Source organism: Shumkonia mesophila (genome assembly GCF_026163695.1).
GTDB classification, from domain to species: Bacteria; Pseudomonadota; Alphaproteobacteria; order Rhodospirillales; family Shumkoniaceae; genus Shumkonia; species Shumkonia mesophila.
Genome location: NZ_JAOTID010000003.1, coordinates 285,509 through 342,027, shown reverse-complemented (window position 1 = coordinate 342,027; position 56,519 = coordinate 285,509). Strand labels below are relative to the sequence as shown.

Below are 56,519 nucleotides of genomic sequence, written 5' to 3'. Positions count from 1 at the left end.
CCCGCCGCGTTGGCCGCCTGGAGCCTCATCGTTTCCGGCATCGCCATCAAGCTGGGCACCTGGGGCGTCCACATCTGGGCCCGCGACGCCTACACCGAATCGCCCGATACCTTTACGCCCTTCCTGTCGGCGGTGGTCTCCAAGGCGCCGATCTTCGCCCTCATCGTGCTGGTCGCCAACGTCAAGATCGCGGCCATCAACACGGCGCTGGGCGCCATCGACCCCCTGCACCTTCTGGCCTGGGCCGGCGGCATCACGGCGTTTGCCATGGCGCTGCTGGCGGCGCTGCAGGAGGACGCCAAGCGCCTGTTGGCCTTCTCCTCGGTCGGCCAGGTCGCCTATATCGTGGTCGGTTTCGCGGTGGCGACGCCGCTCGGATGGACGGCCGCGCTCTACCTCGCGGTCAACCACTTCCTGTTCAAGGCGCTGCTGTTCCTGGCCATCGCCGGCGTCATCTACCGCACCGGCACCCGGACCTTCTACGAGCTGGGCGGCCTGATCAAGCGGATGCCCTTCAGCTTCGTCTCGGTGCTCATCGGCATCATCGCGGTATCCGGCGTGCCGCCGCTATCCGGTTTCGTCGGCAAGTGGCTGATCTACGAGGCCCTGATCGACCGCGGCTGGCTGCTGCTGACCGGCCTGATGATGTTCGCCACCATGATCGCCTTCCTCTACCTCTACCGGCTGATCCATTCGATCTTCCTGGGCCAGTTGAAGCGCCAGCACCGCACGGTGCACGAGGCCCCGTGGCCGACACTGGTTGCCCAGGGCGTGCTGATGGCCCTGATCATGGTGCTGTCTATCTGGCCGCAGGGGCTGCTGGAACCGCTGGTCGCCGTTCTCAACGCGCCCGCCGGTTTCTACGAACCCGTCGCCGGCTCGCTCAGGCCGCTCTATGCCGGGGCCGGAGCCCTCACGCTGGATGGCGCCACGCTCGTCACACCGGTCGGCTACGCCAACCCGGCAATGATCATGGCCATCGTCGGCGCCCTGTTCGGTCTTGTCCTCGCCGTCCTTTTGATCCTCAACCCCCACCCCAAGTGGGTGCGCCAGCTCGACATGGTGTTCGCCGCCGAGGTGCCGCCGCCGGCCGAGGAAGCGCACTACGCCTATGCCATGTTCCGTCCCTACGAGCGGGCCTTCGCGCCGGTGCTGAGTCCGCGCGTCACCCGCTTCTGGAACGGCATGGGCGAGACGCTGGCTGCCGTTACCGAGGCGGGGCGCCGCTTCTACACCGGAAACGCCCAGACCTACTTGCTCTACGCGGTGGGAATGGTGGTCCTTCTCGCCTTCGTCGGCCGGAGCTAGCCCCATGATGCAGCCGCACCTTCCAATACTCGAACAAGCCCTGTGGACGGCACTATGGGTGTTCCTGGCCCTCCTCTACGGGCTCCTTCTCAACGGCATCATCCGCAAGGTGATCGGCCGCATCCAGGGCCGCATCGGTCCGCCCATCTGGCAGCCGGTCATCGACCTTTTGATGCAGATGTTCGTGCGCACCTCGACCATGCATGGCGTCATGTTCTTCCTGGCGCCGGTTTTCCGCGCGGTGGGCGGCATCGGGCTTCTGGTCTTCATGCCGATCGTCGTCGGCGTGCCGATGCTGGAGAACTTCGCGGCCTCGGGCGATCTGCTGCTGATCATGTATTTCTTCTTTTTCGGGCAGCTTGGCATGGCGCTCGGCGCCGGCGAAGGGGGGCATCCCTACTCGCCCATCGGCATCTCGCGCGGGCTGTCGCAGATGACCGCCTTCGAGTTGCCCTTCGGCCTGGCCATGATCGCCATCGCCGCCCAAACCGGCAGCTTCTCGATCCAGGGCATCGTCGAGGCCCAGCAGGGCGGCGTCATGGACTGGTACATCTTCCAGAACCCGCTGGCTGGCGTTGCCGCCTTCCTGGCGCTGATCGCCATGAACATGTATTCGCCCTTCAACGTGGTCGGGGCCCCGCAGGAAGTGCCGGTCGGTCCGCGCACCGAATACAACGCCGCCTTCCTGTCCCTGATGATGTCGGGCGTCTCGGTGTTCACGGTGGCCAAGTGCATCCTGTTCATGAACCTGTTCCTGGGCGGCACCACCACCATCCTGGGATTCCTGGTCAAAACCTTCATCGTCTACTTCTGGACGGTGTTCGTCGGCGCCGTCTTCCCGCGTTTCAGGGTCGAGCAGTCGATCCGCTTCCTGCTCAAGTGGCCGGCCCTCATCGGGGTGGCCGGCGTCGCCCTGGCCATGGCCTGAGGAGGCCGAGATGAACGAGACTCTATTGGACAAGCCCGACCTCGACGCCGCCCCAGAGGTCGCGCCGGCCTGCTGCGACAAGCCGGAGGCGGCGCCGGCCCGGCAACCGCTCGCGATGCCGAACGAGGGCCGCCTCGGCAGACCCTATGTCTCGATCGCCCCCGACGGCTCGCGTTCCCACGCGCCCATCGAGCCGGCCTGCTTCCTGGGCGAAGAGGAAATGCCCTCGCCGCTTTCGCTCAACGAGGCAATGGGCAAGATCAAGAACTGGGTACGCGCCAACTCGCTCAACGTGCTGGCCTACGGCACCGCCTGCGGCGCCATCGAAATGCGGCCCCTGGGCACCAGCCGCTTCGACATGGAACGCTTCGGCATCACCATGGCCCCCACCTCGCGCCAGTCCAACGTGCTGGTCATCAGCGGCTACCTTTCCATCAAGACGCTGAAGCGCGTCATCCGGGCCTACGAGCAGATGCCGTCCCCCAAATGGACGCTGGGCCTGGGGTCCTGCACCATCGACGGCGGCATGTACTGGGATTCCTACAACACGGTGAAGCAGGTCGATCTCTATCTTCCCATCGACGTCTACATCGCCGGCTGCATGCCGCGCCCCGAAGCCCTGATCGCCGGCTTCCAGGCTCTGATGGACAAGATCAAGCAAGGCAGGGCCAACGGCTGGAACGAGTACCTGCAGAACCTGGAAAACTACAAGGCCAACCAGCGCAAGGTCATCACCGACTGGGGCATGCCCGCCTACAACTGGTAAGGAAACGCGGGATCATGGATCGCATCGTCAAGGAACTGGATGGCCGCTTCGGGGTGCTCGCCTCGCGCCAGCAGCGGCCCGACTTAGGCGCCGTCGAGGTCGCCGCCAAGGACGTGGTGGCGTCGCTCGAATGGCTGAAGCGCCACGGCGGCTATATTCACCTCACCCATTTCTCGGTGGTCGACTGGCTGGAAGATGGCCAATTCCAGCTGGTCTACATCGTCACCGACCCCCGCGCCCATTACACCCTGATGCTCTCGGCGCGCATTGCGCGCGAGGATGCGGAAGCCGAATCCATCCATACCCTGTGGCCCGAGGCCGTCACCTACGAGCAGGAACACAACGAGATGTACGGCATCCGCTTTCCCGGCAGCCCGCGCCAGGGGGTGGACTTCCTGCTCGAGGGCTGGACCGCCATGCCGCCTATGCGCCGCGATTTCGACACCGTGAAGTACTGCGAGGAGACCTACGACTTCCGGCCCGGCCGCCGGCACGTCGATCCCAAGGAGGTGCGGGCCAAGTTTCAGGCCGAGCGCAAGCGTCAGGCCGAAGCGGAGAAGGTCGCCGCGGCCAACGCCAACGAACCGGAGCCCGCGCCATGAACGCCATTCCCGAACCGCTTATCGCCTCCCGCGAGGTGCAGTTGTGGGTCGGCCCGCAGCACCCGGGCGTTCCCGGCAACATGGCCATGCAGATCTGGGTCGAGGGCGACACCATCAACCGCGGCATCACCCATGTCGGCTATCTGCACCGCGCCTTCGAGAAACTGATCGAGCGTCGGACTTTCTACCAGGCCTTCCCGGTAGTTTGCCGAATCTGCGTGCCCGAACCCGACACCAACGAGTACCTGCTTGCCACCGCCGTCGAAGAGCTGGCCGGCATTTCCGGCGACGTCCCGCCGCGCGCCCAGTGGATCCGCACCCTGGTGCTGGAGATGTCGCGGCTGGCGGCTTTGCTGATGGTAGTCGGCGGCCAAGCCGGCGGCATGGGTCTCGGCGCCGCGCCGCAATGGATGATCGCACTTCGCGACTATGTGCTCGACCTCTTCGAGGAACTGTCGGGCGGGCGGATCTACCACATGTACATCATCTACGGCGGCGTACGCCGCGACCTGCCCGAGGGTTTCGCGGCCCGCGTCGAGGCGGTGCTGAAAAGGATCGAGGAACGGCTGCCGATGGTCGACAACCTGATCTTCGAGTCCGCCGTTTTCCGCAAGCGGGCCATGGGCGTCGGCGTCGTTCCCAAGGAATGGGCCGAGGAAACCACCCTTTCCGGCCCGGTGGTGCGGGCCATGGGCATCCCGCGCGACGTGCGCAAGGATTACCCCTATCTGGTCTACCCGGAACTGGATTTCGACGTCGTCACCACCGAGGGCTCCGACATTTACGCCCGCGCCCTGGTGCGCAGGCTGGAGATCGACCAGGCCATCGACCTGATCCGTCAAATTCTGGCCCGCATGCCCAAGGGAGGCCCCGTCCTGGGCAAGGCCGGCAATCCGTTGCGCTGGCAAGTGCCGGCCGGCCAGACCTATGTGCGGGCCGAGGCGACGCGCGGCGAGTACGGCTATTTCATTGCTACCGACGGGTCCGACAAGATCCGCCGTTTCCACGTGCGCGGCCCCAGCTACGTGCATGGCGTGTCGCTGCTGGAGCGCATCCTGCCGGGACTGAACATTTCCGACCTCTACCCGCTGATGAACTCGCTGCAGGTCTGCCCGCCCGAGATCGAGCGCTGATCGAGGAAACTTGGATGAGCTACATTCGCACTGCCCAGGACACCACCACGCCCACCCTCTCCTATCGCACGCCCGAGGAGGAGCGGGTCGGGCTGAAGCATGTGCTGAAACCCTTCGCGGCCTGGCTCAAGGCCTTCTCGACGCCCTATACCGTCCCCAAGGGCGAAAGCCTGCGCGCGGCCTCGGACAACTACCGCGGCTGGCACGTCAATGATGTCGAGACCTGCACCGGCTGCGGCAACTGCGCCGCCATCTGCATGAATGTCGCCATCGACATGACGCCCTATACGGAAACCACCATCAAGGACACCGGCCTGCGGCCGCGCATCGACTACGGCCGGTGCTGCTGGTGTGGCCTGTGCGTCGACGTCTGCGCGGCCAGCAGCCTGGGCCTGTCGGACTGCTACGTGTGGATCGGCGAGGATGCCGACGGCTTCCGCTTCACCCCCGGCGTCGACGCCAAGCCGTGGGATTCCTCGCCGCGCGGTTGGCGCAAGCAGAAGAAGGCCAAGGAAGCCGTTTAGGGCACGGGCCTTTCCGTATTCAGGAAGTCGCCAGCCGATGGACGGCCCGTGGCGGTTCGCCGAAATGCCGGGAAAAGGCGCGCGACAGCGCCGCCGGGCTGGCGTAGCCAACCTGGCGGGCCACGGCCTTGAGCGGCCGCCTCTGGGCCAGCAGCGTGCGAGCCAGGGCCAGCCGCCATTTCGCCAGGTAGTCGCCGGGCGTGGTCCCGATGACGTCGCGGAAGGTATTCGCGAACGTGGTGCGCGACATGCCGGCTACTCCGGCCAGCCGCTCGAGCGTCCACGTCTCACCGGGGGATTCGTGAAGCACCGTCAGCGCGCGCGCCAACCCCGGGTGGGCCAGGCCAGCCAGCAGGCCGGCCGCCGCCGCCCCCTGTTCGATGGCGTGGCGCAACAACCTGACCACCAGCACCTCGCACAGGCGGTCGAGCACCGCCTGCCGGCCGCAGCGCCGGCCAAACGCTTCTTCGAACAACACCCCCGCCACCCCATCGAGGGCGGGGGACGCGTGCATCGGCATAGCGGTCGCCGTGGGTAGGGCGCGGACAACGGGATTGGCCGCGCCGCCTAAAAAAACCTCGGCACAGACGACATCGACCGCGACGGCCCCGTCCACCGTCATCAGCCGATGGGCGGTGCCGCGTGGATAGAACAGTAGGGCCGGCCCGTCGATCGTCATCCGGCCACCCAGTTCGTCGGCCACTGCCACACGACCGCACCCCACGAGGTGGAGATGCCCTCCTCCTGCCGCCGGCGCCGCGAAGTCCAGGGTCCCACGGATGGCTCCACTATGGAACACCCGGGCCTCGACCCTGAAGCGCTGCAACAGACCCGACAGGCGGTCGGGGCGGGGTCGTGAATCGACGTCCATGCGTACGTCCTGCAATGTTTTTAAGACTAAATGATTTTGTTCGTACGATAAGGTGCATCCTCCGTCAAGGCCGACGGCAGGCTTGGCCGTCGCCTCGACACCCTCGAGAGGAGATCGTCCGTCATGCTCGTCCCCCGCAGGCCGGTTCCCGGGCTCAAGGTCCCCACGGTGGCCCACGGCCCCCTCGACCTCGCCCGGGAAGAACCCGGCCATTTCACGCTGGTCGTGTTCTACCGCGGCCTGCACTGCCCAATCTGTACCGCCTATCTCGGCGAACTGGCACGCCTCGTTCCGGAATTCGAGCAACGCGGGGTCGGCCTCATCGCCGTCAGTTCAGACGGCGAGGAACGGGCCCGCCAGATGGCCGACAAGGTAGCTTCCGGGGCGTTGCGGTTCGGTTATGGCCTGCCGCTTGCCGTCGCCCGGGAGTGGGGGCTCTTCATCTCGACCTCGCGCGGCAAGACCTCCATCGGCATCGAGGAGCCCGCCCTGTTTTCCGAGCCGGGCGTCTTCCTGGTCCGTCCGGACGGAACCCTCTATTACGGCGCCGTGCAGACCATGCCGTTCGCCCGCCCACACTTCGACGAGCTGCTGAAGGCCATCGATTTCGCCATCGCCAAGGACTATCCAGCGCGCGGCGAGTATGTCGGCGCCCTCGCCTGAACGGGCCCGAAAAAAAGGCGGGGCGGGGCCGCTGCCCCTCGGCCGCTATGCGTTGCTCGCTGCGGCGAGGGCCTCTTCGATCCAGCCATCGAACGTCGCCTGATTGGCCTTGATCCAGGCATCGGCATGGCGGTTGATGTCGTCCGGCGACTTCTCGCCGTCGCGCATGCGCAGGTTCTGCGCGCTTATATCGTTGCTGGAAACCTGCATGATAGCGAACAACTTGGCCGCCGCCGGGTTGTCCTCGGCGAATTCGCGGTTGGCGGCGATCCGCTGGTTATTGGCCTGGAAGCCATAGTTGGACCCGTCTGGCAAGGCGGTATCGACGCTCTTGCGGCTGCCCGGCAACGACGAGAACGGCACCTGCAGCCACACCACGTCCTTGCCCGGCACCAGCACGCCACTCACCCAATAGGGCGTCCATGTGTAATACAGAACGGGCTTGCCTTGCTTGTAGCGGGCGATGGTGTCGGCGATGATCGCCGAATAGGAGCCCTGATTGTGGGTCACAGTATTGCGCAGACCGTAGGCGTCGAGGTGGTTCTCGACGACCTTCTCGCAGCCCCATCCCGGATTGCAGCCCGCCAAGTCGGCCTTGCCGTCTCCGTTGGAGTCAAACAACGCGGCGATCTTAGTATCCTTGAGCTGGTCGACGTTGGTGATGTTGTATTTTTCCGCGGTCGCCTTGTCGATCAGATACCCCTGCAGAGCTCCCGACGCGAAAACGCCTTTGCGGTAGAGCTTGGCGTCGCCGCCAGCCCGGTCAAAGAAATCGTTGTGAAGCGGATCCCAATAGTCGGCCAGGAAGGTGCCGTCGCCATTGGCCATGGCCACGAACGCCGTCGCATATTCCACTTCCTTGATCGGCTTGACGTCGTAGCCCAGATGTTCCAGCGCCTTGACAACCAGAAGGGTCTGGAAGGTTTCCTCGGCAATGGAGCTTTTCAACGGCTGGACCGCTACCCCCTTGCCCGGCAGATCGGCCGCGAACGCGCTTCCGCCGGCCGCCAGTCCGCCGCCCAGGGCCAGCGCCGCGAGCCAGCGTCCTACGGTGGGAAGAGTACGCAAAAATGCCATGGCAACCTCCTATTCCTTTAATTCCGTGAAACTCAGTTCTTCTCGGGCAGGCCATCCGGTTGCCCGAAGGGCGTCGACTTTTCGCCGGCCAGCAGGGTGCGGATGGCGCCGATCGGCCCGGTTTCGTACCAGTGGCGAGTTCCTTTGGCGCGGCTGTCGCGCCCGATCGCCTGGGTCATGCGATCGAGCACGATCGCCAGCATCACAATGCCGACACCGCCCACGGTGGCCAGCCCCATGTCGAGGCGGCCGATACCGCGCAGGACCATCTGGCCCAGCCCGCCAACGGCGATCATCGAGGCGATCACCACCATCGAAAGGGCCAGCATGAGGGTTTGGTTGACGCCCGCCATGATGGTCGGCATGGCCAGTGGCAATTGCACCTTGAACAGAAGTTGCCGCGGGCTGGCGCCGAACGAACGGGCAGCCTCGACAAGATCGGGCGGAACCTGGCGGATTCCGAGGTTGGTCAGGCGGATCAGCGGCGGCAACGCGAAGATGATGGTGACGACCACGCCTGGTACGTTGCCGATACCGAACAACATGACGATCGGCACCAAGTAAACGAAGGCCGGTGTCGTTTGCATGGCGTCGAGGATCGGACGCAAGGCGTTCATCGCGCGGTCGCTGCGGGCGAGCCAGACGCCGATGGGCAGGCCTATCACAATGCAGAACAACACCGACGTCAGCACCAGGGCGAGCGTCACCATCGCCTCGGACCAGGCGCCGATCAGGCCGATAGCAAGCAACGAGACGGCGGTGCCGACGGCCAGTTTCCGGCCCGCCAGCTGCCACGCAACCAGCGCCGACAACAGCACGACGAGGATCGCCGGCACCGCCAGAAGCCCGCTCTCGACGGACGTCAGGGTGGCGTCGATCGGCCAGCGGACGGCCTGGAACAGCGGCCGGAAATGCAAGACGAGCCAGTCAAGGCCCTGTTCGACCCAAAGGTCCAGCGGTATAAGGGCGTCGCGAAATGGATCGGTCCAGTCGAACCCCGGCTTGGCAGGAGCGGCGGCGGCGCTCATCCAGTCGCCGGGCGTGTCCGGCACCTGCCCAGGCGGTGGGGCCCCCCATGGATTGGCAGTCTGCTCAGCCATTGAGGTCATCTCCCTGCCGGTTGAGGGTTTCCAGAAGCGCCGCCTTCGAGATGACCCCCAAATAACGCTTCTTGGCATTGACCACCGGCACGCCACACGGCGCCCGCGCGACGGTACCAATCAACTCAGCCACCAGCGTTTCCGCCGTCAGCGGCTCGACGTCCGGAACGTAGGCGGCGCTGATCCGGGTTTCGCCGCGCCGCTGGGCCTCGCGCAAGGTATCCACTGACACCACGCCGTGGTACGTCATGTCACCGCTGACCACATAGGCGTACGTGCGGTCGGCATCCTTGAGACGGTTGATCGCCGTCTTCACGCCAACCCCCTCGCGGTCCATGACGATGGTCTGCTTGCGCCTAGCGACGTCACCGGCGGTGAATACGGTGGACACGTCGACGCCCCGGAAGAAAGAGCGGACGTATTCGTCGGCGGGCGCGTTGAGGATCTCATCGGGCGTACCCACCTGGACCACGCGCCCTCCCTCCATGATGGCGATTCGGTCGCCGATCCGCATGGCCTCATCGAGATCGTGCGAAATGAAGATGATGGTGCGCCGGTGCTCAGTCTGCAGGCGCAGCAGTTCGTCCTGCATTTCGGTGCGGATTAGCGGGTCGAGCGCGGAGAAAGCCTCGTCCATCAGCATTACCGCGGGGTCACTGGCCAGGGCGCGGGCCAATCCCACCCGCTGCTGCATGCCGCCCGAAAGCTCGTCAGGATAACAGTCGGCGTTGGCTGCCAGGCCGACCTGACCGAGGGCAGCGAGAGCCCGCCGGGTCCGCTCGTCCCGGGAAACGCCGGCCAATTCCAGTCCGAAGGCGGCGTTGTCAACAATGTTGAGATGCGGCATCAGCGCAAAGGACTGAAAGACCATGCTCATGTCGCGACGACGCAATCCGAGCAGTTCGGCATCCGACATGGCGGCGATGTCAATGCCGTCGATCAGCACCTGCCCCGCCGTTGGTTCGATCAGCCGGTTGAGAAGACGCACCAGGGTTGATTTGCCCGATCCCGAGAGCCCCATGACCACGAAGATTTCGCCCTGGCGGACAGTGAAACCAGCGTCGCAAACGCCGACGGTCTGACCCGTTCTGCTGAAAATCTCGTTCTTGTCGACACCCTTGGCGAGCAGTTCCATCGCCCGCTCGGGATGCTCCCCGAAGACCTTATAAAGACTGTTGACGACGATTTTTTCCGGCATACGTCTCCGTTCCTGTTGAGGAGAACTGTGATCCCCCACGTTTCCACCTTCCATGTCGTCCAGGCCACGCGATGCCACCGGTCGACGAGAGAAGGCAAAAAAGTCCTCACAACGACGCTTTCGCCGTTTTCTAAACGAACATAAACTCTCTGAACTGCGGCGAGCCGCCACGCACGTAACTGGATATGTCCATATAATTGTTTATACGAGAAATCATTTGATGTCAAAGATACTCGCCCCCGACATCAACTTATACGTGTATTACACACATATATTCGCATCATGAGTGCCGTAGCTTTCCATGGCCAAGGAACCGTGAAAATGTCCACGAAATGCTGGCAAGATGTGTTGGTGGCGCTGCGCCAGATCATTCGCGCAACCGACATTCACTCGCGCAAACTGATGAAAGCCTGCGGACTGACCATCCCTCAGGTCGTCGTTCTTCGTGCCATTCAGGACCTCGGCAACGTTACAGTACGAAGCATTTCCAAGCATGTTTCCCTGAGCCAGCCAACGGTGACGACCATCCTTAACAGGCTGGAGCAGCGGCAACTCGTCCGGCGCGTTCGCAGTGAGCGCGACAAGCGGGTCGTCAATGTCGTCCTAACCGAGGAGGGGAATCGGGTTCTGGCAAGTTCGCCGACCTTGCTGCACGAGAGCTTCGTCAGCCGCTTTGAGCACCTCGAGAACTGGGAGCAGACACTGATTCTGTCATCGTTGCAACGGGTCGCCCGAATGATGGAGGCCGAGGGGCTGGATGCCGCACCTCTGCTCGATGTCGGAGCGATCGACAAGACCGAATAGAACGATTGGTGCGCAGTTCGACGAACGGGCCATAGCGTTCCACTGGAACCATCCCGCCAAATGCCCGTTATAGGTTGCGAGCCGGCATCAGCCGATGCTGCCGGAAGCTGTGTCACGAATGCCATACCGTTGGCAGAAGCACTTACCGCCGTTTCCGGCAGATCCCCTGGATAGGACTTACAGGCAGCTGCCCCCAGATGCGAACTCCCCCCCCACCAACCGCACGTCAGTCAAGGAAGCCGGTCCTCAGCCGCACGGATTCGCGGCACGACGGCAAATCCCTCCTCCGCGCCCCCATTCTTGACCCCGGGCGAGCCTGCTGGCGGATCGCCCGCAGTAACCGCGTCAAGATTCTGGTCGACGCGGCAGCCTACTTCTCGACGCTCCGCCAGGCCCTCCTGCGGGCGCGGCGTTCCGTGCACATCCTGGGGTGGGACATCGACAGTCGGACCGACCTGGCGCCCGATGGCGCCCCGGACGGCGAGCCGACCCGATTGCGCGCCTTGTTGACCCGGCTGGTCGAGATCAATCCCCAGCTCCGCGTCAACCTGTTGCTTTGGGATTACTCCACCCTCTATGCCCTTGACCGCGAGCCCCTGCCCCGCATCTCGCTGGGCTGGCAGACTCCGGCACAGATCAATGTCTGTCTCGACGATCTGCTGCCGCTGGGCTCCAGCCATCATCAGAAGTTGGTGGTCATCGACGACAGGCTGGCGTTCTGCGGCGGCCTTGACCTCTGCGCCCGCCGATGGGATACCCCGGACCATGCCCCCGACAAGCCGGCGCGCGTCGATCCCGAGGGCTCGACCTACGGTCCCTTCCACGACGTCCACATGATGGTCGACGGCGATGCCGCGGCCGCGGTGGCGGAACTCGTCCACCTGCGCTGGCACGAAGCGTCGTGCCGGCCCCTGGCCCCAGTCACGCCCACAGGCGACCCCTGGCCGGACGACGTCGTCCCCGACATTACCGACATCGATGTCGGCATCGCGCGAACCCTTCCGCAACTGCATGAACGAGCCGAAGTGCGCGAGATCGAGGCTCTCTTCATGGCCGCCATCGCCTCCGCCGAGCGCTTGGTCTACATGGAAAACCAGTATTTTGCCGCCGTGGGGATCGCCGACGCCCTGGCTCGCCGCATGACCGAACGGCCGGAGTTGGAAGCCGTTCTCGTCTGCCCGCGTCTGCCAAGTGGGTGGATTGCCGCCAAAGCGATGGGCGCCGGCCGCCGGCGTTTCCGGCGATGCCTTGAAGAGGCCGGGGTCGCCCATCGTATCCGCCTGGTCTCTCCCAGCGTCGACGACGCCCAAGGGACGCCGGTCGATATCATGGTCCATTCCAAGGTTCTGATCGTCGACGATCATTTCCTCACCATCGGCTCGGCCAACGTCAACAACCGCTCCATGGGCTGCGACACCGAGTGCAATCTGGCGATAGAGGCCTCCCCCGACCAAGCTGGCCTTCGCGCAGCCATCGCCGGCATCCGCAATGGCCTGCTTGGCGAGCATCTGGGGCAGCCGGCCGAAGACATCGGGCGGGTCCTGCGCGAGCCGAACTCGGCCCGGGCGCTGGTCGACACCGGCGGAGCGGCGGGCCGCCGACTGACGCCGATCGAGCCCACGGAAGACGACGAGGAGGACCTCGTCGCCGTCGCTCTCGCCCCGATCGCCGATCCGGAGCGCCCCATCGAGGCCGACCAGTTGCTGCTCGACCTCTTCGGCGGCATCACCCGCCACGCCGTCTGGCCGTGGCTCAAGAAGGCCACGCTTGTCCTTGGCGTCGTCCTGGGATTTGTCGCCCTGTGGCAATGGACGCCGCTGTCGGAACTGGCCAGCATCGATACGCTGCGTCCCCTCTTCGAGGTCATTCGCGCCAGCGTGATGGCGCCCGTCGCCATTCCGCTGCTGTTCGTCGTCGGCAGCCTGCTGTTCTTCCCGATCACGCTGTTGATCACGCTCGCCGCCATCGTCTTCGATCCCCTGCTCGCCTTCGCCTATGCGCTAACCGGAACGATAGCCAGTGCCGCCGCCGCCTATGGCGTCGGAGTGAAGCTGGGCCGCCCGGTGCTGCGCCGCCTTATCGGCAACCGGCTGAATTCGGTCAACCGCGCCATCGCCAGCCGCGGCGTGCTGGCGGTCATGATGCTGCGGGTCGCCCCGGTGGCGCCCTACACCGCGGTCAATCTGGTTTGCGGCGCCGCCCGCATCCGCTTTACCGACTACCTGATCGGCACGGTTCTCGGCATGACGCCGGGAATCGCCGTTCTTACCGCGCTCGGCAACAGCCTGACACGGGTCCTTGAAAATCCGACGCCGGGCATGGTCGTCCTCGTCGTTGCCGCCATCGCGTTGTGGATTCTGCTCGGCGTCGGCTTGCAAAAGCTTCTCGGCAGTTGGCGAGGAAAGCGCCGGAAACAGGAAGCCCGGTCGTGAGCCCGTCCCGGTTTCGGGTGGCCAGCTACAACGTCCACGGATGCGTCGGACGCGATGGCGTATTCGCGCCCGAACGCATCGTCCGGGTCATCAACGAATTCAAAGCCGACGTCATCGCACTGCAGGAGGTGGTAGCACCGTCGGACACCGATGGCGTTCCCGGCGGCGCCCTTCATCTCCTGACGCGGTCGTTCGTCGGGCACAGCGTGTGGGCACCGGCCTATCATGGCGTGCGCCATGATTTCGGCAATCTTCTCCTCAGCCGTTGGCCGATCGTCACCTCCGCGATCGTCGATCTGGCAGTCCGCCGGCGGGAACCGCGCAATGCCATCGACGCCCGTCTGGCGGCACCCTTCGGGCCCCTGCAGGTGATCGCCACGCACCTTGGCCTCAGGGCCGGCGAGCGACGACGGCAGGTCGATACTCTCCATCGACTCATCAAAGAGTCGGATGGTCCCTGGCCCACTCTTCTGGCCGGCGACCTCAACGCCTGGTATCCGTTTTCCAACATTCTGCGACTGATGGGCCAACAAATGCCGCTGCGCCCGTCCGTCGTCACCTTCCCGACACCCCGGCCATTCCTGGCGCTGGACCGCATCCTGCTGCGTGCCCCGGGTGGCCGCATGACCGTCTTTCGCCATCATACCGAGGCGGCCCGCATCGCCTCGGACCATTTCCCCGTCGTCGCCGACATCGACCTGGAACCGCCGGGCCCGCCCGTCGTATATTCCCTACCGGCCGATCGACGGCAGGAGAGCCCGATGACGCCGCGCTCCACATCCCGCACCCGAAGCGCCCTTGGCCTCGCCGGCTTCGTCACCGGGTGTCTGGCGGTGTCGGCCGTCGGTGGGGCGATCACTGCCAGTTCGGTCGGTAGTTGGTATCCGGCCCTGGCGAAACCATCCTTCACGCCACCCAGCTGGCTGTTTCCGCCGGTTTGGACTGCCCTTTTCGTCCTCATGGGCGTGGCGGCCTGGCGGGTGTGGCGGCAAGCCGGCTGGACCGAGGGCCGGCCGGCCCTCGGCGCTTTCGCCGTTCAACTGCTGCTCAACCTGGCGTGGTCGTTCCTGTTTTTCGGAATGCAATGGGTGGGGGCGGCGCTAGCGGAAATCATCGTCCTCCTGGCCGCCATAGCCTGGACGACCGCGCGGTTTGCCCGCGTCGACCGGCCGGCGGCCCTTCTCCTCGTCCCCTATGCGCTGTGGGTCTCCTTTGCCGCCGTCCTTACCGCGGCCATCTGGCTCGATAACTAGAACCCACCCTCGACCACATTATTGGGCCTGCCGGCAACGAAGGCCTCGATATTGTCGATGAGTTGGTCGGCCAGGGCCTGCTGGGCCTCCCGGCTGGCCCACGCGACGTGCGGCGTCAGGATGAAGTTGGGCAGGTCGAGGAGTTGCATCAGCGGGCTGTCCGGGGCCGGCGGCTCCGGCGGTACGGTGACGTCGAACCCGGCGCCGGCGATCAGGCCCTGGCGCAGGGCGGTGGCGAGGTCCTTCTCGTTGACCAGGCCGCCCCGCGCCGTGTTGACCACAATCGCGGTCCTTTTCATGCGCTGGAATTCGGGCATGGCAATGGTGTCGCGCGTTTCTGGCAACAGGGGGCAATGGAGCGTGATCACGTCGCTGGTCTCGATGACCGTATCGAACGGCGTATAGAGGGGGCCGAGGCCGGTCTTTCCCTTGTGCGCGGCGAACAGCACGCGCATGCCGAAGGCCTTGCCCAGATCGGCCACCGACTGGCCGATCGACCCCTCGCCGATGATGCCCAGGGTGCCGCCGCTGAGCTCGGAAATGGGATGGGTGAAGATGCAGAACTGATTCTGGCGCTGCCACTCGCCGGCGACGACGTCCCGGCGATAGCCGATCAGGTTGCGCTTGAGCGCCAGGATCAGGGCGAAGGCATGTTCCGGCACCGTACTGCGCGCGTAGTTTCGGATATTGGAAACGACAATCCCCCGTTTGGCACAGTATCCCAGGTCGACGCAGTCGGTGCCGGTCGCCGCCATGGCGATCATCCGCAGTTTCGGCAAGCGCTCCAGGGTCTCGGCCCGCAGGGGTACCTTGTTGTCGATGATGATCGTCGCCTCCTGCGCCCGCTCGACGGCCTGGTCCGCGACGGTCTTCCCGTACTCCCGCCAGCCATGCTCGAAAGCCGGTCGGCGCACGACGATTTCCGGGGCGATCGTCTCGCGATCCAGGAAAACGATGTTTTCGGTCATCAACTCCCTCCGTCCTGTCAACGATCCGTCCCGGGCTGAGACGGCCGCGCCCCACCTCGTCCACCGCGCCGATCGCGACTTGGCACGGATATCCGCATCCGCACAGTGCCGGTATCGGGCTCGGGATTCAGACGGATGAACGCAATCCCCCGCCGAGAAACGGCCCACACGCGCAACCGGACTGGGGGAGACGGGCACGGGTGTATCCGTCGGAACGGCCGCGTCGCGGATCATTACCCATTTGGATCGAACGCTCAACCCCGCTGATTCGGCAGGCCCCTCGCCTCGTAGCCAAGCCGGCGGCAATTTGCGGAGAATTTTATACATTTTTAAATAAAATACGCCTAAAGATTGCGTTTGTTACATACGTTACAAAGACTGGCTGGTATTCAGCGAAATTTTTACGTATTTTGTACTTGGTGAAGGCCTGCCTGCCTCGCGGCTCACGTAGCTTCGGACTCGGCTGGCCTTCTTCGCCGCGGCGGATCGCCGCCAGTGAACCGTCCAGCATGAGCCAAATCGACACCGACGCAACCCAGCCGGATCAAACAAAGCCCCGCCAGACGATTCTGGTGGTCGACGACGACCAGGATTTTGCCATGGCCATGGCGGAATCCCTCGAGATCTATGGCTACGCGGCAAGGACCGCCCACACCGCCGAGGATGCGCTTTCGATCGCCACGGTGTGTCAGCCCGACGGCTTGCTCCTCGACCTCCGCCTCGGCGAACGGAACGGGCTGGAATTGCTTCCCGCGCTGCGCAGGCTGTTCCCCGACTTGGTGTGCATCATCGTCACCGGTTATCCCGATATGGAAACCGCGATCGGCGCGCTTCGCCATCGCGCCGATGACTATTTTCGCAAGCCCTTTCCCCCGCAGGACGTGTGCAAGGTCCTTGACCGCTGTTTCCAGCGCATCATGGCCAAAAGACGGGGCGAAGCCGGGCGGGCTCGCGAAAACTTCTTCGGCCGCCTGCTCGTCCGACGATTTTCCAGCCTTTTTGTCGAGAACGAGAGCGACCCCTCCGACGAAAAAGTCCTGTCCCGGCGCATCCTGCCCGGCTTTTTCGTCGCCGTGGACATGATGCTGGGCCCCGAGCGCGTCGAAGAGTACCAGAAGCAGTGCCAGAACATCGTCAAGCGTCTCAGCGACGGCGACCGTACGCGCCTGTCTTGGGATGACTATTACAACGATCCCGAAGCGGTCAAATTGGCCTTGGATGCTCAGATCAAGATGGCGCTCCATTTTCGCGAGATCGACAAGCGGGTCATTTGGCTGACCGCCCTGATCAACAATCATGTGGGATCGGCAGCCCATCGGCCGGCCGGACAGGCGATCACGCCGCGCGACACCATCATGCTTCTGTCCTTTCTTTTCGCGGACCTCACCGCCATGCTCTCCACTGAGAGTGGCCGGAGGTTCGTATTCCGCCAGTACGGGCAAGATACCTTTGCCCGGCTGGCCACAGTCGCCGACCGATTCAAGTTGGCTTCGGTCCCTTGAGCCGGTTAGGCCAAATCAGTCAAAGGAAAACGGTGGGGTTTTTCCAATGATCCAGGAAAGAAGCACGCAACGGCGCGGCGGCCGGCAGACCGCCCTGAACGCGATCAGCCGGCACGGCCTGATCGTCTCGTTCTTCGCGGTCCTGCTGTTCGGATGCGTCGGTGAAACCGGCCCCGACCGGGTCGTCGGCGATAACTGGCCAACCGACCGCTGGACCGTCACCAATTTCTCGGGCAGCCAATCGAGCTGGCGCGAGGGCGTCGGCGATTGGCGCTCCCTTTCCATAGGCACGACGTTGATCGCCGACGCCGAGATCAGAACCGGCGCCGCGAGCGCCGCCGTTCTGGCGCGGGGCGGCGATACGATCACTCTGGCGGAAAACAGCCAGATGGCGTTGCCGCCGGCACCCGCGGCATCCGGCTTCACCCGGATCATGCAATCGGTCGGCACGCTGTTTTTCCAGGTCGAAAAGCGGCCGACACCGCATTTCGAGGTCACAACCCCCTACCTTGTCGCCACGGTCAAGGGCACCACCTTCTCGGTGTCCGTCGCCCCCGCCTCGGCAACGGTCAGCGTTCAGGACGGCGTCGTCGGCGTGGCGGACACCGCCGGTGGCCCCAGCGTCGACGTCACCGCCGGCCTGTCGGCTACGGCGGCGCCGGGCGCCGGCATGTCGGTTTCCCCTGCGGCGGCTCCGGCCGCCCCCTCCATCGCTCCGGACGCGAGGAGTGCACCGGGTTCCCAGGGCCGGGGCCAAGCTCCAGGTCAGGCTCAAAGCCAAGGTCGCGGTCAGAGCCAAGGCCAAGGTCAGGGCAACAGTGGGGGTGGCAACAGCGGCGGCAATAGCGATGGCGGCAGCGGCAACAGCGGCGGCAACAGCGGGGGTGGCAACAGCGGCGGCAACAGCGGCGGCAACAGCGGGGGTGGCAACAGCGGCGGCAACAGCGGGGGTGGCAATAGCGGCGGCAACAGCGGGGGTGGCAACAGCGGCGGCAACAGCGGGGGTGGCAACAGCGGCGGCAATAGCGGAAATGCCGGCGGAAACAACGGAAACAACGGCGCGAATAAATGATCACAAAAGGCGGGGCGGTAGCCGTCGGAATCCTGAAGTTGAAAAAACGCGCCCCGTTTCTTGTCGCCTTCCTTCTGGTCGCATCGGCATACATGCTGGCGGGGTTTCAATTCCTCGAATACCGGCTGATGGATCTTCGTTTCGGGCTGATCTTTCGTCCGGCGACGGGGGCCCTGGTACTGGTCGACATAGACCCGGCGAGCCTCAACGAAATTGGGGTGTGGCCGTGGCCGCGGACCGACCACGCCAAGGTCGTGCGCCTTGTTGAAGCGGCCGGCGCAAAACGTATCGCCGCCGATATCGACTTCAGTTCGCGCTCGACACCCACCGACGACCGGGCGTTGGCGGAGGCATTCGCCAGCGCCAACCGCAAGGTCATTCTGCCGGTATTCAGGCAGTTCGACACCTCCAGCAAGGAGGTCGGGGCCACCATTGTGACGGCTCCGCCGGCGGAGCTGGCCGACACGGCCATTCTTGCCTTCTCGAATATCCGCCCCGACGCCGACAGCCTGATCCGCAGGATCGCCTTGGACGAGAACTGGAACGGACAGATATTGCCGACGTTCCCGGCGGCCATGGCCGGGCTGGCCGAGGGCGAAGCCGGTATGTTCCATATCGACTACTCGATCCGGCCAGAGACCGTTTCCCGGATTTCCTATGCCGACGTCCTGAATGGCCGCTTCGATCCCGCCATTTTCCAAGACAAGGTGGTTCTCATTGGCGCCACGGCCATCGAACTGGGAGACCAACTGGCGGTCCCCTTGTACCGCGCCCTGCCTGGCCCGATGGTGCAGGCGCTGGCCTTCGAATCCATCGTCCAGGACCGCACCATCCAGCGGCTCGCCGCGTCGCCTGTTCTGGCCGCCACTTTGCTTCTGGCCATCTTCCTCGGCCCACCGATCGCCCGGCAGACATGGCGGCGCGGGCTCGTCTACCTGGGCGGCGTGTGGGCCATCGGTCTTTTGGGCTCGCTGGCGATGCAAGCGGTCTGGCCGGTCAGCGTCGACGTCGTGCCGTGGCTCGCGGTTTCCGGCCTTTCCTTCCTGATCGGTCTTTTCAGCCGCCTCGATCATCAATCGCTGCAGGTCTTTCTGGCCGGCATGGCCGCCTCCCACACCCGGATCGTCATGCGCCACATGGCGGACAACGCGGCCGACGGCATCATCCTGATCGGTCCCGGCGGCAACATCGAGATGTTCAATCCGGCGGCGGAACGCATCTTCGCGAGGCATGCCGCCGAGGTCGCCGGTACGCCGATATCGACGCTGCTTCCCCAGCTTTCCGGCGACACGCCGGAGGACAGCGGCGATACCGGCCAGCTTCCCGTCCCTATCGGCCGCGCGTGGGTGAGCGGCGGCGTCCGCGAGATCCTTGCCACACGCAGCGACGGCACCGAATTTCCGATGGAGATCGTCGTGACCGCGACGGAATTGCGAATCAGCCACCATCCGGTAGAGCGGCGAACCGCCCACCGCGGCATCCTGATGTGCATCGTCCGCGACGTCAGCGAGCGCAAGCAGGCCGAGCAGCGGGCCCGCGAAGAACTCGAACGCCGTGTCGAGGAAAGAACTGTCGAGTTGCGGGCGGCCCAGGAACAGCTCCTGCGCAGCGAGCGGCTGGCGACGTTGGGCCAACTGACCGCCACCGTCAGCCACGAACTGCGCAATCCGTTGGGAACGATTCGCTCGACGGCCTTCGTGGTAAGGGAAATCCTCGACCATGCAGGCGGGGAACGGCTGACCCGGGCCTTGGATCGCATCGAGCGCAATGTCGAACGGTGCGACCGCATCATCGATGAGCTTCTCGAATTCACGAGGGATCGCCCGCTTGCCGTCCAGGCAGTCGTCGTGGACGATTGGCTGTCCGAGGTCCTGGAAGGGCTGTCTCTACCGGAAGGACTCCACCGCCGGCTGGATCCGGGATGCGCCGGCGAAGCCGTATCCTTCGATCCCGAAGCCCTGCGACGCTGCGTCATCAATCTCCATGAAAACGCCTGTCACGCCCTGAATGCCAAGCGCCAGAGGGCGCCCGACGCCGAGCTTCTCCTGACCATACAGACGCGCCTCGCCCCCGACCGCCTGGAACTGCGCGTCGCGGATACCGGGATCGGCATCAAACCGGACATTCTGCCGCGCGTCTTCGAGCCCCTGTTCAGCACCAAGGGATTCGGCGTCGGCCTCGGCTTGGTCATCGTCAGGAAGATCATGCAGCGCCACGCCGGCGGCATCGAGATTTCCAGCGTCGAGGGCGAAGGCACCCAGGTGCTGCTGTGGTTGCCGCGATCGGCCGCCTGATCACGGTCAGGCGAAGCCGCCGGCCAATTCCCGCAAGCCCTTGAAGAGGAGGTTGAGGGCGGCAACGACCAGCACGATGCGGAAGGCCCAGAAGAACCGTTCGCGAGGCAGCCACCCGAACAGCTTCGAGCCGACGAAGCCACCCAGCAGCGAACACGGCGCCAGGACCAGGCATTCGAGAACCAGAGACAGGCCGATGAAACCGCCGACCCCCAACACAATCATCCGCCACACCATGATCACCGTCGCCAAAGCCAGGATGGTGGCGCGGAAGATCCGCGCCTCTGGACACAGGATCTTGATGTAAAGCGCGGTGAGGATAACCCCGGCGGCGCCCGTCAGGCCGGACAGAAGGCCGGAAATCCCGGCCATGATGGACCCGGCTATGCGGGGATGGGCACGGACAGCCCCCTCCCACCGCCGGAAGAGCGAAAAACTCTCGGCCAGGATGACGACGGTCAGCACCGCGCCAAGCACCAGGCTCAGCCCCGAGGTATCGAGGCGCCCGAACAGCCACACGCCCAACGCGATAGACGGCAGGTACCCCAGAACGAGCCCGCGCACGACCGGCCGGTCGCCGTTCCGGATGCTTTCCGGAATGAACTGAAGCTGACTGATGGCGTTGGAGACCACGGACAACAGTACGGCGTGATGCGGATCGACGATGAGGGCGCCGAAGATCACCAGGGGCGGCTGGGCGCCCAAGCCGAACATTCCCTTGACGACGAAGGAGAGGAAATAGAGGGCGACGAGCGCGGCGAAGCTTCCCGCCGTGAGATCGGCGAAAACCGGCACTCCGAGGATGGTCATGCCGACCGCTCCGCCCGACATTGATCGCCGTGCGCCACCGGATCAGCCCTTCATCTCGAGCACGTCGAGGCCGCCGTTGCGATCCAGCAGGAAGATCACTCCCCGCTCGTCCACTTCGACGTCCATACTGTCCGGCGCGGCGAAGCCGGCCACCGGCGGCGGAATGAAGCAGCCGGCCTCGGTCGGCCGCGACGGATCGGAAATATCGACGACGCGCAGGCCCCCGGCGCACCACGTGGCGAACACCCGATCGCCTGTCGGGTGCTCGACGATCTGCCCGGCGCCGAATTTGCCGGCCCGGCTCCATGGCGAGTCGAGTTCGCTTACATCGAACACCGAAAGCGGGCTCATCGCCGCCGGATCGGTGACGTCGAGAACCCATAGCATGCCGTGCGGCTGGCCGCGGGGATGATCGTCATGCTCCTCGTCGATGGCCAGTGCCAGCGAGCGCCCCTTGTAGGTTTGCGGCAGTGCCATCACGGTGTGGGTCGGCTCAAAGAACGGCGGATGATAGTTGTAGGTCCCCAGCACCTGCGGCCGGCTCATGTCGGTGGCGTCCAGCACCCATGCGCCGGCCTGCCAGCAGGCCGCCCAGATCTTGTCGCCGCATCTGAGCGCGTGATGCAGCCACAGGCCGCCCACCGGGCCGGTCATCCAGTTGCCGGGCGACTCTTGGCCGGGCAGGCACCAGCGCGACACCTCATGCGGCTTTTCCGGATCGGAAAGGTCGAAATTGACCAGGATATTGCCCCGATAGCCCTTCATTTCCGTCGACACGTAAGCATAGCGGCCGTCGAAGTCGAGGCCGTGCGCGCCATGGCCACCGGTCCGCTGGAAGGCGATCTCGCGGGGGGCCGAAGGCGTGCCGATGTCGTAAACCTTGAAGCCACCGTGCTCGTAGCCGTTGGCCCACTCAGCCCTCAGCACCTGGATGTCGGTTTCCTTCACCTTCAGGGGAACGGCGATCTCGGCGTCGGAAGGAGCGCGGCCCAGCGCCTTCTTCAGCGCGTTCTCGGTATCCAGCAGCTTCTCGGCCTTGCGGAAGAACTTGCGGCGATGCCGTTGGGAGTTCACCACCATCAGGTCGCCCGATACCGCCACCTTGTGCGAATGGGAGTGGCTTTCCGGCAGCGCGACATGGGCCAGCAGGGCTGGCTTGCGCGGATCGCTGATGTCGATGATCGAGGTACCGTGCGGCGGCGCCATGTGGCCGATGAAGACCAAGCCATCGCGGGCCACGATCTGGGCGCCGCTGGGCACTTCCATGTGGGCGATGCGTCGCAGGTTGCGGGCGACGCACCCCTCGGAATCGGTCGGCGGAAAAGGGTGGGCGGCCGAACGATCAGACATCTGCAGACACTCCTTCCAGAACATCACCAAGGACGACCAGCCCTGCTTATTGCCGGGAGATGAAATCCGCCTCCAACCGCTGGGCGATCTTCTCCAGGAACGGGCGGGTGTTCAACCAGGATGGCGTGCCGGCGAGAACGGCCAGATCCTTGGTCATGGCCCCCCCCTCAACCGTATCGATGCAGGCCTTCTCCAGCGCCTTGGCGAACGCCTGCACCTCGGGCGTCCCGTCGAAGCGCCCGCGGTGGTAAAGGGCGCCGGTCCAGGCGAACAGCAGCGCCGTCGGGTTGGTCGAGGTCTCCCGGCCCGCCTGGTGTTCGCGGAAATGGCGGGTCACCGTGCCATGCGCCGCCTCGGTCAGCACGATGCGGCCGTCCGGCGTCAGCAGCGTCGAGGTCATCAGGCCGAGCGAGCCAAAGCCGGCGGCCACCATGTCCGACTGGATGTCGCCATCATAGTTCTTGCAGGCCCACACGAAACCGCCGGACGAGCGGATGGCATGCGCCGCCAACTCGTCGACCATGCGATGCTCGTACTTGATGCCCTTGGCCTCGAAGCGGGAGCGGAATTGGGTCTCGTAGACCTCGTCGAAGAGGTTCTTGAAGAGGCCGTCGTAGTGTTCAAGCTCGGTGTTCTTGGTGCCGAGAAAGACCGGCATACCACGCTCCAGCGCGTAGTTCATGCAAGACAACGCAAAGCCTCGCACCGACTCCTCGGTATTGAAGATGCCGAGTGCCGCACCCGGGCCCTTGAAGTCGTGGAACTCCCATTCCACGGGGGCGCTGCCATCCGCGGGCACGTGTTTCAGGTACATTTTGCCGGGGCCGACGCTGACGTCGGTACCGCCGTAGAGATCGCCGAAGGCGTGGCGGGCCACCACGATGGGCTGGGTCCAGCCGGGGACCAGCCGGGGCACGTTCCTGAATACGATGGGGGCCCTGAACAGGGTGCCGCCGATCTGGTTGCGGGTGCCGCTGTTGGGCGACTTCCAGGCCTTCTTGAGGCCGAATTCCTTGACCCGTGCCTGGTCCGGGTTGATGGCCGCGCACTTGGCGCCGACCCGGTATTTCTTGATGGCGTCCGCCGCCTCGACCAGCACCCGGTTCTCGGTGGCATCGCGATGGCGGATGTCGTAATCGAAGTACTTCAGTTCGACGTCGACGTAGGGGAGGATCAGGATCTCCTTGATCCACCGCCATACCACGCGGGCCATTTCGTCGCCGTCAAGTTCGACGAGGGGACTGACAACACGAATCTTCTTCACGGCTTTCTCCTGGGATGACGCCGTCCCGGTGGCCGACGGACGCAGCCCGCCATCGACATCGATCCCGATGCTTGATGGTTAATCCTCTTCGGCGATGCGGTTCCGGCAGGTACCCAGGCCCACGATCTCGGTTTCCATGAGATCGCCGGGCAGAAGGAACGCCGGAGGGTCGTAATCCTTGGCCAGGCCTCGCGGGCTGCCGGTCGCGATGACGTCGCCGGGTTCCAGGGTGAAGACCTCGGAACAGAAGGAGACGAGGCGGGGCACGTCGAATACCAGATGCGAGGTACTGGAATCCTGGAGCACCCGGCCGTTGACCGAAAGCCGGACCCCCAACGCCTGGGGATCGGCAATCTCGTCGCGGGTGGCGAGGAACGGTCCCATCACCGAAAAGGTGTCGAACCCCTTGCCCCGGGTGTTCTGGCCGTCCCGCTTGGTGAGGTCGCCCGCCGTGATGTCGTTATAGGTCATATAGCCGGCGACCACCTCGTAGGCACGCTCCAACGGCACGTGCTTGCAGCGCCTGCCGATGACGACGGCAAGCTCGGCCTCGTAGCCCAGTTCGCGGGTCATGCGGGGCCGGATCACGTCGTCGTCCCAGCTGCACACCGAGTTGGCGAATTTCGAGAAGATCTTCGGTTCTTCCGGCGCCTTCTCGCCCCGTTCCCTGATGGCATCCCAATAGTTCTTGCCGGCGCAGATGATCTTGCGCGGACGGGCAACCGGCGCCAGCAGGCGCACGTCGGCCAGCGGAAGAACGATGTCGAGCCCTCGAACGGCCCCCGCCGAGAAGCCCTTGCCTGTCACCCACTCGAAGACCTCGGCGGCCGCCGCCAGCGAGTCGCCCTCGCCATCGAGAAAATCGATCATGTCGGGCGGCACCAGGACGCCGGCCAAGGCCCGGGCCTTCGTCCGCCCCCTTTCCTGCAGCATCGCCTCGTAGGCCAGGGTCAGGTCGACCACCTTCCCCGCGGCAAGGCACCCCAGTCGGGGGTCCCCGGCTGTCTGGAACGTCACCAGCTTCATCGTCTGTTCTTTCCTTCGAACGTCGCCAAGACCGCCGTCATGCGGGATGTTCCGAATTCCCGCATGACGGCCTTCGGTCTCATCAGCAACAGGATGTCACGCCGCTTTCCCCTTGCGGAACCGACTGAAAACCATCGGCGCCGCCAGCGAGAAGACCAGCAATGCCCACAGCACGTTGCCGACCGGCGACGTGAAGAACACCGTCATGTCGCCGTCGGAAATACGCATCGCCCGCAGGAAATACTGTTCGATCATCGGCCCCAGGATGACGCCGATCAGGATGCCGACTACATGGAACCCCGTCTTTCTGGCGATGAAGCCAAGAATGCCGAATGCCATGGCCAACCCCATATCGAACAGATAGGCCCGCGGCGCGAATGCCCCCACCAAGGTGAAGCAGACGATCGTCGGCACCAGGATCATGGTCGAGATCAGCGTTACCCGGGAAAGGTAACGGGTGAGCGGGATGATGGTGAACAGCATGACGATGTAGCTGACGATCATCGTGGTGAACACGCCATAGGCCAAACCCGGGTCCTCGACGAACAGTCGCTGGCCCAAAGGCACACCGTGGTAGTGCATGACCACCATCATGACGGCCGCCGTGCTGCCACCCGGGATGCCGATCACCAGCAGCGGGATCAGACTGCCCGAGCCGACGCCGTTGTTGGCCGACTCCGGAGCCAGGACCCCTTCCGGAATGCCGGTGCCGTAGAGTTCGGGAGTCTTGGAATACATCCGGGACTGCTGGTAGGCGACGAAGGAGGCGATGCTGGCCCCCGCTCCCGGAATTGCCCCAATGAACAGGCCGATCATGCCGGTCCAGGTGATTTGCCAGAGTCGGGTGACCGACATCCGGATGCCTTCCAGGGTTTCGGCCCAGGTGGCCTTGAGCATGCGGGCGCGGCCGCTCTCCGTCAGCATCGACTCGGTCTCGATCATGACCAGAGCCTCGGAGATCGCGAACAGTCCGATGAGCGCCGGCACGATGGGAATGCCATCATAAAGTTCGAGGAAACCGAAGGTCCCGCGCGGCGTGGAATAGATGTGATCGGTGCCGATGGCGCCAATCAGCAGGCCGAGGAAGCCGGCGATCAAGCCCTTCAACGTGTCCTTTGCCGCGATCACCGCGATCAGCGTAATGCCGAACAGCATGATGATGACCATCTCGACGCTGTGCAGATTGTAGGCGATGCGCGCCAGGTACGGCAGGGTGAACAGGGCAACGACGGACGTCACGAAGCCACCGATCGTCGATCCCATGAAACTGCACACGAGCGCCTGCTGGGCCATGCCCTTCTTGGCCATCGGGAAGCCGTCGAGCGTCGTCGCCGCCGCGCCTCCCGTTCCGGGAATGTTGAGCAGGATGGCGGGAATGCCGCCCCCCATGTGGGTGGCCACGTACAGGGCGACCATGAAAGTCATTCCCATGTGAACGTCGACCGCCAACGTAAAGGGCAGCAGGATGATGATAGTGTTGTGCGCCGCGAAACCGGGAACGGCCCCGACAATAATGCCGATGGTCGTCGCCAACAGGATCAGCCACCACAGGCTGACCGAGTTGAGCATGACGTCGGCGAGTAGTTCGAAAGTCATGGTGTCCTCCCGCGGCTCAGGAAATTGCGGCCAAAAGATTTTCGATGACGCCTCGGGGGAAGCGAGCGTTCAGCGCAGCGATGAACAGAATGTATCCACCGGCGGCCAGACACAGCGGCACCAGGATGAGGAGCTTGCGGGAACGAATCCCGAAAAAGAGCATCGTGGCGAGCAGGAACAGGAACGTTCCCAGCGTGAACCCGAGATAGGGCAGCGTGAAGACGAAAACCGCCGTGATGCCAATCAGCCCCAGGCGGCTTTTGAGGAGCGCCGTGGTGCCCAAGCGCTCACCGAATCGAAGATCCGCCTCACCGCGGGCGATCCGGGCGAATGTTTTGATGAGGAAGGCCACGATCAGGATCAGCAGGATCGTGGAATGGAAGAAGCCGTTGACCTGCGCTTCCCAACGGATGTTCCAGATGGAGGTCAGGTAATAGACTGCAAACAGCAGGCTGGCGATCGGAATGATCAGTTCCGCGCCCACCGACACCTTGCCGGTTTCCGATTTGTCACCCGCTTTCATCTTTCGTTTCCTTCTCTTGAAATAGCCCGCGGGACGAGCGTGGCGGCCCCGCCCCTTCGCGGGTAAGCCAGAAAGCCGACGGGAGTGTTCCTCCCATCGGCTTTTGATCGCGCCGGGCCGCCGCTGCCACTTTACGGCGACCCACGCAATGGCAACGTCACTTCGTCGCTGTGATCAGGCTCTTGTACTTGGCCGCCATCGCCATGATTTCCTGGGCGGATTGCGTACACGCCGCTTCGTCCGCAAACTCGGCGAACTCCCACGGCGTCTTTCCCTTCTCGACTTCCTTGCGGTAGGCCGGGTCCTCGAAGGTTTCCTTGACGGTCTTCTTCAGGATCTCGTAGCGTTCGGGATATTCCTTGATGGCCTTGCTTTGGATGGCCCAGGCCCGGTTGCCCGTCAGCGCCGGAATCTTCGTTCCGAACGCCGCGTTCACCGTCGGCGCGTTCCCGGTCAATGCCGGCATCCGGTTCTTTTCCGCAAAGACCGTTAGGAACTTGATCTGGTCGACGAACTTGAACGACGAGCTCATGAACGTCGCGCAGGCGTCAACCTCGCCGGTGATGGCGGCCGAGCGGGCGGCATTGCCGCCACCATAGGGGACCAGTTTGAACTTGGCACCGGTTGCCTCGGCCAACGCCAGGACGCCCAGGCTCGACGGATGCGGCAAACGGCTGGTCGAGAAGTTGACGGTCCGCTTCTTGCCTTCCTCGACCAACGCCTGGATGGTTTGGAATTTGCTGTTCTTGCCGACCCAGATGACCGAGTCGTCGACATCGATGCTGGCGAAATAGATGTAATCGTCCGGGAACTTGTAGCCGGGGTTCTGCGTGGCATACATGATCATTTCCGGACCGATGTTGCCGAACAGCAGCGTGTGGCAATCGGATTCCAGCTTCTTGACGAAAATCTCGTAGCCGACCTGTCCCGACGCGCCGGGATAATAGCTATATTCGAAGCTCTCCCCGAGCTTCTTGGTCCATACGCTGGTAAAGGCCCGCGCCGCTTCATCGACGCCGCCGCCCTCGCCGGTCGGGATGGCCACGCGCATGCTTTTCGACGGGAATTTTTCGGCTTTCGCCTGGCGCAACGGGAAAGAACCCAGCGCCGCGGCGCCGGCCACCGCCGTCGCTCCCTTCAGCAGGCTGCGCCGGGAGACCGTGGAGAACACATCAGACATCGAGGAAACCCTCCTGAACATGAATAAGCGCCGGGGAGTTTAGCACCCAGCCGGTAAATTGCCAACACTCGTGTCGACAATGTTGTTTACAGTGCCACCGACCTTTCGCCGGAACCTGGGTTTAGCCAGCAAAGAGAAAGAACCTTCCTGCGCGTTAATGCTACTCGCAATCTTTCCAGAGTAAAACAGCGGATTACCGCGCGAAAATTCAATTATGTGCCAATCATCGCGGCGAACGGTGGATAGACCAGACGGATCCAGGCATAGGCTGCCAACAGGCTAAGCACGGTGACCGGCACGCCGATCTTTGCGTAGTCGACGAAACCGATGGTGACGCCCAGGGCCCGCGCTCGCTCGACGGCAATGATGTTGGCGACGCTACCGACGATCAGGAAATTGCCGCTGAGCGTGCTAAACAACGCCAGGGAATACAGCGCCATGTCGGTCCAATCGCCGGTTACCGACAGCAGGAACACCACCAGGGGCACGTTGCCGATGGTGTTGCTGCCGGCCAGCGCCACTGCCGCCAGGGCCTCGGTTCCATAAGGCCCCCCAGAGAGGGGCGCCAGGACGACGCCGGGGATCAGCGCCGGCCTGGCACCCAGCGCCCCGGTTACCACGAACAGCCCGGCGAACAGCAGCAGCAAGTGCCAGTCGACCATGCTCAGCATCTGCCGAGTCGCCAGCCTGCGGCTGAGCAGCAAGGCGCCGGCGATAGCCAGGGCCCAGGTCGCCCGATCCTCGGCCACCGAGAAGACGATCACCAGCGCGACCGTCGCCGCCAGCGCCTTCGCCAGCGGCTCGCGCTTCAGGATCGCCGATCGGCCGGCGTCATCCTCGGCCGGCGTCTGCGCCGCCGCCGAGCCGATGCCAAACGGAGCCTTCAGGATGACGCCGTAAACCACCATCAGCGAAATCGCGGCCGGAATGCCGCAGGCAAGAAGGAACGGCCAGAAGCCGAGTCCCCCATACTCGCCGATCAAAAGGTTCTGCGGATTGCCGATCACGGTCGCCGCCGATCCGGCGTTGGCGGCGCAGGCCAGGGCAATGACATAGGGTCGCGGGTTGAGGCCGCGCCGGAGCAGCCCCTGCACCAGCACGGGAGTCATCGCCCAAACCACCACGTCGTTGGTCAGAAGCGCGGCCAGCACGCCGCCCGTCAGAACGACGTGGAACAGCAGGACCTTCTGGCTGACGCGGCCATGGGCGATGCCGGTGCCGATCCATTCGAAAAAACCGCTGGCGGCGAATTGGGCGGCGATGACCATAAGGGTGAACAGCACCGCGATGGTCGGAAAGTCGATGAAGCGGAAAGCCGCCTGACCATGGACGGCGCCCGAGACGACCAGCACGATCGCGCCGATGATGGCGACTCCGGTCCGATCGATGGCGAGCCCCGGCCATCGGCCCAGCGCCATTCCCAGATAGACGACAACGAAGACACCAATGACCAGCCAATCCAGTTCCATGCCGTCCCACCGATCATCCCGGTCGCGGACGCTGGCTTACCAGTCGACAGGCCACGAATCACGGCATTTCTTCATGCCGGCCGAAAGCCGCTGCCTCCTGCCCCGAAAGGTCCGGGGCAGTCACCGGCTCGCTGGCTGCCAGGGGGAAGAATAGGTGGCTGGCTGGCTGGTGGGTCTAGAGGATGCCGGGCCGGCGTTTCGCCGGACCCGTCATCCGCCTAGCGATAGAGGATCAGTTTTTTCTGCTTCGTAATACGCAGGCAGTATTCCATTCCCTCGTGCTCGATACAGATTTCCGTATGGCCGTCGGGGAACAGGTCCTTCGACGATACCCGCGGCCGGCCGCAGGCGCAGTCCGTGAAAGACACCGCCCACCGGTCGTCGCCCGTCCACCCCTTCGTCGGATCGGACGCCTCGCCTCGTCGTTCCTTCATATCCCGCTCCATCCTCAACCCTCCCCGCCCTCGCCCGGAACCCGCCCGGTTGCTGGCACGGCGGCAAGCGGAAGAAAGGACATGCTCGCCACTATTTCTTCGTTCGTCTTCACTTTTTATCGTCTCGTTTCATCTAATTTATAATCATTCTAAATAGTTGGGCCGTTTTCCCCACTAATCCTACGAGCAACGTTAATGCATCGCATTATCATTTTCAAGGCTCGCTTCCTCGAAATACGAAAAGGCCCGGGCACCGGTTCGCCCGAGGGCTCGCCCTTCGCCGGCGCACAACAAAACGCCCCACCGGTCCGACAAGCGGGCCGATGGGGCGCTTGGGCCGGCGGGATCAGGCCGGAACTTTGCGGCCGGCAGCGGTGTACAGCGCGTAAAGAAGGTTGGTTTCTCCGGCCACGCCCTTCCCGGCGATATCGAAGGCGGTGCCGTGATGAACCGTCAGGATGGGAAACGGTGCCCCCGCCAGCAGGTTGAACAGGGTTCCGAACTCGGCCAGCTTGATGCAGGCATTGCCGTGGTCGTGATACATCGAGATGATGACGTCGAATTCCCCGGCCTTCATGTTGAGGAAGACCGTGTCGCCCGGGTAGGGCCCGAGGGCGGCGATCCCCTCGGCGCGGGCGTCCTCGATGGCGGGAATGATCTGTTCGATCTCTTCGCGGCCCATCAGGCCGCCTTCCCCGCAATGCGGATTGAGGCCGGCGACGCCGATGCGCGGCCGCTCGTAGCCGATCGCCTTCATCCCCTTGTGCGTCAGCTGGATAACGCGAAGCACGGCTTGGCGCGAACACAGCCGCGGAACCTCGCTCAGCGGCACATGGGTAGTCACCCGCGTCAGGTTGTAGACCTTGCCCAGGGTGATCAGGATGGTGTCGTCGCAGCCGGCCATGGCGTTGGCCGTCTCGCGGAAGCCGGCAAACTTGTAGCCGCCGGCATTCTGGGCCTGCTTGCTGGCCGGTCCCTGGACCACCGCTCGCACGGCCCCCTTCCTGGCGCAACCGATGGCGGTTTCCAGGCATTTGCCGCTGAAGGCGCCGGTAATGGCGCTGCCCTCACCCACCTTGAAGTCTGCCATCGACAGCGAGCCGACATCGACGACGTCGACGGTTCCCGCTTCGCCCCGGGCTTCGCCTGGGTCAGAGATGGCGCGGATCTGCAACGTGACGCCCGCCACCGCGCGGTTGGCTTCCAACACCTTCACGTTGCCGAAAACGACGGGGATGGAAAAGTCGTAGAGTTCGCGATGGGTCAGCGCCTTCAGGGCGATTTCTGGCCCGATCCCGGCCGGATCGCCGATGGTGACGGCGACCCGTGGACGTTCAGCGGTCATGATGCTCCCCCTCTTTCTCCGGCTACCAGCGGCTGACCGTGTAGATTGGCGCGAGGTCGCGGAGTTGCTCGGCCGAGCGATGCGGATTGAAGATGCCGCAGGCACAGGGTTTGGCCAACTCGACGCTGGCATCCCACAACGACCGCCGGCCGGTTTTCACCTTGCGGATCGCCTGGCGCACCAGGTGGGGCGACACCACGGCGTGGCCGCACATGGTTGTGAACTGGCGGATGTCGGGCGGCGGCAGCAGGTCGGTGCGGCCGTGGACGCCAAGGGACAGGTTGATGGTATGGGGATCGAGGCCGGCCTCGGCGGTGATTTCGCGCACCTTGTCGATCATGCCGCTGACCATGATGGAGATGCCGAGATCGGCCTTCTTCATCTGGATCAGCAGGTTCTTGACCTTCTCGCGGCTGTTGAACGTGGCATAGGCGCGCGCACTGTCGGCGTCCTTCTTGATGGCCTCGAGCATCTCTTCCGGCGTGACCTTGCTGTAGAGGTTCTCGCGCAGCGACGTCGACGAGCAGTTGGAAGCATCGTTGCCGTAAAAGATTTCGAACAGCTTGCTGACTTTCGGCCCCGATCCGACGTTGTTGAAGCCGCGGGCCGGATAGATGAACACGCAGAAATCGCGTTCGAGTTTCTCGAGGTCACCCTCGCGGTGCAGACTGTGTGTCATGGCATTGTCCTATTTCGAGGGTCGTCCGAGGCCCATGTTGATCTTGGCGTTCGGCCGCCACGGCAGGCCCTCGGCTTTCAGAAGATCCAGTACGCGCTGCTGAATGGTCAGGTTCGGCCCCAAGGTCGAGAAGATGTCGAGGGTGAAGACCGAATCGAGCTCCTTCGCCACCTCCTTGGCCGTGCGCAGCACCAGCGCCGCCTTTTCGAACGGCACCGACATCTCGATGATCGCCGACAGCACCCTCTCGTCCAGCAGTTCGGGCTTGAGGTCGCCGGTTTCGGGGTTGGCATACATCGAATGGATCGGGTTGCATTCCTCGATCTCGGTAATGCCGGCCTTGGCGAGCGCGCGCGAAATCTTCTGGACGTCGTGCAGGTTCATGCCCAGCGTCGGCCGCCCCACTTCGATGGCGATGCCCACCTCGTCTGGACCCACCCTGTTGGTCACGTCGTTGGTCTTGGACTCTTCGGTGCCGCGGCCGGAAATACCGGTTGCCTTGTGGGTGGCGGCGGGATCGCTGAAGAATTTGCGCAAAGCCCGTGGATACTCGAACACCAGCGGGTGCTCGTACAGGGCGTCGACCGGGCAGATATGAACGCGCAGGCAGGTCCCGCACTCGACGCATGCCACCTGATCGACGACACTTTTGAGTCCCTGGTAGCCGATGGCGCCTTCCGGGCAATAGGGCTGGCAGCGCCCGCACCCGACGCAGACTTCTTCATGGATCAACATGGTGTGCTCTCTTTCACGGCGAAATTTCTGGCCCGTTGGGATTGCCCCAGCCGCGTCCATGCGGACGGCCGGAAGGCCCGGGTGCGCGGCGCCAGAAGGTCGGCAACGCGCTGCGAAATGTCTTCGGCATTGGCCATGGTGAAATGCAACGGCCCGGCGCCGGCGATGTCGCCAACCAGGGCGCCGCCGACGATTCGGCGGTCATCCAGGAAGAATTCCCGCCAGATGCCCTCGCCCGGCCCCGGCCGCGCTTCGACCGAGGAACCGACCCCGGGACCGCCCAGGATCATCAGCGGCACGCCCGAGATGTTCTGGGCGTTGACCCGCGTCGTGCGCTTGAGCGGCCGCGGGCTGGCACTGAACGCATTGGTCCCGGCCAGCTTGCCCTGGGCCACCGCCTGCGGCCATGTCCAGGGATGGGCGCGGGCACCGTCCGGCGTCTGGATGGCGACGGCATCGCCGATGGCGAAGATGGCGGGGTCGACAGTCTGCAGAGTGGTTGACACCACCAGCTCGCCGTCCCGCATCAAGTCGGTGTCGCGGATGAAACCGACATCCGGCGTCGAACCGATGCCGACCAGGAAGGTGCCGCATGGCACCCACTCGCCGGTGGCCAGCCTGACCGCACTGACGGCGCCCTTTTTATCGGCCTTGAACTTGTCAATCGTCGTGCCGGTGCAGACCCTGATTCCCATGTTCTCCAGGTGGCGCTGCAACGGCCGGGCGGTGTTGGCCGAAAGCACGGTCGGCAGGATGTGGGCCTCGCGTTCGACCAGCGTGACCGTAAACCCGGCCAACCGCAGGAAGACCGAGGTTTTGGACCCCACCAGACCGCCGCCGAGGACGACGATGTCCCGGTGGTTGGGTAGCCACGCCTTGATCTCGCGGGCGACGCCCAGGCTGCGGACGGGAAACACCCCGTCCGGCGTGACCGAGCGCTCGAAAACCGGGGGCACCACCGGCCGGCCTCCTGGCGCCAGGATCAGGCATTGGTATCCCAGCGTTTTTCCGTTCTCCAGGACCAGGCGCTTGGCCTGGCGATCGAGCGATCGCACCTTGACGCCCAGGCGAACGTCGAGGGCCGCATCCTCGCCAAGCCGCCAGAAGAACAGCTTTTCCTCCGGCAACTTGCCGGCCATGAACATGGGAAGAAGAGTACGGTAGTAGCCGACCTCGGGCTCTTGATCGACCAGCACGACCCGCTTCCCGGGATATCGTGCCCGGCAGGCGAGGGCCGCGTTGAAGCCTGCGGCGCCTCCCCCGACAACCACCAGATCGAAAGTGACCTCGTGCATGACGTTTCCTTTTCGCGCTGAATTCCGTCTTCGCGGTCTTAGCGCTTGATGAACCAGGCACGGACCTCGTCGGCTGTTGCCGGATGATCGAAGTGGGTAAAGGAGCCGCCACAGGATTCGACGGCGGCCGCCAGAGCATCCCGGGTCCCGCTGCTTCCCCAGAGCGGCAACGGCACCGCCACGCAGACGCGTGCACCCAGGGCCGCCGCGCCCAATGCCGACGCCAGATCGCGGGCGCCGCCCAGGCCGGTGAAGCCGATGCCGCGCAGCCTGGACAGGCCCCCCGCGGCCACAGCCGCGTCGAGAGCATCCAGCGCCCCGCGGGCGCCGTCGAGCACGCGGGCCTGAACGCCGGCATTGCCGCCGGCGAAGCCGCGTTTTGCCATCCACAGGGCAGCGTCCCCCCAGGTTGCCACCTTGCATTTGGCCGCAGCCAGCGCCGGCGGCAACTCGGTCGGCAGCCACCCGAGGGACGACTGCAACGTATCGACGCCGCCGATGACGGCGAGGCTCGCCTTCTTGTCCGCCTTCAGTTCGGCCGCCAGCGTCTCGGCCGAGATCACCTCTCCGTCGCCAACGACGGCCGGATCGTCCTTGAGGACCTTTTCGCCTTTTGCCTTGGCTTTGACGGCGGCGGTCACGATGGCCTTGGCATCGGCCTCGGCCGCAGAGAAGGCCGGAATGCCCAGTTGGGCGCAGAGTGCCGGCACCGCGGCGCCGGCCACCGGGCCGCAGACCACCGCATCGACGGCGCCCGAGGCGATCACCAGTTCGGCCTCGCCGAAGGTGCAGGCCATGGGCAGCAGCGCCTTGCCGCCGATCCAGCTTCCCAGGGAAACCACGCGAACGGCGGCCTTGGAAGCCTTGGCCGTGGCGACGAGACCGTCAACGAAATCCGGAGCCGCCTGGCCGCAGACGGCAACGGTGGCCGCCTTGCCGGCCAACACCCCATAGCCGACCGAGAAGGGAGCCGGCTTCTTCGCCGCCCGCGATGGACGGACGCCGGCAAGACCGAGGGTCAGCAGGCCGAGTCGCAGGGCACGGCGAACCAAGGCCGGCGCCCCTTCGGCCGGGCGGGCCAGCGCCGCCACACCGGCAAAAATCTCGGCCGACGACAGATCGCCGCCGCCCAACTTCTTCAATGCCGCAGCTGCCGGCTTGGCAAGGGCGGCCGGCCATGCCGGCCCCACCGAACCGCCGGTCTTGCCGGACAGATTCACCGCTTCCAGCGCGCCATTGACGCAAAGGCGCAGCAGCAACGCCGCCGCCATGCCGTCGCGCTCCAGGCCGCAGAGGCCCTTGGTGGCGCCGCGGCCGAACGGATCGATGCGGCACGGCCCTTGCAAACAGCCGTACGGGCAACTCAGGCCGGTGCGCAGGAAACCGTCCTGCGGCTGCTGCTTTTCATAGCGTTCCCAGTTGAGGTCGATGCCGCGCCGCGCCGCCGAGCGCAGCAGGTCCTGGCTGATCGGGTCCACCGTCTTGATGTGAATGCTTTCCATGACTTCTATCCGCCCAATGAGTTTGTTGTTATTCCGCGAGGTCGAGAACCACGGCGCCGCCCTTGCCGGCGACGGCGGCGGCAACCGAGGCTGCGGCACGCCGCCTTTCGGCAAAGACTTCTCCGAGATCGTCGACATCGACGACTTCCAGCGCCCGCGTCGGACAGACATCGACGCAGGTCGACGATTCCATGTGCATGCAGCGATCGCACTTGAGCGCCATCTTGCGCTCCGCCCACGGATAGATGACGCCGTAGGGGCAGAACATCACGCAGGTCCAGCAGCCGATGCAGCGGTCGTCCTTGACCCAGACCATGCCGGTTTCCTCGTCGCGCGTAAGCGCTCCGGTCAGGCAGGCGTCGAGGCAGGGCGCATCGAGGCAATGGCGGCACTGAAGCGGCACCGAAATGCCGTTCCCCCCTTCGACGCGCACCCGCGCCTGGGGCAGCGGCGTTTCCTGGACCGCCTTCAGCAGGGTCTTGCCTTCGCTTCCCCGTTCGGTTGCACAGAACAGCTCACAGGTCTTGCACCCCGTGCAGCGGTCCACGTGCACTGCGATAACCTTCATGGATGTTTTCCTTCACTCGGATGTTTTCTTCTTAGACGACGTCTTCTTCTTCGCTCCAGTCCACCGACGCCCGCGCCCGTTCCTCGGCCGGCAGGTCCATGGCCCGAAGCGTGCGATTGATCCCCGCCATGCTGTGCGTGCGCATGACGCGCGCAATGCGGGACGAATTGCCGCCCTTCAACTCGTCGACGATGAGGCGGTGCTCGTCGCAGGAGGCCCGCCGGTTGGCGTCCTCGTTGAGACCGCGGCGGCGGAACACATGCAGTTCCTTGTTGAGGCCCTCATACAAACGGACCAGCCGGCGATAGCCGGTGAAGCGCATCAGCGCGGCATGAAATTCCAGATTGCGGGCATAATAGACATCGGGGGCCTGGCGAGCGGACGCCGCCTCCATGTCCTCGATCAGCCGGGAAAGCTGGGCGATCTGATCGTTGGTGATGCGCTGGGCCAGAATACGCCCGGCAAAGGCGAACAGCGCCGCCCGGATCTGATAGATCTCCAGCGCATCCTCGAAGGCCAGTTTCTTGACGAAGACGCCACGGTTGACGATGAAGTCGACCAGCCCGGCTTCTTCCAGCCGGCGGCATGCCTCGCGCACCGGACCGCGGCTGACGCCATATTTCTCGGCGATCGCGGTTTCGTTGATGCGTTCCCCCGGCTCCATCTCGCCGTTGAGGATGGCGTGTTCCAGGCTCTCGAAGACGACGCTCGAAAGCGACTGCGTGCGCAGGATCTTCAGACTCTGCTCCGGGGCCTGCGTTACCGACGATATTGATCGAATTGTGCTCATGGAATCCTTCACCTGAGGGTCAAAAATTGACCCATCTTCCCCAATCTGTCAACTGTTAACGATCTGCTATTTTGACGGCAAACTCCCACGATGCGGAAAACCTCGACGCGGGCGCGCAGAATTCCCAAACGGCACGCGTACATCGCCGCAGTCCTTGATTCTCGGCCAATCTTGGCGCGATTCCGTGTCGCCACAATGATTGTAAGGCTATTGCGGCGGTTTTCCAGTACCTATGGGTCGTCGCATGCAAAGTGCGGGGACGCGCCAAGCCAAGCCCACCGTGAGACTCCACCTCCGCAAAAATCGTTGACAATCAACTATTGACAGACTCCCCCGGCGGTTGGCAAGATTTCGGGAAAAATTATGACCAACAGGGGGACGGTTTGCCTGCCCTTTCAGCCGACGCCACGATGCAGACTCGCTCCGCTCCGCTTTCATGAAGCGGGACGGCTTTTGGCGCGGCATGGCGGTAAGAATGCCCGGGACGACAACATAGGCACGGAATTCGACAGCGTCTTAGCTTAACTCTGCTTAACAAGGAGGACGTAAGATGACGGAACGGAGTCTTCACAAACATCGCCTGACGCGGCGCGCCTGCGTGGTTGGCGCTTCCATGGCTCTCGCCGTGGGCCTGGTGGCCGGCCCCGTGCAGGCGCAAGAGAAGTTTCCCAGCAAGCCGATCCAGGTCGTCACCCATGCGGGTGCCGGTGGCGGCACCGACGTTTCGGTCCGCATGATGCTGCTGCAAGCCCGCAGCGCGCTGAAGCAGGACCTCGTGGTGCTCAGCAAGACGGGCGGAAATGGCGCTGTGTCGATCAATTTCCTGGAAAGCCAGCCCGCCGACGGCTACACCATTCTGGCGATCACGCCGAGCCACTTGGCGACCATCGCCCAGGGCAAGGTGAAGGTTAAGTTCGAAGACCTCGTCGGCATTGCGCGCATGACCGACGATCCCCAGTACCTGATGATCAAAAAGGGCAAGTACGCCTCGGCCAAGGCCATGATCGAAGCCGCCCAGAAAGGCAAGCTCAAGGTTGCCGGCACCCAGGTCGGCGGTGTCGACCACATCGCCATCGCCTCCTTCGCCAAGAAGGTTAAGGGCGGCTTCCAGTTCGACTACGTTCCCTACAAGGGCGGCGCCCATATCGCCACCGCGTTGATCGGCGGCGACGTCGACGTCGGCGTGGTAAACTATTCGGAAGCCGAGGCTCAGGTTCAGGCCGGCGAGATCGAGCCCATCCTGTCGCTGACCATGAAGCGCAAGGACATCACCCCGAACACCGCAGCCGCGGGCGAGTTGGGCATCCCGGTCAAGATGTCGACGGTGCGCGGCGTCGTCGCCCTCAAGGGCACCCCGCAGGATCGGGTGGACGTGCTGGAAAAGGCCCTGATGGGCAGCATGAAGGACAGCGTCTTCCAGACCTACCTGAAGAGCGTTGGCCTGGGCCCGGACAGCGTGGTCGGCGCCAAGGAATGGCAAGCGCAGATGAAGGACCTCTACGAAGAGACCCAGGCCCAGCTGAAGGAATTGGGCTTCATCAAGTAGCGCGCCCCTTCCGCAACCCTATTGAATAAGAAGCATCTCATGAGCGATCAACAACCTCTGTCGAACGCTCCCGCCAAAGGGGCAGGGCCGGAAATTCCGGCCCGCCCCCGGCTGCGGGGCGACGACAAGGTGGCCGTCACGGTCATCGTCCTTTCGGCCATCTTCTTCTGGATCACCACTACTTTCGACGAGGTCCCTTCGGCGTTGACCCAGGGCGTGCCTCCCGAATCGTATCCGCAATTGCTGCTGGGAACCCTCATTTTCCTCGCCGTCGTCCTCGTCTTCGAGAGCCGTACGCGAACAGAAAAATCCAAGAAGCCCATCAAGCCGATAGTCTACTACACTGGGGCGATCCTCGTGGTAGCGGCGTTGTCCATCAACTGGCTCGGAATCTTCGGCGGCATGGTCATTGCCTGCGCTGCAATTCCCCTTCTTTGGGGTGACCGCCGCTACAAGGCTGTCGGCACCTTCGTCGTCGTCCTCCCCATTGCGATATACGAGCTGTTCCACGGTGTCCTGGAGGTTCAGTTCCCCCTCGGCATCTTCAAAGACATGTTCTGAGGACGACGGCACGATGGAAAACCTTCTTCATGGAATGGCGATCCTCACGGATCCCTTCTCCCTCTTTGTCATCTTCGCCGGGACCCTTGGCGGAGTCATGATCGGCGCCCTGCCGGGCCTGAGCTCCACCATGGCGGTAGCCCTGCTGCTGCCGTTCACGGTTTCCATGGATGTCATCCCCGCCATTGCCATGCTGTCGGCGCTTTACTGCGCTGGCACCTACGGCGGAGCAATTACCGCCATCCTCATCAATTCACCCGGCACCCCTGCGGCGTGCGCCACCTCGTTCGATGGCTATCCGATGGCCGAACAGGGACAGGCTGGCCGAGCGCTGGGTATGGCGGTATGGAGCAGCTTTGTCGGCGGGACCTTCAGCGTCTTCGCCCTGTTGTTGGCGGCGCCGGCTCTGGCTCGCTTGGCCTACAACTTTGGAGCGCCGGAGTATTTCGCGCTGGCCCTCTTCGGCATGTCCATGCTGGCGGCCATCAGCGGCGAATCGGCGGTCAAGAACCTGATCGGCGGTGCATTCGGACTGCTGATCGCCACCGTCGGCGTCGATTTCACCACCGGCGTCGAACGTTTTACCTTCGGTTTTCCGGAACTCCTTGACGGCATCGACTTCATCCCGGTGATGATCGGCATCTTTGGCATTTCCGAACTGCTGACCCAGGCCAACGTTCTTGACCGGGTATATCGACGTCTGGCCGCCGAGGCGGTGAAGTTACCCTCGCTCGAGGACTTCCGCAAAGTGTGGAAGACGATGATCCGATCCAGCTTCATCGGCACCTTCATCGGCGTCCTGCCGGCCGAAGGCGGCACCGTAGCCTCCATGATCGGTTACAACGAAGCGAAGCGTTGGTCGAAGGAACCCGAAAAATTCGGTCACGGCGCCATCGAAGGCGTCGCCGGGCCGGAAACGGCCAACAACGCGGCCACCGGCGGTGCCATGGTGCCCACACTGGCCCTTGGCATCCCGGGCAGCGCCACCACCGCCGTCATCATGGGGGCATTGATGGTGCATGGCCTGCGTCCGGGCCCGCATCTGTTCATCGAACAGCCACATTTCCTGTACGCCATCTTCACCGCCATGATGGTCGCCAACTTCCTGTTCCTCGGCATCGGCATCGTGGGCGCCAAGCTGTTTGCCCGCATCACGCTGATCCCCAACACCTTCCTGTGGCCAGCTGTCTTCGTGCTGGCCATGGTCGGCGCCTATTCGCTGGAACAGAACGTCGTCGACATCTACGTCATGCTGGCGTTCGGCCTGATCGGCTACGTCGGGCGACGGCACGGATTCTCGCCGGCCCCCATTATCATGGGCTTGGTGCTGGGTGAATTGATGGAGAACACCTTGAAGCAGTCGCTGATCATCTTCGATCACAACTGGCTACGCTTCTTCGAGCGGCCGATCGTCGACGTGTTCTTCGTGCTGACGATCATCGGCCTGTTCAGCCCGCTGCTATTCAAGATGTTCCAAAGCAGAAAGTAGTCAGTCTGTCACGTGACCTGACGGGGAGGGACGCGATGTCCCTCCCTTTTTTTGCCTATGCGTCGCTTTTGTCGACTTCCGGCAAGGCGCCGAGCAGGCGTTCCTTGCCGGTGTTGGCGTGTTCCGCGAAGACCTGGGCGGCCCCTTGGGCATCACGCGCTTTCAGCGCCGCGATCATCTTGCGGTGCTCGGCGGCCGACCGGTCGAGGCCGATGCCGACGTGCAGGCTGCGGCGGCGGAACAGATAGAGCTCCTTGTCGATGGCCGCGCACATGGCGATCAGGCGCTCGTTGCCGGTGAACCGCAGAATGGTGTCGTGGAATTCGACATTCAGCGGATAGTAGGCTTCGACATCCCCCGCAGCCGCCATCTTCTCCATGCGCTTCACCATGTCCTTGAGGGTGTCCAGTTGATCGGCGGTGATGTCGACCGCCAGAATGCGCCCGGCCAGCGCGGACAGGGACGCGCGGATGTCGCACAGGTCGGCGGCGTCCTTGGGGTTGAGCTTGCGGACGAAGACCCCGCGGTTGACGATGATCTCGACCAACCCGGCCTGCTCGAGCCGGCGACAGGCCTCGCGGATCGGGCCCCGGCTGACCAGTTGGCTGGCGGCCAAGGCCTTTTCGTTGATGCGCTCGCCCGGCTTCAATTCGCCGGACAGGATCCTCCGTTCGAGTTCCTGCAGCACGATCGTCGTCAGCGAGTGCGTCCGCAGGATTTCGAGGGTCTCGGCGACCTTGGTTCGGATATCGGAATCTTGTTCGCTCATGGCGGGCCGGAATGTGGTTGAAACGCGACTAGTTGTCAACAATTGGCAATCCGTAGGAAGAATCAGGCCAGCACATTCCGCCCCTTCCCGCCGTTAAGCACGTCCAGCAGTTGCTCGACCACGGCCACCGACGTCTGCTCACGGGAATCGATGGTACCGGCGCCGACGTGGGGCGTGCCGACGAACGTGGGAATGCGAAACAGCGGATGATCGACCGCCGGCGGCTCCCGCTCGAAGACATCCAGGGCCGCCCCGAAAAGCGCCCCGGAGGCCAGCGCGTCGTAAAGCGCCGTCTCGTCGACGATGCCACCACGGGCGACACTGACCACGATGGCGGTCGGCTTCATCATGGCCAGTTCACCGCGCCCGATCAGCCCGCGGGTTTCGGCGGTCAGCGGCGCGTGGACCGACAGAAGATCGATCTCCGGCAACAGGTCGGCCAGGGTCTCGGCGCGCCGGCCGGCATCGGCGAGCGCCCCGGCCGGAACGTAGGGATCGTGCCAGACCACGTTCATCGCGAAGGCGCCCCGCCATTTCTCCGCGGTCCGCCGCCCGATGGCGCCCATGCCCAGGATGCCGACCGTCTTGCCCCAGAACCCCTGGGCGCCGCCGGCCCGGCTGCCGTCGAAATCCTCGCGCGCCACCGGCGTACCGGATCGCAGCAGCCGATCGAGCATCGGCACCTGTCTGGCGGCGCACAGCGCGAGCGTCATGGCCATTTCGGCAACCGCCTCGGCGTTGAGGGCCGGCGTGTTCATCACCCGCACGCCGTGAGCGCGCGCCGCCGCCAGATCGATCCTGTCGACGCCGGTTCCCTGTTTGCTGACCGCCTTGAGCCGGACCGCCGCGGCGAAATCCGCCGCCGTGATCGGGGTGTTGCCGCGCAGAATGACGCCGTCCGCCTCGTCGCGCCAACGGCCGATGCCGGGATCGTCCCACAGGACCGTCTCCGCCTGCTGGCGCAGCACGTCGATTCCTTTCGGGTTAATCGCATCCAGCACGAAAACTTTCATGGTTTCTCCGCCCTCGGCCAAGCCCCTTTCCGGAACCGGCACGTTAGAATTATTAAATGTGCATACTGTCGACACTTTGATGTTGACACATTTTGCGGGGAGTTTGTACCCTCTTTGGCATTGGAAAGGGAGACTTGCTTCCCGGCGACGCTCCGAGCCCAGAAATCCTCTCGCCGCCGTTCCCATGGCGAAAGATCCCTGCCGCCCCGACTTGTTCTGTAGAGCATGGAGAGAAGACGATGAAACCGCGGATCGGCGTGCTCCTTGGCGACCCCAACGGGGTCGGTCCCGAACTGGCGGCCAAGCTTCTGGCGGCCGCCGACATTCGGGAGCGCGCCGATATCGTCATCATCGGCGACGAGGGCATTCTGCGAACTGGCGAAGCGGTAGCCGGCTGCCACGTCCCCGTCCGCGTCATCGCGGACCTTGCCGAGGCCGATTTCCCGGGCCGGGAGTTGCCCTTCCTCGACGTTCCCGGAATCGCCCCCGAGGACGTGACGCCGGGCAAAGCCACCAAAGCCGGCGGCCGTTCGTGCGTCGTCGCGCTTAGGGTCGCGCTGGCGCTGGCCAAGCGGGGCGACCTCGACGGGTTCTGCTTCGCGCCGCTCAACAAGTACGCCCTGAAGCTGGGCGGTTGCCCGGTCGCCGACGAACACATCTTCTTCGCCCAAGAACTGGACTTCGACGGTCCCTTCTGCGAGCACAACGTGCTGGAGGGATTGTGGACCACCCGCGTCACTTCCCACATCGCGCTCAAGGACGTCTGCCCCCTCATCACCCCCGGGCGGGTCTTGCGGGCGATACGCCTGGCCCACAACACGCTGGGTGGCGCCGGGATTGCCAGCCCGCGCATCGGGGTCGCCGCGCTCAATCCGCACGCCGGCGACGGCGGCATGTTCGGCCGCGAGGAGATCGACATCATCGCCCCCGCCGTCGGCCAGGCAAAGGCCGCCGGCATCGACGCCCACGGCCCGTTCGCCGCCGACACCATTTTCGTGAAGGCGCGCGATGGACAATTCGACGCCGTGGTCACCATGTATCACGACCAGGGCCAGATCGCGATGAAGCTGATGGGATTCTCGCGGGGCGTCACGGTCAGCGGCGGCCTTCCCGTACCGATCACGACGCCGGCCAGCGGCACCGCCTTCGACATCGTCGGCAAGGGCGTCGCCAACCCCGAAGGACTGCGCCAGGCGTTCCTGCTGGTCTGCCGGATGGCCGAGGTCCGCCGCCAGCAGGCGGCATCCCGCCTCGCCGCCGTCGTCTGATTTTTCACCGAAGCCGGGGCTCCCCAGGAAACGAACGCGAGGACGAGGTCTAGATGAACCAAACGCCGATCAGGAAGTTCACCCCGGAAATCGATCCCGAGAAGGGCCGCGGCCTGACCGACGAGGTGGTCGGCTTCATCACCGGCACCCGAAGCTCGGACCTGCCGGACGACCTCGTCGAACTGGGCAAAAAATCCATCCTCGACGGGCTGGGGTTGGCCCTATCGGGCACCGCCGCCAAAAGCGGCGAACTGGTCACGACGTATCTCTCCTCGATGGCGCTTACCGGCCCCGCCTCGGTGTTGGGCACCCGCCTCAAGGTTCCCCCCCGCTTCGCCGCCTTCGCCAACGGCACCGCCATCCACGCCGACGACTACGACGACACCCAGCTGGCGGTGGGCAAGGACCGGGTCTACGGCCTTCTCACCCATCCGACGGCACCCTGCCTGCCCGCCACCCTGGCGGTGGCCGAAGCCGGCGGACTGTCGGGGGCCGAGTTGATGCTCGCCTATCACGTCGGCGTCGAGGTCGAGTGCAAGATCAGCGAGGCCATCTCGCCACGCCACTACCAGCACGGCTTCCATTCGACAGCCACCTGCGGCCCCTTCGCAGCAGCGGCAGCAGCAGCCAAGCTGAAGGGCCTCGATGCCAAGGCGACCCGCCGTGCGCTGGCCCTGGCCGGTAGCCAGTCGGCAGGGCTGCGCGAGAACTTCGGCAGCATGACCAAACCGTTCCACGCCGGCCGCGCCGCCGAAAGCGGCGTCGTCGCCGCCGATTTCGCGGCCCTGGGCTGGACCACCGCCGATCGCATCCTGGAGGCGCCGCGCGGTTTCTTCCAGGCGCACGGCGGCGGTTTCGACGCAGACGCCATCCAGGGCAAGCTCGGTAATCCGTGGACGTTCCAGTTCCCGGGCGTGTCGATCAAGCCCCACCCGTCGGGCTCTCTCACCCATCCCGGCATGACCGAATTGGCACGCCTGATTCGGGCCCATGGCGTCACCGCCGACAAGGTGCGCGCGGTCAAGGTCGGCACCAACCACAACATGCCGAACGCGCTGATCCACCACCGACCGACCAACGAGTTGCAGGCCAAGTTCAGCATGGAATTCTGCATCGCCATCCTGCTGGTCGAAGGCAAGGCGGGACTGGCCGAATTTACCGACGAGGTGGTCAACCGGCCCGACGTGCAGGAGATGATCGAGCGCATCGATTTCGGGGTTCATCCCGAGGCCGAGGCGGCCGGCTATGACAAGATGACGACGATCATCGACATCAGCCTGACCGACGGCCGCACGGTGTCGGGCCGCGCCGATTTCGGCAAGGGCAGCCCGGCCAACCCCATGTCCTACGACGAAGAGGCCGAGAAATTCGGCCAGTGCGCGGCCTTCGCCGGATGGCCGGGGAAGAAAGCCAAGGAAGTCGTCGAAACGGTCCGCGACCTCGAACGCCTCGACGATGTCCGCCGCCTGACTTCACTTCTAACTCTAGATTAAGTTGCCTTTATAATAATCTGAAACATAACAAACTATTGGAAACGCTTCCGGGAAGGTCCGGCTCATTGCAAACGCGTGCCGGGGGCGCGCGTTCACCGATCCTGACACCACGGAGCATTGGTTATGAAGATTAAGAAGATAACGGCCAGCGTCCATCAGTTCCCGATCTACCTGCCGATGATCGACAAGCCGCTCGAACATCGCGTGCTCATCTTCTGCGAGGTCGAAACCGACGACGGCCTCAAGGGCTGTGGCGTCACCGGCGCCTTCCTGCCCTGGGCCACCATCGCCGCCATCGAGCACGAGATCTTTCCCGTGATTAAGGACATGGACCCGCGCGACACCGAGGCGATCCACCATGCCGTGTGGTGGAAGGTCAATCCCCGCGCCTACACCGGCGTCGTCTCCAACGCGCTGTCGGCCGTCGACATCGCCTGCTGGGACATCCACGGCAAGGCCACCGGACGCACGGTGGCGCAGCTTCTGGGCGGCTACCGGGACTGGGCCGGCACTTACATTACCTTCGGCTACCCCTTCTTTTCCATCGACCAGCTCGTCGAGTACGCCAAGAAGTTCGTGTCCGAGGGTCACACCCGCCTCAAGATGGTGGTTGCCAACGACAAGGGCGGCTGGCGGGAAGACGCCCGGCGCGTCCATGCGGTGCGAGACGCGGTCGGCCCCGACGTCGACCTGATGATCGACGCCAACTACCGCTTCCCGCCCAACGAGGCGCTCATGCTGTGCCGGGCGGTCGAGGACTGCGACCTCACCTGGTTCGAGGAGCCGCTGCACCAGAACGACGCCCGCGCGCTCGCCGATCTGAGGCGGCGCACCAACGTGCCGATCGCCTGCGGCCAGATGGAGGGGCATCGCTGGCGCCTGCGCGAGTTGATCGAGCATCACGCGGTCGACATCCTGCAGCCCAACTGCTGCTACAACGGCGGCTATACCGAGACCGTGAAGGCGGCCCACATGGCCCAGGCCTACAACCTTCGCATCGCCAACGGCGCCGGCTGGCCGATTTTCAACATGCACACCATGGCCGGCCTGATGAACGGCTGGCTGGTCGAGTTCCACTGGGGCATGTGGCAGGCCGGCCAGAAGTTCTTCAAGGGTGCGCCCGGCCCCGAGAAGGGCAAGGTCAAGATCCCCGACGCCCCCGGCCTCGGCTTCACCCCCGAGTACGACGCGCTGGCCGAATGCCGCGTCAAGGACCCGGCCGGGCTGAAGGCTGCCGGCATGCAAACCAATGAGGGCGGCATCGTCAAGGTCTGACGCAAAAGTTCCGCTCGAACGACAGGCCCCTGGCGCAAGCCGGGGGCTTTTTCTATGTGGCCGAGGCCACAGAATACCCGCTAGATTTTGCCACAATCGGTTGCTATGTGCCGGTCATCGATAAAGCACAAAGAGATGCTATGATGGCGGGAACGACAGATAGGTGGATCGGTATGGGCGAAGCGAGTGGAAAGTCGGCGACGTGCACAAGAGTGGCCGGCGCCGCCCTCATCGCGGGTGCCGCCATCATGGCCTTCCTCCCTCCGGTCGCCGCCGAAGAGCCCGCCAGCCAGCCGGATGCCGTGACCCTGCAGGTGGAAAACGACCTGTTCGGCAGCGGGTCCGACAGTCATTACACGCAGGGCATGCGCATTTCGTGGCTCCCCTCGCCCAAGACGGTGCCCGATTGGATGCGCGAGGGCGCCCTTCTGGTTCCCGGCATCGACTCCAAGGACCACCTGACGTTCGTCTTCGGCTTAGGGCAGAACATGTACACGCCCGAGGACATTTCGCGTTCCGACCCCGATCCCGCCGACCGCCCTTACGCCGGTTGGCTCTATGCCACCTTCGGTGTTGCCGTCGAGGACGCGCAGCGCAACCTGCTTCACAACGTCGCCCTCGATCTTGGCGTCGTCGGCCCCCTTTCGCTGGCCGGCCAGACCCAAAAGATGTGGCACAAGCTGATCAACTCGCCCGAGCCGCGCGGCTGGAGCCATCAGTTGGACAACGAACCCGGCGTCGTCCTCACCTACGAGGCCCGCATGCGCCAGTCGATCGCCGCCACCGTCAGTGGTTTCGAGCTCGACGTCACGCCGAAGGCCGGGGTGGCGCTCGGCAATATCTTCACTTACGGCGCGGTCGGCGCCTCGATTCGCTTCGGTCACAACTTAGACCTCGACTACGGGCCGCCCTTCATCCGTCCCAGCCTGCCCGGCGCCGGCCTGGTGAAGCGGCGCGACGAATGGGGTTGGTATGCGTTCGCCGGCATCGAGGGACGGGCCGTCGCCCGCAACATCTTCCTCGACGGCAACACCTTCTCCGACAGTCCCAGCGTCGACAGCCTCCCCCTCATCGGAGACCTTCAGTTCGGCATCGTGGCCACCTACAACCGGGTGCGCGTCTCCTTCACCCAGATCTTTCGGACGAAAGAATTCGAAACTCAGCGGGAAGGCGACCATTACGGCTCTCTGGCCTTTACCTACCTGTTCTGATCGCCCTGCAGCCCCCAGCACGGCCTCGCACATCTGTTGACAACTTCTTGATAATTGTTCAAAGTTCGCCCTAAATTGTTAACAATAATTGTGGGGCGGCATGACTCTGGAGACGGAGGCCGATCCCGTTCTGGAAAGGACGGGGTCACTGACTACGATCGTGCGCGAGAAGATCGAGCGCATGATCCTGAGCGGCGAAATCGCCGGCGGCGAGCGCCTGAACGAGAACGCGCTGGCCGCCCAGTTGAATGTCAGCCGCGGACCGTTGCGAGAGGCGACCTGGTCGCTCGAACAGGCCGGCCTGGTTCAGATCGTGCGCAACCGCGGCGTCTTCGTGCGCAAGATCAGCCTCGAGGATGCCCTTCACCTTTATGACGTTCGCTCCGGCTTGGCCCGCGTTGCCGGCCGCCTTTTGGCCAGCCGGGTCACCGCCGAGCAGATCGCCGTCCTGACCGGCCTCTACGAAGCGCTGGAGCGGGCACGCGAAACCCAGGACCAAGCGGCCTACAACGAAGGAAACCGCCGGTTCCACGCCAGTCTGGTCGAGTTCACCGGCAACGCGCGGCTGATCAGCTATCACGAAACCACCGAGAAGGAACTGCGGCTGTTTGTCCGGCGCGGCGTTCTCGGCCCAGCCCGCCTGCGCGTCTCCAACGGCGAGCACAAGCAGATCCTGGATTGCATCGTCAAGGGCGACGACGAAGGGGCGGCGGCTGCCTTCGAACGCCACATCCTCAACGGCAAGCGGCGCATGCTGGAAAGCCTGTCGTCCGCCGGAATGTAGAAGTCCGGCGGCCGGGCCGGCCGCCGTTGCCCATCAAGGAGAAAGCGCAGAGATGGCGATCGTCGAGAACACTACGAAGAAGAAATTGGAAGCCGGGCAGATGGCGATCGCCTTCAGCGTCGTTCATTGGCGGATGGCCAACGTCGCCGGCATCGCCAAGGAATGCGGCTACGACTGGCTTTTCATCGACATGGAACACAACACCATGGACGTCGATGCCGCCGTGCAGATTTCGGTCGCCGCGCTGCCGACCGGCATCACGCCGATCGTCCGGGTTCCGGCGCACGAGCACTTCCACGCCACCCGCGTTCTCGACGGCGGTGCCCAGGGCGTCGTGGTGCCCCACGTCAATACCGTCGAACAGGCCCGTCAGGTGGTCGAGAATTGCAAGTATCCGCCGATCGGCCACCGGTCGCTGACCGCCCCCATGCCGCAGCTTGGATTCCGCACGATGCCGGTCGCCGACGCGATCGAGGCGTTGAATCGCAACACCCTGGTGGTGGCGATGCTGGAAACACCGCAGGCCGTTGACAACGCCGATGTCATCGCCGCCGTCGAGGGCATCGACGCCCTGCTCATCGGCACCAACGACCTCGCCGCCGAAATGGGCATCCCCGGACAGTTCGGCCACGCGCGCGTCGAGGCCGCCTACGCCGCCATGATCGCCGCCACACGAAAGCACGGCAAGTTCGCCGGCATGGGCGGCGTCTACGATCACGCGCTGATGGAGAAGTTCATCCGCATGGGCGTGCGCCTGCTGCTGGGCGGCGGCGACGTCGCCTTCATGATGGCTGCCGCGCGGACGCGGTCCGACTTCCTCAAGTCTCTCAAGTTGTAGGAGGCCACGACAAGCTTTTCGGTCCCCGGATCGGAGCGATCGGACGAATCACCCATCCCTTGGGCCACAAGGGGAGGCAAAGACAAAAAACGAAGAAATCAGGCACAAACAGGAGGTATAGAGCATGTCGAAGTTCAAAATCGTCTTGGCCGTGACGACCACTGCGGCCGCTCTCGTCTTCACTGTCGGGGCGCAAGCCTGGGAACCGACCAAACCGATCAAGATCGTCGTCGGGTTCGCACCCGGCGGCGGTGCCGACCTCGTCGCCCGCAACCTTGTCGCATCGAGCCAGGAATTCTTCCCCGTTCCGCTGGTCGTCGTAAACAAGGCCGGGGCCAGCGGCGCCCTGGCGGCGGATTTCGTCAAAAACGAAAAGGCCGACGGGCTTACCCTGCTGGTGGCCGGTGGCAGTGAAAGCACGGCCGTTCCCAATTTCCAGAAAGTCACCTACTCGCTGGACGACTTCCGGGGGGTCATGCGCCTGATCCGCCAGCGCGTCTTTCTCATTTCCAAGGCCGGCAGCGGCATCAACAGCATCGCCGACCTGAAGGCCAAAGCCCTGGCCAATCCCGGCAAGCTGTCCTATGGCTCGTCAGGCCAGGGATCGATCTATCACGCGGTCATGCTGGTGACCACCAAGGCGCTCGGCATCGAGATGCAGCACGTGCCCTACAAGGGCGGTGCGCCGATGATGGCGGCCCTGCTGGGCGGCCATATCGACATCACCATGGGAGCGCCCGAGGAAACCAGCGCCCAACTCGACTCCGGCCAGGCGATTCCCATCGCCCTGCCCTCTGAAACCCGCTACGCCGCCTACAAGAACGCGCCGACCCTGATGGAACTCGGATACAACGTCTATATCGAGAACCAGAAGGGCCTATTCGCCCCGGCCGGCACCCCCAACGAGGCGGTCCAGTACCTGCACGACAATTTCAAGAAGGGCATGGACAGCGCGACATGGAAAGCCATGGCGAACAAGCTGTCGATGGAGACGGCGTACCTGAATGGCGACGACTTCATGGCCGGCGTGAAGGCCATGTCGAAAGCCATCGGCGAGGCCGCGGCAGGCTTGGCGAAGTAGGTCGCGAATAACGGATGGGGAGGAGCAAGAACCATGAGCGTGGACCGCGTTTTTGGCGCTACCGTCTGTATTCTGGCCTTGCTCTTCCTGACCTTGGCCGTCCCCTCCATCCCGGATGATTGGCAGCATACCGCGGGGACCTACTATTCGGTGGGTCCCCGCATGTTCCCCTACATCGCGGGGGTCCTGTGTCTGCTGCTGGGGCTGGGCGTCGTTGTCCACCCCGAGGGGCACAACAAGCTGTCCGGCCTCCGCGACCGCAAGGCCAGAGGGCGCGTCGCGGCGTCCCTGCTCCTGACGCTGGGCTACGTGGCGCTTCTTGATGTCGCCGGCTTCACCCTGTCGACGATCGCCGCGCTGGCCTTGTTCTTCACGATGTTCGGCGAGCGACGCTGGTACATCATCGTGCCGATGGCCGTCGGCGTCGCCGTCATCACCAAATTCGTTTTCCTGAAATTCTTTTTGCTCGAACTGCCCGTCGGGTTGTTCGACCTGCCGATCTGAGCGCCATGGATATGTTCCTCAATGCCATTGTTACCGTTTTCGAGCCACTGAACATCGCCATTCTGCTGGCCTCCACCGCGGTCGGCATCGTTATCGGGGCGATTCCCGGACTGACCGTCACCATGGCCATCGCGCTCGCCGTGCCGTTGACCATCACCATGCCGCTGACGCCGTCGCTCCTCATGCTTCTCGGTCTCTACGGCGCCGGAATTTACGGCGGCAGCATTTCCGCCGTCCTCATCAACACGCCAGGCACGCCGGCCTCGGCCGCCACCAGCATCGACGGCTACGAACTGGCCAAACAGGGAAAGGCCCTCAAAGCGCTTAAGATGGCGCTGATCGCCTCCTTCTACGGCGGCCTGTTCAGCATCGTGCTGCTCATCGTCATCGCGCCACAATTGGCGGCCTTCGCCCTGAAATTCGGACCGGCCGAGATCTGCAGCCTGCTGGTCTTCGCGCTGACCATCGTCGCCGTGCTGTCCGGTGATACGATCATCAAGGGCCTGCTTGCCGCCGCCATCGGCATGCTGCTTGCCACTGTCGGCGCCGATCCCATGCTGTCGGTGCCACGTTTTACCTTCGGCGTTTACGATCTTTACGACGGCTTGGCCTACATCCCGCTGCTCATCGGGCTGTTCGCCATCGCCGAGATGCTGGCCCAGGCCGAGGACTCGTTCACCACCGGCGCCAAGCTGATCGACATCAAAGATATCGACAAGGATGCCAACCGCCTGACCCGCGACGATTGGCGGCGGAGCTTCGGTCCGATGATCCGTTCGGGTTTCCTCGGTTCCTTCGTCGGCATGCTGCCCGGCCTGGGGGCCGCGATCGCCACCTTCCTCGGCTATGCCGAGGCCAAACGTGCCTCCAAGGAACCCGAGCGCTTCGGCAGGGGCGCCATCGAGGGCGTCGCCGCTTCGGAATCGGCCAACAACGCGGTGACCGGATCGGCGATGATCCCCATGCTGGCGCTGGCCATTCCCGGCGATCCGCCCACGGCCATCCTGCTGGGCGCCCTGTTGATCCAGGGCGTGACCACCGGGCCGCTGATCTTCATCAACCACCCCGACGTCGTCTATACCGTCTATGTCGCGCTGTTCGCCTCGCTGGTCTTCATGGGCATCGTCGGCTGGCTGGCGCTGAAGCCGATCGTCCAGGTCCTTAAAGTCCCGAAGGTTCTGCTCTACCCGGTCATCCTGGCCATGTGCGCCGCCGGCAGCTATGCCATCCGCAACAGCATCTTCGATGTCTTCGTCATGGTCGGCGCCGGCCTTCTCGGCTACGTCCTGCGCCTGTTCGGCGTGCCGGCAGCGCCGCTGCTCATCGCCTTCATCCTCTGCCCGCCACTCGAGGAAAGCATGCGCCAAGCCCTGATAAAGTCGCAAGGGAGCCTGATGACCTTCCTCACCCACCCAATCTCGGCGTTTTTCCTGCTGCTCGCCCTGATTGCCGTCATTTTCACCGTTCGGCGCCAGATCAAGAGCCATCAGGCCTTGCCCGCCAACATCTGATCGGACGCCCGGCGCCCGGAAATCTCGACCGGAAGGGAAAGACAAGCCATGTCGACATCGAAGAACCCAGTGGCCGTCGGCTTCATCGGCCTTGGCGTCATGGGCAAGCCCATGGCCTCGAACATCCTCAAGGCCGGCTACGCCCTCGCCGTGTACGACATCGATGCCGCCAAGGTAAAAACAATGGTGACGGCTGGGGCCCGTGATGGCGGATCGGCCGCCGGCGTTGCAGTGTCGGCCGACGTCATCGTGATCTCGGCGCCCGATACCGCCGATGTCGAAGGCATCCTTTTCGGGGAGAAGGGCGTCGCCACGGCGGCGAGGCGCGGGACCGTGGTGGTCGATTGCAGTTCCATCTCGGCAACGGCGACACAGGACTTCGCGGCGCGCCTTGCCGCCAAGGGGATCGAGATGGTCGACGCGCCGGTCAGCGGCGGCGCGAAGGGTGCCGAGGAGGGCACCCTTTCCATGATGATCGGCGGCGACGCCGGCGTGGTGGACAAGGTGCGCCCGATCCTCGAATGCATGGGCAAGACGCTCAAGCACATCGGCCCCGCGGGAGCCGGCCAGGTGGCCAAGACCTGCAACCAGTTGGTCATCGCCGGCACCATGATGGCCTGCGCCGAGATGGTGGCGCTGTGCCGCAGGATGGGCGTCGACCCGGCCTCGGTGCGGGAAGCCCTGCTGGGCGGCGGGGCCCGCAGCTTCGTCCTCGAAAATCACGCGCAGCGGATGATCGAGGGAAAATTCGCGCCCGGCTTCCGCGCCCGCCTGATGCTCAAGGATATGAAGCTGGCGGCCGGTGTCGGCGCCAGCGTCGGCGGCTTCATGCCGCTGACCGCCCTGGTCGCGCAGATGATGCAGGCTCTGTGCAACAGCGGGCGAGCCGATCTCGACCATTCCTCGCTGGGAGCGCTCGTCCAGGATCTGTGGAACGCCGGCACCCTCCCTGGGAAGTAAGGCGCCCGCGTCATGGAATGCACCCTCCCTCCCGCCGCCGGCCCAGATCCCTCTCCCCGTCGGCCCCGCCTGACGGTGCCGGCCGGAGCCTGCGATTGCCATATGCATGTCTACGGTCCGGCGGCCCGCTTTCCCTACGCCCCGTCGATCAAGACGCCGCCCCCCGACGTTCCCCTGGAAGTCTACCTGGCGCTCCGCCAACGGCTGGGCCTGCAACGGACCGTCTTCGTCCAGCCCAGCGCCTATGGCGCCGACAACGCCTGCGTGCTCGACGCCATTGCCCGGATGGCCCCCGACGGCCGCGGCATCGCGGTGATCGATCCGGCGGCCCCGGAAGCCGAGATCGCGCGCCTGCACGCCGCCGGGATGCGCGGCGTGCGCTTTCACGACATGGTGGCGGGGTGCCTGCCTTTCGACGTCCTGGAACCGGTCGCCGCCCGCATTCGCCCGCACGGCTGGCATGTCCAGATCCAGCTCGACGGTGACGGTCTGGTCGATCTGGCCCCACGCCTGGCCGCCCTGCCCGTCGAGGTGGTAATCGACCATATGGGACGCATCCCCGTCGATGGCGGCACCGAGCGCGCCGCGTTCAAAAGCCTGCTTCGCCTGCTCGATACCGGCCGCTGCTGGGTCAAGCTGTCGGCCCCCTATCATGTGTCGCGGGCCGGCCCACCGGATTACCGGGACTGCGCGGCGCATGCCCGCGCGCTGATCCACGCTGCCCCGGAACGGATGCTGTGGGGAAGCAACTGGCCGCATCCGAGCGTCCGGGAGAAACCCAACGACGCCGACCTGCTCGACATCCTTGCCGACTGGACCGACGACATCGCGGCGCTTCGGAAAATCCTGGTCGACAACCCGGCCGCCCTGTTCGGCTTCTGAGCGAACCGGCCACGCTGCCCGCAGGGATCGTTATGGCAGCGGTGTTGCCTTTGCCGAAGCGGGCGTTCACATTCACAAAGATACGAATGGCCGTGGAGGCTGCGACCGATGGATGACAACGAAACCATTCCGATCGGCAATCGCATGGGATCGTTGACGACCCTCGTGCGCGACGAGATCGAGCGCATGATCCTCAACGGCGAAATCGCCGCCGGCGAACGGCTGAATGAAAATGCTCTCGCCACCAGCCTGAACGTCAGCCGCGGACCGATCCGCGAGGCGACGTGGTCGCTTGAAAAGGCAGGGCTGGTCAAGATCATCCGCAATCGGGGTGTCTTCGTCCGCACGATCAGCCTTGACGACGCCCTTCACCTTTATGACGTCCGCTCGGGCTTGGCCCGAATCGCCGGCCGCCTCGCGGCCCAACGCGCCACGTCCGAACAGATCGACGCCCTTAAGGCCGTCTACGATGACCTGGAAAAGGCCCGCGACGCGCAGGATCAATCCGCGTACCACGAAGGGAACCGCCTGTTCCACGCGAAGATTGTCGAATTCGCCGGCAATCCACGCCTGACCAGCTACCATGAAACGATCGAAAAGGAGTTGCGCCTGTTCGTCCGCCACGGCATCCGAGGGCCGGACCGTCTGCGCGTTTCGAGCGCCGAACACGGGCTGATCCTCGATTGCGTCGCCGGGCACGACGACGAAGGGGCCGCGGCCGCTTTTGAGCGCCACATCCTGAATGGCAAGCTGCGCGTGCTGAACAGCCTGTCTCCCCCCAGCGACTAGGCGTTGCAGTCGCCCCACCGCTCGAACAGGCAGACGCCATCGCCCCGGCATGTCCTTGTCATGCGGCCCTGGCCGACCAGGAAGTGAAGATGGGCCAGGCTTTCGCCGACGGCGAAAAAAACCTGGTGGTCGTCCAACGACTGCTCGAACAGCACCTTCAAGACGTCAAGACCGGTGCGCGGTTCCGCGCAGGCCTCCCATGTCCGGGCCAGCCTCTCGTCGTGATGGGTGGCCAGCGCCCCAAGCCTGCCATGCAGGCCGGTAAAGGGGCGCCGGTGCCCCGGCAGCACCAGGGTATCCTCGGGTAGCTGGCGGAACCTCTCCAGGCTGGCCAGAAAATGCCGGAGCGGATCGGCCTCGGGCTCGGACGGCCAGACGCTGATGTTGGGGGAAATCTGCGGCAAAACCTGATCGCCGGCGATCAGTACGCCCAACTCGGCGCAATACAGGCTGGCATGCTCGTAGCTGTGGCCGCCGCCGACGATGACCTGCCAGTTCCGCCCGCCGATGGCGATCACCTCGTTATCCTCGATGCGCCGCAGGGCAAAGGGAATGGGGGTAATGCGGGTGGCGTAGTTGCCGCTGCGCGAGGCGACAAGTTCCATCCGGTCGGGGCCGAAACCGGCCGCGCGATAGAAGCGCCCATACCCCTCCTCCGCCGCCGGGCTTCGGCCGGCGCCAAGGACGCGCGCGAACGCCCATTCTGCAAGCGGCATCCACAGGGCGGCGCCGAAGCGATCCGCCATCCAGCCGGCCAGGCCGACATGATCGGGATGGAAATGGGTGACGATCATGCGCCGCAAAGGCTTGCCGGCGCAGTGGGTCGCCACGATCCGCTCCCACGCCGCCTTGGTTTCCTCGCAGGCGATACCCGTGTCGATGACCGTCCAGCCGTCGTCCTCCTCGATCAGCCACAGGTTGATGTGATCCAGGCGAAAGGGCAGCGGCATGCGCACCCAGAACACGCCGGGCGCCGCCTCGCGGACCTCGCCGTTGGCCGGCACGCCGGCGAAGGGATAGTGGATCTCGGCCGGCAATCCCGTCTTTCTCCTCAGGCCATGCGGGAAACCGCCAGCTTGCGCAGCATGGCGGTTTTCTTGGACTGGTGGGCATCCATGCGCTCCAGCACCTCGCCCAGGAAATCGACCGCCTCGACGATATAGGGCCCCTTGTTGAGCATGACACATTCGGCTCGCCCACTCATCGCCGCGTCGGTGACCTCGGCCCGGGACGGCATGCCGGTCCTGGCCATTTCCTCCAGCACCTGGGTGGCCCAGATCACCGGCACGTGGGCCGCCTCGCACAGCCAGAGGATTTCCTCCTGCACCTCGGCCAGGCGGTCGAAACCCACCTCGACGGCAAGATCGCCGCGGGCGACCATGACCCCAACCGGCGGCGAGCGCAGCGCCGCCAGCAGCAATTGCGGCAGGTGGTCGAAGGCGAAGCGGTTTTCTATCTTGAGCACGATCCCCAGGTGCTGGGCA

At 64.4% G+C, this 56,519-nt stretch carries 53 protein-coding genes (2 of these 53 running past the window's edge); 28 read left to right on the top strand and 25 right to left on the bottom strand.

The window, feature by feature from the left end; all coding sequences use genetic code 11:
- The 6 genes in view from ODR01_RS08130 to ODR01_RS08105 are tightly spaced (at most 14 nt apart) and all read left to right on the top strand, a layout consistent with a single transcriptional unit that may run on beyond the window.
- Positions 1-1,308, top strand: the 3' end of a protein-coding gene (locus tag ODR01_RS08130) for a proton-conducting transporter transmembrane domain-containing protein (protein WP_316977137.1). Its footprint begins 1,932 nt before the window's first position; 1,308 of the gene's 3,240 nt are visible here — the last part of the coding sequence; its start codon lies beyond the left edge, outside the window; it ends in the stop codon at positions 1,306-1,308.
- Between the two features lie 4 nt (positions 1,309-1,312).
- Positions 1,313-2,236 (top strand): respiratory chain complex I subunit 1 family protein, encoded by a 924-nt coding sequence (locus ODR01_RS08125; RefSeq protein WP_316977136.1) that lies wholly within the window; start codon positions 1,313-1,315, stop codon positions 2,234-2,236.
- A gap of 10 nt (positions 2,237-2,246) precedes the next feature.
- Positions 2,247-3,002 carry an NADH-quinone oxidoreductase subunit B gene (locus ODR01_RS08120; RefSeq protein WP_316977135.1) on the top strand — a complete coding sequence of 252 codons (756 nt, stop codon included), beginning with the start codon at positions 2,247-2,249 and terminating at the stop codon, positions 3,000-3,002.
- Positions 3,003-3,016: 14 nt separating this feature from the next.
- Positions 3,017-3,604, top strand: a complete 588-nt coding sequence (locus ODR01_RS08115) for an NADH-quinone oxidoreductase subunit C (RefSeq protein WP_316977134.1) — start codon at positions 3,017-3,019, stop codon at positions 3,602-3,604.
- A complete protein-coding gene (locus tag ODR01_RS08110; protein ID WP_316977133.1) occupies positions 3,601-4,737 on the top strand; it encodes an NADH-quinone oxidoreductase subunit D in 1,137 nt (378 codons plus the stop codon). Before ODR01_RS08115 ends, ODR01_RS08110 begins: the two co-directional genes overlap by 4 nt.
- A 14-nt stretch (positions 4,738-4,751) precedes the next feature.
- Positions 4,752-5,261 carry a 4Fe-4S dicluster domain-containing protein gene (locus tag ODR01_RS08105; protein ID WP_316977132.1) on the top strand — a complete coding sequence of 170 codons (510 nt, stop codon included), beginning with the start codon at positions 4,752-4,754 and terminating at the stop codon, positions 5,259-5,261.
- 19 nt (positions 5,262-5,280) lie between these two features.
- On the opposite strand, the gene ODR01_RS08100 is transcribed toward ODR01_RS08105, so the two are convergent.
- Positions 5,281-6,132 carry an AraC family transcriptional regulator gene (locus ODR01_RS08100; RefSeq protein ID WP_316977131.1) on the bottom strand — a complete coding sequence of 284 codons (852 nt, stop codon included), beginning with the start codon at positions 6,130-6,132 and terminating at the stop codon, positions 5,281-5,283.
- A 123-nt stretch (positions 6,133-6,255) separates the two neighbouring features.
- Between ODR01_RS08100 and ODR01_RS08095 the strand changes: the two genes are divergently transcribed.
- Positions 6,256-6,795 carry a peroxiredoxin-like family protein gene (locus ODR01_RS08095; protein WP_316977130.1) on the top strand — a complete coding sequence of 180 codons (540 nt, stop codon included), beginning with the start codon at positions 6,256-6,258 and terminating at the stop codon, positions 6,793-6,795.
- A gap of 45 nt (positions 6,796-6,840) precedes the next feature.
- Here the strand turns inward: ODR01_RS08095 and proX are convergent, their stop codons facing one another.
- The 3 genes from proX to proV are packed head-to-tail and all read right to left on the bottom strand — an operon-like array spanning position 6,841 to position 10,170.
- Complete coding sequence (gene proX, locus ODR01_RS08090; RefSeq protein WP_316977129.1) at positions 6,841-7,872, bottom strand: glycine betaine/L-proline ABC transporter substrate-binding protein ProX; 1,032 nt, start codon at positions 7,870-7,872, stop codon at positions 6,841-6,843.
- Between the two features lie 32 nt (positions 7,873-7,904).
- Positions 7,905-8,972: a glycine betaine/L-proline ABC transporter permease ProW gene (gene proW, locus ODR01_RS08085; RefSeq protein ID WP_316977128.1), complete on the bottom strand. Its 1,068-nt coding sequence runs from the start codon at positions 8,970-8,972 to the stop codon at positions 7,905-7,907.
- Positions 8,965-10,170, bottom strand: coding sequence for a glycine betaine/L-proline ABC transporter ATP-binding protein ProV (gene proV, locus ODR01_RS08080; protein WP_316977127.1), 1,206 nt, complete (start codon positions 10,168-10,170; stop codon positions 8,965-8,967). The genes proW and proV overlap by 8 nt, the downstream gene beginning before the upstream one ends.
- Before the next feature lie 321 nt (positions 10,171-10,491).
- Between proV and ODR01_RS08075 the strand changes: the two genes are divergently transcribed.
- The 3 genes from ODR01_RS08075 (at position 10,492) to ODR01_RS08065 (ending at position 14,659) form a co-directional block, all read left to right on the top strand.
- On the top strand, positions 10,492-10,974 hold the full coding sequence (locus ODR01_RS08075) for a MarR family winged helix-turn-helix transcriptional regulator (RefSeq protein ID WP_316977126.1): 483 nt from the start codon (positions 10,492-10,494) through the stop codon (positions 10,972-10,974).
- Between the two features lie 197 nt (positions 10,975-11,171).
- Positions 11,172-13,406, top strand: a complete 2,235-nt coding sequence (locus ODR01_RS08070; RefSeq protein WP_316977125.1) for a VTT domain-containing protein — start codon at positions 11,172-11,174, stop codon at positions 13,404-13,406.
- Positions 13,403-14,659 carry a tryptophan-rich sensory protein gene (locus ODR01_RS08065; RefSeq protein WP_316977124.1) on the top strand — a complete coding sequence of 419 codons (1,257 nt, stop codon included), beginning with the start codon at positions 13,403-13,405 and terminating at the stop codon, positions 14,657-14,659. Before ODR01_RS08070 ends, ODR01_RS08065 begins: the two co-directional genes overlap by 4 nt.
- Here the strand turns inward: ODR01_RS08065 and ODR01_RS08060 are convergent.
- Positions 14,656-15,627, bottom strand: coding sequence for a D-2-hydroxyacid dehydrogenase (locus ODR01_RS08060; RefSeq protein WP_316977123.1), 972 nt, complete (start codon positions 15,625-15,627; stop codon positions 14,656-14,658). The genes ODR01_RS08065 and ODR01_RS08060 overlap by 4 nt on opposite strands.
- Positions 15,628-15,827: 200 nt before the next feature.
- On the opposite strand from ODR01_RS08060, the gene ODR01_RS08055 reads away from it, so the two are divergent.
- Genes ODR01_RS08055 through ODR01_RS08045 form a run of 3 tightly spaced genes read left to right on the top strand, consistent with a single transcriptional unit; the run spans position 15,828 to position 20,495 of the window.
- Positions 15,828-17,129 carry a response regulator gene (locus tag ODR01_RS08055; RefSeq protein WP_316977122.1) on the top strand — a complete coding sequence of 434 codons (1,302 nt, stop codon included), beginning with the start codon at positions 15,828-15,830 and terminating at the stop codon, positions 17,127-17,129.
- Between the two features lie 46 nt (positions 17,130-17,175).
- Positions 17,176-18,201, top strand: a complete 1,026-nt coding sequence (locus tag ODR01_RS08050) for a FecR family protein (protein ID WP_316977121.1) — start codon at positions 17,176-17,178, stop codon at positions 18,199-18,201.
- A gap of 38 nt (positions 18,202-18,239) precedes the next feature.
- Positions 18,240-20,495 (top strand): CHASE2 domain-containing protein, encoded by a 2,256-nt coding sequence (locus ODR01_RS08045; protein ID WP_316977120.1) that lies wholly within the window; start codon positions 18,240-18,242, stop codon positions 20,493-20,495.
- Between the two features lie 6 nt (positions 20,496-20,501).
- Here ODR01_RS08045 and ODR01_RS08040 read toward each other — a convergent pair whose 3' ends face one another.
- From ODR01_RS08040 to ODR01_RS07965, 16 genes are all read right to left on the bottom strand, one after another.
- Positions 20,502-21,305, bottom strand: coding sequence for a sulfite exporter TauE/SafE family protein (locus ODR01_RS08040; RefSeq protein ID WP_316977119.1), 804 nt, complete (start codon positions 21,303-21,305; stop codon positions 20,502-20,504).
- 42 nt (positions 21,306-21,347) lie between these two features.
- The gene (locus ODR01_RS08035) at positions 21,348-22,655 is read right to left on the bottom strand and encodes an LVIVD repeat-containing protein (protein WP_316977118.1); all 1,308 of its coding nucleotides are present in this window, start codon (positions 22,653-22,655) and stop codon (positions 21,348-21,350) included.
- A gap of 46 nt (positions 22,656-22,701) precedes the next feature.
- Positions 22,702-23,919, bottom strand: coding sequence for an NADP-dependent isocitrate dehydrogenase (locus tag ODR01_RS08030; RefSeq protein ID WP_316977117.1), 1,218 nt, complete (start codon positions 23,917-23,919; stop codon positions 22,702-22,704).
- A gap of 78 nt (positions 23,920-23,997) precedes the next feature.
- A complete protein-coding gene (locus ODR01_RS08025) occupies positions 23,998-24,945 on the bottom strand; it encodes a fumarylacetoacetate hydrolase family protein (protein WP_316977116.1) in 948 nt (315 codons plus the stop codon).
- Positions 24,946-25,041: 96 nt separating this feature from the next.
- On the bottom strand, positions 25,042-26,541 hold the full coding sequence (locus ODR01_RS08020; protein ID WP_316977115.1) for a tripartite tricarboxylate transporter permease: 1,500 nt from the start codon (positions 26,539-26,541) through the stop codon (positions 25,042-25,044).
- 16 nt (positions 26,542-26,557) lie between these two features.
- Positions 26,558-27,064 (bottom strand): tripartite tricarboxylate transporter TctB family protein, encoded by a 507-nt coding sequence (locus tag ODR01_RS08015; RefSeq protein ID WP_316977114.1) that lies wholly within the window; start codon positions 27,062-27,064, stop codon positions 26,558-26,560.
- A 157-nt stretch (positions 27,065-27,221) separates the two neighbouring features.
- On the bottom strand, positions 27,222-28,244 hold the full coding sequence (locus ODR01_RS08010) for a tripartite tricarboxylate transporter substrate-binding protein (RefSeq protein WP_316977113.1): 1,023 nt from the start codon (positions 28,242-28,244) through the stop codon (positions 27,222-27,224).
- A 212-nt stretch (positions 28,245-28,456) separates the two neighbouring features.
- Positions 28,457-29,713: an SLC13 family permease gene (locus ODR01_RS08005; protein WP_316977112.1), complete on the bottom strand. Its 1,257-nt coding sequence runs from the start codon at positions 29,711-29,713 to the stop codon at positions 28,457-28,459.
- Positions 29,714-29,931: 218 nt separating this feature from the next.
- A complete protein-coding gene (hemP, locus tag ODR01_RS08000; protein ID WP_316977111.1) occupies positions 29,932-30,147 on the bottom strand; it encodes a hemin uptake protein HemP in 216 nt (71 codons plus the stop codon).
- Positions 30,148-30,493: 346 nt separating this feature from the next.
- Positions 30,494-31,492, bottom strand: a complete 999-nt coding sequence (locus tag ODR01_RS07995) for a PdxA family dehydrogenase (protein ID WP_316977110.1) — start codon at positions 31,490-31,492, stop codon at positions 30,494-30,496.
- Positions 31,493-31,514: 22 nt separating this feature from the next.
- On the bottom strand, positions 31,515-32,171 hold the full coding sequence (locus ODR01_RS07990; RefSeq protein WP_316977109.1) for a hypothetical protein: 657 nt from the start codon (positions 32,169-32,171) through the stop codon (positions 31,515-31,517).
- 9 nt (positions 32,172-32,180) lie between these two features.
- Positions 32,181-32,906 (bottom strand): 4Fe-4S binding protein, encoded by a 726-nt coding sequence (locus ODR01_RS07985; RefSeq protein WP_316977108.1) that lies wholly within the window; start codon positions 32,904-32,906, stop codon positions 32,181-32,183.
- On the bottom strand, positions 32,900-34,201 hold the full coding sequence (locus ODR01_RS07980) for an NAD(P)/FAD-dependent oxidoreductase (RefSeq protein ID WP_316977107.1): 1,302 nt from the start codon (positions 34,199-34,201) through the stop codon (positions 32,900-32,902). The genes ODR01_RS07985 and ODR01_RS07980 overlap by 7 nt, the downstream gene beginning before the upstream one ends.
- A 38-nt stretch (positions 34,202-34,239) precedes the next feature.
- Positions 34,240-35,703, bottom strand: coding sequence for a hypothetical protein (locus ODR01_RS07975; RefSeq protein ID WP_316977106.1), 1,464 nt, complete (start codon positions 35,701-35,703; stop codon positions 34,240-34,242).
- Positions 35,704-35,731: 28 nt separating this feature from the next.
- Complete coding sequence (locus ODR01_RS07970) at positions 35,732-36,271, bottom strand: 4Fe-4S dicluster domain-containing protein (RefSeq protein WP_316977105.1); 540 nt, start codon at positions 36,269-36,271, stop codon at positions 35,732-35,734.
- A gap of 31 nt (positions 36,272-36,302) precedes the next feature.
- Positions 36,303-37,061 carry an FCD domain-containing protein gene (locus ODR01_RS07965; RefSeq protein ID WP_316977104.1) on the bottom strand — a complete coding sequence of 253 codons (759 nt, stop codon included), beginning with the start codon at positions 37,059-37,061 and terminating at the stop codon, positions 36,303-36,305.
- Positions 37,062-37,611: 550 nt separating this feature from the next.
- Between ODR01_RS07965 and ODR01_RS07960 the strand changes: the two genes are divergently transcribed.
- Genes ODR01_RS07960 through ODR01_RS07950 form a run of 3 tightly spaced genes read left to right on the top strand, consistent with a single transcriptional unit; the run spans position 37,612 to position 40,657 of the window.
- A complete protein-coding gene (locus ODR01_RS07960) occupies positions 37,612-38,607 on the top strand; it encodes a Bug family tripartite tricarboxylate transporter substrate binding protein (protein WP_316977103.1) in 996 nt (331 codons plus the stop codon).
- Positions 38,608-38,646: 39 nt separating this feature from the next.
- Positions 38,647-39,168: a tripartite tricarboxylate transporter TctB family protein gene (locus ODR01_RS07955; RefSeq protein ID WP_316977102.1), complete on the top strand. Its 522-nt coding sequence runs from the start codon at positions 38,647-38,649 to the stop codon at positions 39,166-39,168.
- Between the two features lie 34 nt (positions 39,169-39,202).
- Positions 39,203-40,657, top strand: a complete 1,455-nt coding sequence (locus ODR01_RS07950; protein ID WP_316977101.1) for a tripartite tricarboxylate transporter permease — start codon at positions 39,203-39,205, stop codon at positions 40,655-40,657.
- 55 nt (positions 40,658-40,712) lie between these two features.
- Here the strand turns inward: ODR01_RS07950 and ODR01_RS07945 are convergent, their stop codons facing one another.
- Together ODR01_RS07945 and ODR01_RS07940 are read right to left on the bottom strand one after the other, a co-directional pair.
- Positions 40,713-41,426 (bottom strand): FCD domain-containing protein, encoded by a 714-nt coding sequence (locus ODR01_RS07945; protein ID WP_316977100.1) that lies wholly within the window; start codon positions 41,424-41,426, stop codon positions 40,713-40,715.
- Between the two features lie 62 nt (positions 41,427-41,488).
- Positions 41,489-42,439 carry a hydroxyacid dehydrogenase gene (locus ODR01_RS07940; protein ID WP_316977099.1) on the bottom strand — a complete coding sequence of 317 codons (951 nt, stop codon included), beginning with the start codon at positions 42,437-42,439 and terminating at the stop codon, positions 41,489-41,491.
- A gap of 239 nt (positions 42,440-42,678) precedes the next feature.
- On the opposite strand from ODR01_RS07940, the gene ODR01_RS07935 reads away from it, so the two are divergent.
- From ODR01_RS07935 to ODR01_RS07880, 12 genes are all read left to right on the top strand, one after another.
- Positions 42,679-43,707: a 4-hydroxythreonine-4-phosphate dehydrogenase PdxA gene (locus ODR01_RS07935; RefSeq protein WP_316977098.1), complete on the top strand. Its 1,029-nt coding sequence runs from the start codon at positions 42,679-42,681 to the stop codon at positions 43,705-43,707.
- 53 nt (positions 43,708-43,760) lie between these two features.
- On the top strand, positions 43,761-45,200 hold the full coding sequence (locus ODR01_RS07930) for an MmgE/PrpD family protein (RefSeq protein WP_316977097.1): 1,440 nt from the start codon (positions 43,761-43,763) through the stop codon (positions 45,198-45,200).
- Positions 45,201-45,323: 123 nt separating this feature from the next.
- Positions 45,324-46,475 carry a mandelate racemase/muconate lactonizing enzyme family protein gene (locus ODR01_RS07925; protein ID WP_316977096.1) on the top strand — a complete coding sequence of 384 codons (1,152 nt, stop codon included), beginning with the start codon at positions 45,324-45,326 and terminating at the stop codon, positions 46,473-46,475.
- A 173-nt stretch (positions 46,476-46,648) separates the two neighbouring features.
- On the top strand, positions 46,649-47,686 hold the full coding sequence (locus tag ODR01_RS07920; protein ID WP_316977095.1) for a lipid A deacylase LpxR family protein: 1,038 nt from the start codon (positions 46,649-46,651) through the stop codon (positions 47,684-47,686).
- 100 nt (positions 47,687-47,786) lie between these two features.
- The gene (locus ODR01_RS07915; RefSeq protein ID WP_316977094.1) at positions 47,787-48,470 is read left to right on the top strand and encodes an FCD domain-containing protein; all 684 of its coding nucleotides are present in this window, start codon (positions 47,787-47,789) and stop codon (positions 48,468-48,470) included.
- Positions 48,471-48,522: 52 nt separating this feature from the next.
- Positions 48,523-49,308, top strand: a complete 786-nt coding sequence (locus ODR01_RS07910; RefSeq protein WP_316977093.1) for an HpcH/HpaI aldolase family protein — start codon at positions 48,523-48,525, stop codon at positions 49,306-49,308.
- A gap of 124 nt (positions 49,309-49,432) precedes the next feature.
- The gene (locus ODR01_RS07905) at positions 49,433-50,389 is read left to right on the top strand and encodes a tripartite tricarboxylate transporter substrate binding protein (RefSeq protein WP_316977092.1); all 957 of its coding nucleotides are present in this window, start codon (positions 49,433-49,435) and stop codon (positions 50,387-50,389) included.
- A 33-nt stretch (positions 50,390-50,422) separates the two neighbouring features.
- The gene (locus tag ODR01_RS07900; protein WP_316977091.1) at positions 50,423-50,893 is read left to right on the top strand and encodes a tripartite tricarboxylate transporter TctB family protein; all 471 of its coding nucleotides are present in this window, start codon (positions 50,423-50,425) and stop codon (positions 50,891-50,893) included.
- 5 nt (positions 50,894-50,898) lie between these two features.
- A complete protein-coding gene (locus ODR01_RS07895) occupies positions 50,899-52,404 on the top strand; it encodes a tripartite tricarboxylate transporter permease (protein WP_316977090.1) in 1,506 nt (501 codons plus the stop codon).
- Positions 52,405-52,452: 48 nt separating this feature from the next.
- A complete protein-coding gene (locus tag ODR01_RS07890; protein ID WP_316977089.1) occupies positions 52,453-53,364 on the top strand; it encodes an NAD(P)-dependent oxidoreductase in 912 nt (303 codons plus the stop codon).
- Positions 53,365-53,466: 102 nt separating this feature from the next.
- The gene (locus ODR01_RS07885) at positions 53,467-54,246 is read left to right on the top strand and encodes an amidohydrolase family protein (protein ID WP_316977088.1); all 780 of its coding nucleotides are present in this window, start codon (positions 53,467-53,469) and stop codon (positions 54,244-54,246) included.
- A 108-nt stretch (positions 54,247-54,354) separates the two neighbouring features.
- On the top strand, positions 54,355-55,035 hold the full coding sequence (locus ODR01_RS07880; protein ID WP_316977087.1) for an FCD domain-containing protein: 681 nt from the start codon (positions 54,355-54,357) through the stop codon (positions 55,033-55,035).
- On the opposite strand, the gene ODR01_RS07875 is transcribed toward ODR01_RS07880, so the two are convergent.
- Together ODR01_RS07875 and ODR01_RS07870 are read right to left on the bottom strand one after the other, a co-directional pair.
- A complete protein-coding gene (locus tag ODR01_RS07875; RefSeq protein ID WP_316977086.1) occupies positions 55,032-56,072 on the bottom strand; it encodes an MBL fold metallo-hydrolase in 1,041 nt (346 codons plus the stop codon). The genes ODR01_RS07880 and ODR01_RS07875 overlap by 4 nt on opposite strands.
- A gap of 14 nt (positions 56,073-56,086) precedes the next feature.
- Positions 56,087-56,519: the end of a pyruvate kinase gene (locus ODR01_RS07870; protein ID WP_316977085.1), read on the bottom strand. 1,421 nt of this gene lie beyond the right edge of the window; 433 of the gene's 1,854 nt are visible here — the last part of the coding sequence; its start codon lies beyond the right edge, outside the window; its stop codon occupies positions 56,087-56,089.

What these genes read in the sequence shown, in the direction of transcription:
- ODR01_RS08125 (WP_316977136.1), top strand. Translation starts at nt 1,313, where the DNA reads ATGATGCAGCCGCACCTTCCAATACTCGAACAAGCCCTGTGGACGGCA.
- ODR01_RS08120 (WP_316977135.1), top strand. Translation starts at nt 2,247, where the DNA reads ATGAACGAGACTCTATTGGACAAGCCCGACCTCGACGCCGCCCCAGAG.
- ODR01_RS08115 (WP_316977134.1), top strand. Translation starts at nt 3,017, where the DNA reads ATGGATCGCATCGTCAAGGAACTGGATGGCCGCTTCGGGGTGCTCGCC.
- ODR01_RS08110 (WP_316977133.1), top strand. Translation starts at nt 3,601, where the DNA reads ATGAACGCCATTCCCGAACCGCTTATCGCCTCCCGCGAGGTGCAGTTG.
- ODR01_RS08105 (WP_316977132.1), top strand. Translation starts at nt 4,752, where the DNA reads ATGAGCTACATTCGCACTGCCCAGGACACCACCACGCCCACCCTCTCC.
- ODR01_RS08100 (WP_316977131.1), bottom strand. Translation starts at nt 6,132, where the DNA reads ATGGACGTCGATTCACGACCCCGCCCCGACCGCCTGTCGGGTCTGTTG.
- ODR01_RS08095 (WP_316977130.1), top strand. Translation starts at nt 6,256, where the DNA reads ATGCTCGTCCCCCGCAGGCCGGTTCCCGGGCTCAAGGTCCCCACGGTG.
- proX (WP_316977129.1), bottom strand. Translation starts at nt 7,872, where the DNA reads ATGGCATTTTTGCGTACTCTTCCCACCGTAGGACGCTGGCTCGCGGCG.
- proW (WP_316977128.1), bottom strand. Translation starts at nt 8,972, where the DNA reads ATGGCTGAGCAGACTGCCAATCCATGGGGGGCCCCACCGCCTGGGCAG.
- proV (WP_316977127.1), bottom strand. Translation starts at nt 10,170, where the DNA reads ATGCCGGAAAAAATCGTCGTCAACAGTCTTTATAAGGTCTTCGGGGAG.
- ODR01_RS08075 (WP_316977126.1), top strand. Translation starts at nt 10,492, where the DNA reads ATGTCCACGAAATGCTGGCAAGATGTGTTGGTGGCGCTGCGCCAGATC.
- ODR01_RS08070 (WP_316977125.1), top strand. Translation starts at nt 11,172, where the DNA reads ATGCGAACTCCCCCCCCACCAACCGCACGTCAGTCAAGGAAGCCGGTC.
- ODR01_RS08060 (WP_316977123.1), bottom strand. Translation starts at nt 15,627, where the DNA reads ATGACCGAAAACATCGTTTTCCTGGATCGCGAGACGATCGCCCCGGAA.
- ODR01_RS08050 (WP_316977121.1), top strand. Translation starts at nt 17,176, where the DNA reads ATGATCCAGGAAAGAAGCACGCAACGGCGCGGCGGCCGGCAGACCGCC.
- ODR01_RS08040 (WP_316977119.1), bottom strand. Translation starts at nt 21,305, where the DNA reads ATGACCATCCTCGGAGTGCCGGTTTTCGCCGATCTCACGGCGGGAAGC.
- ODR01_RS08035 (WP_316977118.1), bottom strand. Translation starts at nt 22,655, where the DNA reads ATGTCTGATCGTTCGGCCGCCCACCCTTTTCCGCCGACCGATTCCGAG.
- ODR01_RS08025 (WP_316977116.1), bottom strand. Translation starts at nt 24,945, where the DNA reads ATGAAGCTGGTGACGTTCCAGACAGCCGGGGACCCCCGACTGGGGTGC.
- ODR01_RS08020 (WP_316977115.1), bottom strand. Translation starts at nt 26,541, where the DNA reads ATGACTTTCGAACTACTCGCCGACGTCATGCTCAACTCGGTCAGCCTG.
- ODR01_RS08015 (WP_316977114.1), bottom strand. Translation starts at nt 27,064, where the DNA reads ATGAAAGCGGGTGACAAATCGGAAACCGGCAAGGTGTCGGTGGGCGCG.
- ODR01_RS08010 (WP_316977113.1), bottom strand. Translation starts at nt 28,244, where the DNA reads ATGTCTGATGTGTTCTCCACGGTCTCCCGGCGCAGCCTGCTGAAGGGA.
- ODR01_RS08005 (WP_316977112.1), bottom strand. Translation starts at nt 29,713, where the DNA reads ATGGAACTGGATTGGCTGGTCATTGGTGTCTTCGTTGTCGTCTATCTG.
- hemP (WP_316977111.1), bottom strand. Translation starts at nt 30,147, where the DNA reads ATGAAGGAACGACGAGGCGAGGCGTCCGATCCGACGAAGGGGTGGACG.
- ODR01_RS07995 (WP_316977110.1), bottom strand. Translation starts at nt 31,492, where the DNA reads ATGACCGCTGAACGTCCACGGGTCGCCGTCACCATCGGCGATCCGGCC.
- ODR01_RS07990 (WP_316977109.1), bottom strand. Translation starts at nt 32,171, where the DNA reads ATGACACACAGTCTGCACCGCGAGGGTGACCTCGAGAAACTCGAACGC.
- ODR01_RS07985 (WP_316977108.1), bottom strand. Translation starts at nt 32,906, where the DNA reads ATGTTGATCCATGAAGAAGTCTGCGTCGGGTGCGGGCGCTGCCAGCCC.
- ODR01_RS07980 (WP_316977107.1), bottom strand. Translation starts at nt 34,201, where the DNA reads ATGCACGAGGTCACTTTCGATCTGGTGGTTGTCGGGGGAGGCGCCGCA.
- ODR01_RS07975 (WP_316977106.1), bottom strand. Translation starts at nt 35,703, where the DNA reads ATGGAAAGCATTCACATCAAGACGGTGGACCCGATCAGCCAGGACCTG.
- ODR01_RS07970 (WP_316977105.1), bottom strand. Translation starts at nt 36,271, where the DNA reads ATGAAGGTTATCGCAGTGCACGTGGACCGCTGCACGGGGTGCAAGACC.
- ODR01_RS07965 (WP_316977104.1), bottom strand. Translation starts at nt 37,061, where the DNA reads ATGAGCACAATTCGATCAATATCGTCGGTAACGCAGGCCCCGGAGCAG.
- ODR01_RS07960 (WP_316977103.1), top strand. Translation starts at nt 37,612, where the DNA reads ATGACGGAACGGAGTCTTCACAAACATCGCCTGACGCGGCGCGCCTGC.
- ODR01_RS07955 (WP_316977102.1), top strand. Translation starts at nt 38,647, where the DNA reads ATGAGCGATCAACAACCTCTGTCGAACGCTCCCGCCAAAGGGGCAGGG.
- ODR01_RS07950 (WP_316977101.1), top strand. Translation starts at nt 39,203, where the DNA reads ATGGCGATCCTCACGGATCCCTTCTCCCTCTTTGTCATCTTCGCCGGG.
- ODR01_RS07945 (WP_316977100.1), bottom strand. Translation starts at nt 41,426, where the DNA reads ATGAGCGAACAAGATTCCGATATCCGAACCAAGGTCGCCGAGACCCTC.
- ODR01_RS07940 (WP_316977099.1), bottom strand. Translation starts at nt 42,439, where the DNA reads ATGAAAGTTTTCGTGCTGGATGCGATTAACCCGAAAGGAATCGACGTG.
- ODR01_RS07935 (WP_316977098.1), top strand. Translation starts at nt 42,679, where the DNA reads ATGAAACCGCGGATCGGCGTGCTCCTTGGCGACCCCAACGGGGTCGGT.
- ODR01_RS07930 (WP_316977097.1), top strand. Translation starts at nt 43,761, where the DNA reads ATGAACCAAACGCCGATCAGGAAGTTCACCCCGGAAATCGATCCCGAG.
- ODR01_RS07925 (WP_316977096.1), top strand. Translation starts at nt 45,324, where the DNA reads ATGAAGATTAAGAAGATAACGGCCAGCGTCCATCAGTTCCCGATCTAC.
- ODR01_RS07920 (WP_316977095.1), top strand. Translation starts at nt 46,649, where the DNA reads ATGGGCGAAGCGAGTGGAAAGTCGGCGACGTGCACAAGAGTGGCCGGC.
- ODR01_RS07915 (WP_316977094.1), top strand. Translation starts at nt 47,787, where the DNA reads ATGACTCTGGAGACGGAGGCCGATCCCGTTCTGGAAAGGACGGGGTCA.
- ODR01_RS07910 (WP_316977093.1), top strand. Translation starts at nt 48,523, where the DNA reads ATGGCGATCGTCGAGAACACTACGAAGAAGAAATTGGAAGCCGGGCAG.
- ODR01_RS07905 (WP_316977092.1), top strand. Translation starts at nt 49,433, where the DNA reads ATGTCGAAGTTCAAAATCGTCTTGGCCGTGACGACCACTGCGGCCGCT.
- ODR01_RS07900 (WP_316977091.1), top strand. Translation starts at nt 50,423, where the DNA reads ATGAGCGTGGACCGCGTTTTTGGCGCTACCGTCTGTATTCTGGCCTTG.
- ODR01_RS07895 (WP_316977090.1), top strand. Translation starts at nt 50,899, where the DNA reads ATGGATATGTTCCTCAATGCCATTGTTACCGTTTTCGAGCCACTGAAC.
- ODR01_RS07890 (WP_316977089.1), top strand. Translation starts at nt 52,453, where the DNA reads ATGTCGACATCGAAGAACCCAGTGGCCGTCGGCTTCATCGGCCTTGGC.
- ODR01_RS07885 (WP_316977088.1), top strand. Translation starts at nt 53,467, where the DNA reads ATGCATGTCTACGGTCCGGCGGCCCGCTTTCCCTACGCCCCGTCGATC.
- ODR01_RS07880 (WP_316977087.1), top strand. Translation starts at nt 54,355, where the DNA reads ATGGATGACAACGAAACCATTCCGATCGGCAATCGCATGGGATCGTTG.